The organism is Morganella sp. GD04133, assembly GCF_029835375.1.
Taxonomy (GTDB): domain Bacteria; phylum Pseudomonadota; class Gammaproteobacteria; order Enterobacterales; family Enterobacteriaceae; genus Morganella; species Morganella morganii_B.
The window spans coordinates 1-45,284 of record NZ_JAODZS010000036.1 but is presented as its reverse complement, the minus strand read 5'-3'; the positions used below and the strand labels follow the sequence as shown (position 1 = coordinate 45,284).

Genomic DNA, 45,284 nt, shown 5'->3' with positions numbered 1-45,284 from the left:
CAACACTGTCTACGAAACCTTTGTAAGCAGCGCTATCATGTGTACCCGGAATTGCTATCTCAGAAAGTAGTACATCATCCCTGATTGTGCTCATCCACTTTGATTTGTCAGTGAATCCATCAGTAGCTTTTCTATAATATGCAGAATCCCAATGCGCATAACTAGTTGAGCAAAAAGACAATACCAGAAAATAGAAAAATATCTTAAACATTTTCTTGAGCCCTTAATGTGAGAATGGATATTTTGATAATACAAATTGCACAACCTGTAATGAGGGTTATGTCGTGCTTATTATAGTGTTTATGTAAAAATATTTAACCATAAAAAAGGATTGTGCAGTTTAAAAATAATATAAAACAATGCGGTATATTTAATTATTATGTTTATATTAATTATGAATAATCACCAAAGCTATTTATTTACATGTTAACTTATACGTATCCTATTATGCTTAGGCATTAGATTGTAGTGGTCAACTAAAACTGACCACGGTTTTAGCGTTTTTTCGGTATCTGACGTCCGGCAAGCCATCGCCCCATCCGGAAGCCCCTGTGTTGTTCTGAGATGAGCATATCACCTCTGTTCAGGTGGCCAAATTTATTAAACCACTACACTTGTTGCAAAAATTGAGTGGAGACTATTTTTGTCTGAAACACCCAATACGTTTTGAGTAAAAAACACGCTAATTTATTATTTTCAACAAGCCCCGGTACCTTGATGTATATCTATTGTCAATACAACAGTACCTTACATTTAAGGGTATACCCTAACGTTACAAAATCGGAATTTATAGTATTCTCTGTTGTAAGTTGTTATTCATGGGGATACTTAATGCATTTTTGAGTGTATTTAATAGTATTAAAACAGCTTGTGATTAGATATTTAATCATAAAAAAATTACACAGGTCACGATTTATCATGACAAGGAGAAATAATGTTACCAGTCTTGAGTAATTATTCTTTACCCCAGGCTTTAAATCCGCCAATACATACTGCAGATACTGCCTCTCCGCACCTTAATAACATCACCCGGGAGATAAAAAGTGTTCGAAATACTAACGCTCATTGCGTAACAGTTTCTCATATGGACACGTTATATGACCCTATCTCTTATGGCCGTGGACGGAAACTGGAAAGTATAAAAACGTCCTTTAAAAACAATGTAAAATCTTTAAAAAAATACAATATAAGCATCAATACGGAAACGTATACTAAATTAGGTCCATCCGGACAGAAAGAAATAGAAAAAACTATAGATGAAAGATACCTTTCTTTTGAGAATGGCACCTGGGTTGGAAAAAAAGATGAACACGTTTTACGTTTTAACCTTCCCAAAAAAAAAGGTAATTTCAGAGTCGAGCTTGCGCATAGAAATAATTTGAATATGAACACTGATTCTATGTATGAGTTTCAAATGAGAGCAGGCTATGCAGCACATAATGTAATTTTTTTTCAGGTAAAAGAGTGTGGCGGTGATATGAAGACCCGTGGTCGGGGACGGCCTCCGGTATCTCTTCATTTAAAGAATGAAAAAGAAATATATATTGCAATTAACTCGGAAAATGGAAATGTATTAAGAAAAAAAATAGCAACGCTTAGCTGCCCTCAGGAATGGTATAAATTCAAAGTCAGGATTGTCTGGAACAGAAATCACCCGGGTATTCAGGTGGCCATCAATGGAAAAAACACGTTTGAGACAACTGTTTCATTTGGTGCGCATAATTCCAGAAACCATTATAGCAAGTTTGGTATTTATGTTCCTCAGCAAAAAGATAAGGAAGGAGTAAAAAATACGGCACTTTTATTTGACAATGTTAAAGAGACTCATCGTTTTTTCAACCCTAAGGTTCGGCATAATAAGGTAAATAAAACATAATTAATTTAAAAAATGTATTGACTTATGATATGGAAAATAATTTACATTTATTATGAACCGCGATTAAAACGATTTTTTGAGTTTGAGTGCTGTTAATGTTAGCCCGGCTCTCTTGATTGCGAGCCGGGCAGGATAAATGCGAGTCCATTATCACGGGCTTGTTGCAAATAATAAATTAGCGTGTTTTTTTCTCAAAACGTATTGGATGTTTCAGGCAAAAACAGTCTCCACATTAAATAATCGATTGATACAGGCAGATCGCTGACGTTGACATCGTTTAGCGGTGTTGAGCCATACCATCGAGGGCACCACGGGATAATAGCTGGTGCAACAATCCCCATTGAAACGTATTTGCAGGTATATTTTTTCTAAAGAGAAAATCAATCGCGTGAGTGTTCCTCACTTTCTCAATTTACGAGAAAGCGTCAGGTAATGAGTAAAAAGACGTAAAAATATTATAAATTAACATGGGTTAAATAATCGTAATCCACATTAAAAAAACAAGGTCGATATGGCGATATTTAAATGGTATTGTCATTGTAACAGTGATTGAATCAGAAAGCATTAAAATAACGATCCTTAGCCGGCGTGGTAATAAAAATAAAACTCACGTTTATTTTCATGTTTGCATCAATATTTAACTCCTGTGTCATTAATTATAACAGGGATGTAAAAGGCCTGTGCTTTGAGTATAGTGCGGGTGGCTCACACTGCTAATCATTATTTCAATGATGGTATTAAGTAAAGTCCGGAAGTGTGCAGTAAAAAGTATAGTATCTGTATTCAATACCGGTTAATTTTAGTTATCTGAATGCAGTTGGATACGTACTGTTATAATTGAGTCTATTAAAATCATATAGATAGTTATATAGAGAGGTATTATTATGAGCGTATGGGATAAATTCAATAAATTAAAAACATTGAAAATTATGTTTCATGATAGATCAGATGCTAAAAATGCTGAAATTTTCGGTAATGGTATAAATCAGGTTAAAATACTTATTCACATTAATATAGAAAGCACGGATACATATACAGATAAGGGTGAAACATATCACTATGACCTGGATATCACGGATAAAGAGCTTAATGAGGTTCTGAGTTTGGTTACCTACCAGAAGGGTGAGAAAATTTCACGGAATAACGGGAAGTCATCAGTACGTTACTGGAATTCATCAACAACAGAATCGGCCTTTTCTGCAGCATTCGGCTATGATATGTTTTTTACAAAAAATGAACATGTTGCTTCATTAAAATCGGGGCAGGATTTTATTTTTTATGTATCCGCAGCGGATTTTTCCGCTGATCAGGATATTGAAATCGCCGCTGAAGTTGATATTCCCGGAGTAGGTGTTTTTAATACAACATCTCAGGGTACTGATACGATCAATGGCTCCCAAGGAACGATGTCTGGTTCTGTATTTAAAATGCCAGCCTATGTTCATGTACATGCCAGGACAAAAATAGATTATTCGGAGAAAAAAAACCTATTTTTACGACAAAGTGGTTGGGCACCTGTAGGAAAGCAAACATTTACTGTTCATGACTATAAGTCTGACAGTAAATACTGGGTTAAAGAAGATGGTGCATCCTTATACCAGAGTATTGTTGAGGTCTATCCTGGTCAAAAGGATACGTTAAAATTCATTAGTGTGGATTTTTCCCGTGATAACCTGATTACATCAAAAGAACTCCTTGATGGAGAAACCAAATGGCATAAGCACAAGGAGCCCGGTATTATCTTAACAGATCACAGAGATAAGATAGTAAGCCTTTCGGCAATGGAAGGGTTTGGTAAGAACGTGAATCACCCGGATTATGATGTGTATTTTTGGGGTAAACCGGACAGCGAAGGAATGCAAGGGTTTTGCCACCTGGCTGATTCAGTATGGCAATATAAGGTTGAGGTTAATATTCCGTTTAAAAATATTTCCGGAGGTGGTGTATCTATTGTCGGTCATAAAATAAGCATACCCACAGGGAAAAATGTTTACTCTAATCACTGGAATGGAAAGTCTTCTCCTGCAGTATATTCTGTAGTTGATAATTACGGTAATAAAGGAACATTTAAAATTAATTTTTTTGTGGACCGGACACATTATGAAAATCTGGGTAAGGTTGATTTAGGATAAAAAAGTTTATTTATCTTTTATTTTACAGCATTTTTTATACTGTGTTTTTCTGAAAATATATTCTCCCTAATAATCAATTCCGGGTATAGCTGGCTATATCCGGTCACGCCGGTCTATATCAGGAGTATTTATTATGAATGATAATTTTACGTCACAGACATCCAACTTTATCAATGCCATGAACACGGGGGTCGATCCGCGTACCGGTCAGTTTATGGTTAGTCTGCCCGTCGCATCGCTGGTCGGCAATCATCAGCTGGGCCCTGAACTCCCCCTGTCTCTGAGCTATTCATCGCTGAACAGCATTAACAGTGGTTTCGGTACCGGTTTTGCCCTGAGCCTGACACAGTTTAATAACAGAACTCATTTACTGGAACTGAGTAACGGTGAAAAATACCGGGTCAGCCCCGGTACCGATAAGGTACGCAACCAGAAACTCAATAGTTTTTGTTTTATGTTTACCAATGGTCAGGGAGACGGGGAAGGGTATACCATTTTCTGGAAAGACGGTAAAACCGAACGACTGACAAAAACCGGAGATGATGAGACATTCGTCACCACGACCGTCATATCTCCGGCAGGGCGGCGGCTGCATCTGTCCTGGGATCGGAGCGTACAGGTGCCCCGCCTGTCTGAAATCAGGGATGAGTCCGTGACATTGTGTCGTGTAAATTACCGCAGAAACGCATCTGTAGTCACTCTGTGGCCGGGGACCGGAGATGAAAGCCATATTCAGTTTGAACTGCTGAACGAGATGTATCTGGACTGTATTTTCCGCACAATACCGGACGGTAACAAGCTGACGTGTTATTTCAGTTATGATCTTCTGCCGGGAATGAACAATCTGTTGCTTACAGGGGTGAAATACCCGACCGGTATGACAGATGACGTTGTTTACAACAGCCTGGAGGGGCTCAGGTATCCTGCTTCATCAAAGGTCACTGCCCGTTTGCCGGTGGTGTTCACGCATACCCGGAATCCGGGAGCCGGACAGCCGGAAACAATCCGGCATTTCTCGTACACCACGCAAAACTTCCTCGGTTTCAACGGCAATTTTGGTGACTGGTCTGCCGACAGTGATTATATCTATACCACATTAACGGATTATACCTACGGTTCAGAGGAAAGTATCTCAAGTGGTGGTGTCACCCTCACCACGAAGCGGGAATACAATAATTATCACCTGCAAATCTGGGAGGAAACCCGGAAAGGCAGCTGTATTGTCCGGGAGGATATCACCTATTATGTCAGGCCTGATGTCTTTATTGACGGGCAACCGGCCCAGTTTCAGATGCCCGCAAAGAAAACGGTTACCCTGACTGATACCGCTCTGCCTGCCGCAGAGCAGACCCGTACGGAAATGACAGAAACAACATTTGATGAACACGGCAATCCTGTCAGTATGAAAGCCCCTGACGGCACACTGACTACCTATGAATTTTATCCGGCAGAAGGCGGGGGCCACTGTCCGGCTGAACCGAACGGGTTTGTCCGGTTCCTGAAATCCGTGACGGTAACACCGCGGGACAGTGATTATGATGACACACCGGAAAAAACCACAGCATACACCTACCGCCTGTTAGGCAGCAGCCCGGGCTGTGTGGTGCAGGACACTGAATCCGTCTTCAGCGGTGATACGCTGTTATCTGTACGTACCACGGAATATGAGGAAGACGCCGAAAATACAGAATATGGCCGCGTCACATCATTCACCGATACCCGGTACAACCCGGATGCAGGGGGGGCAGTCGTTTACCGGCAGACAGGATTTTGATACTGATGTCAGCGACAGCGGCCTGATGACACAAACGGTTATTTTTACCGGTTATGACGGGTTACAGTCATCTGTCACACAGAGCCGGTCTGTGTATAACGGGCTTTTGCATTCTGAGGTTTCACCACAGGGGATAGAAACCCGTTACACCTATGATACAACGGGGCGGATACTGACGCTGACAGAGAATGCCGGTTCCGCCGGGTATGAAAACACTACGGTATGGACGTATGAAATCACAGCAGAGGGTCCGGTCACGACCCTGCGGGACAGTACCGGTAATCAGGAAAAACATTATTTCGACGGTGCCGGTCGTCAGGTACGCAGTCAGGTGTTGGATACCGACCATACACACGAATGGTTTGATGTTACCTCAGTACAGTATGATGCTTTCGGTCAGGAACAGAGCAGCACGCGACAGGACCGGATTACAGCCGGGGCGGATGCCGGCAGGCGCTTTAAGATCAGCGGTTCCATGGATTATGACAACTGGGGGAATCTGTCTGAAACGGCCTTTTCAGACAGTCTCCGCGAACTGACACAGTCAGATCCTGTCCGGCAGATTTTCCGCACACATTCACAGGGCGGGGAAGGAACGGCTTTGGTAAAAAGCGGCACTGTCAGCACCCGGCTGGATAACATCACCGGGTTGCCGGTGCAGGAAACGATGACGGATGTCTCCGGGGCTGAGCAGGGGCAGCACAGTTATGTCTATGACGGACTGAACCGTCTGCGGGAAGAGAAAGACACAGACGGTAATATCACCACCTATTGTTATGACCTGTTTGACCGGGAAATTTCCAGGACACTGGCTGACGGCACGGTGGTTACCCGTGAATATGCCCCTGGTTCAGATGACGGGCAGGTCAGCGCGGTTAAGGTATGCGGTCCGGGGACTGACGGAAAAACGCTGACCATGGGGCAGCGTGAATATGACAGTCTGGACCGGCTAACCCGTGAAACGAGCGGTGGCCGGATGACCTGGTACCGCTATGAAGGTGCCTCTCCGGTGCCGGCTGAAATCACGTTTCCGTCGGGGAAATCACTGAAATATGATTATATTCCGGAGCTGGGTAATGTTCCCCATCGTGTGAGCGGTGAGGGAATAAATCAGACGTATGACTACGATAACCTGACCGGCGCGCTGTTAAGTGCCCGCGAGGCAGATACCGGATACGGCTGTGTCTGGTCACCGTCAGGCAAACTGATTCAGGAGCGGTTTACCCGGCGGAACTGTGAGCGGCAGGCTGGCTATACCAGTACACTGGGCGGCGCTCCGCTCAGCTATACGGATATTACCGGGGCGCAGACATGTTATACCCGTGATGAATACGGACAGGTTACCGGAATACAGGACAGTGAACTTGACGTTGCGCTGGGCTACGATGCCCTGAAGCGCCTGTCCGTTCAGACTGTGACAGACAGAGCCGGCGACGCCCGGCTGACCACGGCGTTTGAATATGACGATTTCAGCCGTGAAATCAGCCGGACACTCACAGACAGTAAAGGCGTCACGCTGGCCACAGAAATGCACCGGCTGAAAAACGGATTGCTGAGCCGGCGTGTCACACGGCAGAGCAGCACGGTGCTGAAAGATGAATACTATGAATATGACCGCCGTCACCGTCTGGTCAGTTACCGGGTGAGCGGCAGCACCCCGCCGCCGGATGCTTACGGTAACATGCTGTCAGGTCAGCAGTATCAGTATGATGCGATAAATAATCTGATCACGGTTATCACCACGCTGGCGGACGGCAGTAAAGATACCGCCGTGTATCACTACCGGAATGCCGCGGACCCCGCTCAGCTGTCAGAAGTGACACATACTCATGCGGCCTATCCGCCGCGGATTAAACCGGAATATGATGCCAACGGCAGGATGATACAGGATGAGGCAGGCAGAACCCTGGTTTACGATGTGGCGGGGCGGCTGACGGGGGTCAGCGGAAAAAATATTAAGGGCGGCCGTTATCAGTATGATGCCCTCAACCGGCTGGTGAGCCAGCATGTCAGCGACGGGGATGTGCGGGGGCTGTATTACCGCGGGAACACCCTGGTCAACGAGGTTCTGGCGGCAGGACGGCAGGAGACGCGGCTGATTAAACGGGGCGGTCACTGTCTCGGTATGAGTCAGGGGGGGGATCTGACGCTGACGGGGACGGACCACAACAGCAGCCTGATATGGTCAGAGAATAAAAATGACGGGGCAACACTGCATAACTGGTCACCGTATGGCAGCGGAAATCCGGTTGATTTACTGCCGGGGTTTAACGGTGGGCGGTGTGACCCGGTGAGCGGCAGTTACCATCTGGGGAACGGCTACCGGGCCTATAATCCGGTGCTGATGCGCTTTAACTGTCCGGACAGCCTGAGTCCGTTTGGTGAGGGGGGGATTAACCCGTATGCGTATTGTGCCGGAGACCCGGTTAATTTTACCGACCCGTCAGGCCATATGAAAACCGGTGCCGGTGTAGCAATCGGCCTGGGGATTGTCGGTATTTTTGCTGCCGCATTTACTGCCGGACTGTCCATGTACGTAGCGTCAGCGGTAGGCAGTCTGACAGCAAGCGCGGCGATTTTTTCGGCCACAGTGGCGGTCAGCTCGGTGTCAGTGCCGTTCCTGATGGCAGGGGTAGCCGTCATGTCTGATGTGGCGGCAATAGGCTACGGTGCCACACAAAAAAATTATCCGAAGGCATCGTTTGCTTTGGGAGTGACATCACTGGCTTTGGGTATAGCCACGATAACAGGATTCACAGGGAAAAGTATTGCGGCTAAAATTGCGGGAAGTATGAAAAAAACAATACTCAAATACAGCAATCATTCGGCTAATATTGTTGAGTTTGATACATTTTTTCTCATTAAAAGTGGGGGTAACACCGAAAATAGGGTGATTATAACTGCACATGGCGCTCAGGCACCTTTTAGCCGTAAAACACCGGTACGGTCAGGCCAGGAAATAAGATTTTACGCAGATAAATATTTCGCATTGAGGGACCCCGGTATATCCAGAGTAACAAGTAATCAAGTTACTCACCGTGAGTCTTTTCGGAGTCCATCAAAAATAAGGAATTACTATTTGAGTTTTTATGAAGTGGAGAATTTGCCGGATTTGAGTAGTATAGCCAACACAGATCAAGTTGATATAATTATGATAAAAAAAACGACCAGTTTATATCATATATTAGACACCCTGAGACAAAACGGAGAAAATTATAAAATCGTCGATTGTCTATTTTGCAGATCGACTATTACGGATACTCTTTTGGATTCCGTGGGAATAAAAATGCCATCTCAGGACGCGTTACGGCCTCCACTGGTCAAATGACAAAGTCTCTGCTTTTCATCAGACATTGATTGTGATTGTTTCCGGGTGTGCTATGGCGGAAGGCTATCAACCCGTACGGTTGATAGCCTTCAGTCACCGGCCTTCCGCAGCATATTTTTGTCAGCCCGCAAACAAAAAATCAGTGAAGGCCGGGACCGTCAGATGAAATGTCGCCGTCCGGCGATTTTTTTATGTCAGTTTTCCTGATAAAGGAAAACAACGGTAGCGGTTAATTAGCCGGGTCACCTGATACCGTTATGAAATAATGCAGATTATTTTTATAAAACAATCATCCTCTTGATGAATCAGGGTTGGTTATTTGTTTTATAAATATGGGAAAAGGCGGAGGAATTCCTTTTATATTTCACTTAGTCTCAGGTGGTATTATCAGTTTGTAATGGTGCGTTATTTTTCATTATATTTACATATAAAATAATCTTATGTAATAATGCCGGGTAAATTATCAGGAATTAGCCTTATGCATTATGTAGTTATATCCCATTTATCATTATGCCTGCTTGTCGGATGTGCCGAGGCAGGAAGTAAAACGCGTTCCGAATTAACCATAGCCACCACCGATACACACGATAATCTTATGAATAATGTGGCCGCAAAGCCGTCTTACATGCTTTCCGGTCGCTCTAAATTTGAACAGGACGCAGAGGAAAGCCAAAATAAACTGAATGAAATTTTTAAAGCCGGACTAAAAGAAAGCAAAAATACCGGTATCAATAGTGATTTTTCTTATAAACCTGATGAGTTTGCTTCTGATACCTATGGTCAGTATACGTCCCCGGAGGTTGTCTGGAATAGTGAAAAGCAAACTTATGAAGTAAAACCATCAGCACGCATGACTTTCACAATAGCACCCTGATTTATTATCCGGCCGGCTGCGGCATAATCTTCGTGCAAAACGGATGTGGTATTAAACCGTAAACCAATATCAAATTTTCAGCGTTTGATCTTTGATTTACAGGCTGAAATCGCAGATGATGATTATATAGTCACTGACAGGAGGTAAATTGTTATGTTTCCGGAATACCGTGATTTGATTTCCCATCTTCGCCAGAATAATCATCAGTTTCGTACGCTGTTTGATAAACACAATCAACTCGATCATGAAATTGCCCGTCTGGAGAAATCCGACAGAAGCGGCTACAGTGAGGAAGTGGTGGAACTGAAAAAACAAAAATTACGTCTTAAAGAAGAGATTCACCAGCTTCTTAAAGATCCGCCTGAAGATGACTGAATTTCCTTACTATGCCATCGGTTAATCCGGTGGCTTTTTGTTTACAGCGACAAAAAAGAGAGGACAACATGATTTGTTACCGGCAGATGGTCAATACAGACTGCGGGCAGGTTGCTGCCTTATTACAGGAGAATGCACAGTCGCGGCAGGGGGGATTGCTGGGGGGATATCCGCTGAAAAAAGTCGAAAATATGTTTGCGCAGGCACTGACGGTGATTATTGCACAGGATAACGACGTGATTGCCGGGGTGGTATTCAGTTTTCCGGTACAGTCCGCACACATATCGCCGGTGACCGCAGTCATTTCACAGCAATTCGGTGAGTTACTGGAAAATAACTGGTTTTACGGCCCGGTCTGTATTGCGGCGGATTATCGCGGGCAGGGAATTTTACCGGCGCTGTATCAGCGGTTGTGTGCAGAAAACAGCGGAAAACCGGTTGCCTTTATTCATCAGGATAATGAACGTTCGATCCGGGCTCATCTGAAATCCGGTATGAAAGAGGCCGGTCATTTTATCTGTGATAATACCCCTTACTTACTGATGATTGGCCGCTGAATATCAGCGGACTTTATCTTTTCCGGTTTTTATTTCCTGTTTTTACGTATCAGTGACTATACTGAAACCGTCATTATGATTTGCCGTATTAACATGATTTTCAACTGAGGAGCTTGTTATGGGGTATTACGAGTTAAAAAAATCAACCAAAGATACATCGCAGCCGTATTATTTTGTTCTGAAAGCCGGAAACCATGAAATTATCGCCACCAGCGAAATGTATGCCTCAAAGCAGGGGGCATTGAATGGTATTGCGTCTGTACAGAAAAATGGTCCTTCTGACGTCATTAAAGATTTGACCTGATCAATACCGGTAAATTAAACGAAGGCTCCTGATGGTTGCTCTGCCAATATCAGTGAGCCTTTTATAGTTACAGGGAAATACCGGAAAATGACATAAAACCGAGAGACATCAGCCCTGCAGAGATAAAGGTAATACCCAGCCCGCGCAATCCCCGGGGAATATCAGAATACTTCATTTTTTCCCTTAGTCCGGCGAGAGCCGTAATGGCCAGCAGCCAGCCGATTCCGCAGCCTGCACCGTATGTAATGGATTCAGTAAAGGTATAATTCCGTTCAATCATAAAGATGGTGGCGCCGAAAATAGCACAGTGGATAGTCAGCAGAGGCAGGAAAACACCAAGTGAGTGATAGAGGGACGGGATGAATTTATCGAGGAACATTTCCAGAATCTGAACCAAAGCAGCCAAAACAGCAATAAAGGTAACAAATGACAGAAAAGTAAGATCAATACCCTCAATAATTGCACCATCAGACAGCAGGTAATGATAGATCAGGTTGTTGATCGGTGTGGCAACAGTCAGCAGAAAAACAACGGTCAGACCGAGTTAAAAAGAGGTATTAACCTCTTTGGATACGGCAAGGAAAGTACACATTCCGAGGAAAAAACTCAGGGCCATGTTCTCAATAAACGCTGCTTTTATGAAGATATTAAGATGATTTTCTATCATTGCCCCTCCTTTATTATATTTTGATTGATTATTTTAATAAAAACAGTACATTAAATAAAGTGCATTCCCTGTTAAATGAGGTGATGTCATGAAATTAGTCAAAAATAAATGCGCAGCAGCGCTTGTTAACCATTATTTCCCTGATTTATCTGCAGACTTGTCCGATTATGATATCGCGGAGAATAATCATTTTTTCAGTGTAAGAGTCTGGATTAAAAACGAAATTTATCCTGATTATATTATTTTTGAAAAGTGTACTGTGTCAGGAGAGCTGTATCTGATTAAATCGCTGTCAGACTGCTGTTAATCTCTGTTTTCTGCTTATCTGGAATTCAGACGTTTATCTTTCCTGAGAACCTCATCCTGGCTGAAATACAATACCGGTTGTCCCGCATACAAAAGCAGATTGCCCGTTTGCTGTTTATAGTATGAGTAACGATTATGTTCAGCGGGGCAGGTATTGTGTTTTTACTCTTATTGGCGTGTGGCTGTATTGTCGGTTCGACAACGGTACTGTTTGGTTTCGGCGGCGGATTCTTTATTGTTCCGCTGCTTTATGCATTGTTAACAACTACGGCGGACAGCCATACTGCGGCGGCGGCCATGCATATCGCAGTCGCGACATCTACCGGAGTGATGATATTCAGCGCATCAATGGCAACCTTTCGTCAGCATCGTGCCGGAATGATTAACTGGCCTCAGGTGCGCCCGCTGGCGGGATACATCGCAGCGGGGGCGGTTGCAGGCGCACTGCTGGCGATTGCTGTTCAGGGAATGTGGGTTAAGTGGTTGTTTATTGCTTATCTTGCTATCACTATTCTGGACAGCATTTTCCGTCCCGGGTTTATGACGCAGTCAGCGTCTTATCTTAGGCCAATGTCCGCGGGGGCTACTGCGGCAGCCGGGACAGTGATTGGTGTGGTGGCTGCGTTTCTGGGCGTGGGCGGCAGCGTGATGACCGTTCCGCTGATGCGCCGTCGCGGGGCGGAAATGGCACAGGCGGCAGCAATGGCCAATCCGCTGTCTTTGCCGATGGCACTGACCGGCACACTGACTTACATTTTGCTGGCCCGCCATGAAACGGCGGCATTCGGCAGCGGTTTTGCCGGTTATGTGGATATTCAGGCTTTTATATTGCTGATTGCCGGTTCCTGGCTGGGGCAGAAAATCAGTGCGCCGCTGATTGGCCGGATACCGGATAAACTCTATGCAAAATCTTATCTGGCACTGCTGGTATTTGTGCTGTTGGTGATGGTGATGGTGCAATAACCCGGGATCTCCGCCGAAAAATAATCATTTCCGGAGAAATAACTGATTTTGGGTGTCTGCGTGATTTTGTGATCTATCAGCTTTACTTATATCTCAGGATACCCTTAAATATCCGCGGGTTCTTTGTTTGTCAGATACTAAGTAAGGTTTACAGGAGATTCGATCATGTCACCAATGACGAAAAGTACGATGGTATACCCTATTGGTTTCTTTACCTGCATGGCGCTCATTATCTTTGTTATTGCGTTAGTGATTTGATGACGGGTAATTAAGAAGAAAGGAAAACCTCCCGCGTATGAACGGGAGGTTTTTTTACGGCCCCGGTATGGAGCCGGTTTAATCCGCGGATAGCACCGTTATAATGTTCAGATTGCGCTCTGTTTTTCCTCTTTAATTTTTTTCGCTTTTTTTCCTTTCTCGCTTTTTACTTTTGCGTCATGTTTTACGGTTTTTGCATGGCTGTCCGCTTTAGTGGCGGTAATACCGGAATGTGCCGCTGAAACTGCCGGTGCCGGTGCCGGAGTCGATGCCATTGCGCCGAAAGAGAATAAACCGGTCAGAGTTGCAACAATAAGGGCTGAATGTTTCATTATGATATCCTCAGGATTACGGGAGTATTTATACCTGCTCAGCGGGTATGGATGAAACATATTCCTGTTTTTTTTGCCGCACAACGGGATATACATAAACAGCGATAATATTTTCAAATCTCCAAAAAACTGACAAATCCTGATATTTTACTATAGTTAAGAATCAGTGATTTTTATTTTAAAATCATATTGTTGTGCTTGTTTGTTTTTGAATTTAAACGAATCATCAACAGAAAATAAATTCATGATGGACTCCGGTTAAGCTTTATTTGCAATTCTTCTGTCAGCCTGACCAGTTGCGTCTTGTCTTTTTCTGAAAGATATGCTGTGTAATTATCCGCAAAGCGGTTGATACGCTCCATGCCTTTGATGATCTTTGCTGCAGCTTTATCGATATCACTCTGATTTGTATTCATTGTTTTATCCTTTACAGTACCGGTGTTATGACTATTATCAGAAAAAATAGTAATTAATAGCTTAAATTGAATTAATCCGGTTCATCATAAAGAATTAAGGGAGTCTTCATTTTCTTTTTTCCGCAGAGGAATACTGTGAAAGGTTAAATAAAAAATCGGCACCGGGATCAGGTGCTATCGGGTTCAGTACTACGCCGGGGATTGAATGAGGTATGAGTTACCGTGCCGGAGACTCTCCGGCACGGTATTATTCAGATTACCAGCCGGGAACGGCTCCGCCGTTAAACAGCGTTTCCGCTGCTTTGGCGACTTCCGGTGACTGATAGGCTTTAATAAATTTTTGTACATTCTCCGCATCTTTATTATCTTCACGGGTCACAATAATATTGACGTACGGTGATTCTTTATCTTCGATAAATACACTGTCTTTTACCGGTGATAAACCGGTCTGCTGAATATAGGTGGTACTGATAATCGCTGCTGTGACTTTCGGATCTTTAATCACACGGGGTAACTGAGCGCCTTCCAGCTCCATGATATTCAGTTTCAGCGGATTTTCGGTAATATCCAGCGCGGTAGGTAATAAACCGGTGCCGGATTTTAATGTAATCAGCTTCTCTTTTTCCATTAATAATAATGCGCGACTCAGGTTTGTCGGGTCATTCGGCATGGCAATGGTATCACCGGTTTTTAATTCACTGATATTTTTGATTTTATCGGAATAACCGGCCATCGGAAATACAAAGGTATTTGCCACGGCGACCAGGTTATAACCTCTGGCATTATTATCCTGAGCCAGGAAAGGACGATGCTGGAAGACGTTGGCATCGAGATCGCCATTGGCGGTCGGATCATTCGGTAGCAATGAACCACTGAAACCGACCAGTTCGACATCCAGCCCGTATTTTTCTTTGGCCACTTTTTTCGCGACCTCCGCCACATCCTGCTCGGCGCCATTAATCACACCGACTTTAATTTTTGTCATGTCAGTTGCGCCCTTATCACAACCTGACAGTAAAAATCCCAGTGCTAAAACGGCACCGGAAAAAAACAGAGAGAATTGCTTTTTCATTATGTTCACCATTCTGTTTACTGAAAGTATGTATCAGTAAATAGCGGCAAAATGAAAGAAAGGTCAACGGGAAGGGTGATGCAAAAATTTCATCTTGACAGAAATAAAAAAAAGCCCGCAATCCGCGGGCATAATCACAACATTTCTTCAGGGTACTCTCTACTTGGATGAACTCACTATACCGGAGCGGATGTGTAGTAGTGTCCGGCTTTTTAAATTCTGGTTAATGTATTATCGGGATTTGTCAGCAAATCATGACAAAATGTGACAGAGGGCACATTCATACCCAAAAGTTATCCCGGTGAGAAAAAAAGAATATAGCAAACCGGAAAACAGCCGTTGTATTGAACAAATACGCAGTTACTGATCTGTTCAGACTACGATATTCCGATATACTCATTCCGGAAGCCTGTATAATGATAAGTAATGCATGTTGTTATTTATCAACGAAAAACGGAGCAACAATATGCCAAATAAAATCTTTTCACCAAAATATAATCCGGTAGAGCGGGTCGCTTTTGATATGGCACTGGCTCTTGCATCCAAAATTGAATCAGTTAACACACCGGCACAATTAATGGCCGAGATCGCGGCGCTGTATCCGGAATGCTACAAAGCGGCGGATAACCAGCGTAAGCGGGAATATCTCGGATCACACGTCAAACTGCATTCGGTCGGGTAATTCTGCGGCTGACGGAGAGTGCTTTTGTGACTCTGTCCATTGGTCGTCTGTTCAGAGATAAGACCGGCGGTTTTTCATTGCATTCTCCGTTAAGGGAAAATAACACGATCCTTTCTTTTCGTCTTTACGCAGACTAAATCCATAAAAAATGATTCCGGGAGCAGCGGGTGAGGTTGCTTTTTTTCTGAAATAATTAGCACATTTGTATGCGTATACCCGGTTGGTTATCCTGAACAACAGATGATCATGCTATAGAGGTTTGGTGCGGATACGTAACCGGGTTAAATAACCCGTGGTTTTGATGTTTATGATAAATAAGTTAAATGGCTTTATTTATTGATTTTTCGATAGCTTTACACTCAGGGCTGTTTCCATCAACCTGGTCTATTTTGCCCGGCTGGTTCCCTTCCGGAGTATCCATTTTTATTACGCATGCATCCTGATCGGTTTGGTGTTTGATTTTTGATGAGCATCCAGCAGCCAAAAGAAAAGGTACGATAATTAATAATGTTCCGGTCTTGTGCATGTCAATTAACCCTATATTGCAAAGTATCAAAGCCTGATGCTATCAGAGTAAGAGGATGAAATAAAAACTATTTCATAAATTCCAAAGGTCGCCATGTGCGACCTTTTTTCATATATGCCGCCACAAAATTCTGAACAAACAAACGCAACGGCTATTTTCCTCTGGCGTTGTTGGGAAGTTGCAGCAATACGAAAGATACATTCTTTCCCGCGCCGGTGGTTCCGATTCATGCTCAACTGACTGCGGATTGTCCGCTGCCGGTTATTCCTGACGAATGACCTGCGACGGAGCAATTCTGTTGCTGACTGATGCGATGAAGTTGATAGCTGGCAGTTATCACGATAAGCGGGTAATACGGGAGATTGAGGCGGAGAGATAAGGGGTCGTATGAATAGTAATGGCGACCCACTTCGATGAATCCATTAATTAACACCCATTAGACCCGGCATGCGACCCAGTGAATTATAGTATGTTTGTTTTTCATATTGTAATACCTGACGATGTTTGACAGTTTTTTTTCCCTGCCCGGGGCTGCACGTTCAAGTGACACATTCGAAGGGCAGTGAAAACTTTCTATTGGGCTCAGTATGTGTTCATTGTAGGCGGCGTTTTCAATGCCAGAGAAAACTCGTGGTCGCGGGGTAGATGTAGCGCGCGTGTTCCAGGCATGAACCACATTGCCGGCAATAGTTTTACCTCTTGATATAAGCAATTCACAACCAATTGGAGCCCAAAAAACGATAGTAATGCTGGGAGGAACGGTACAATGAATGGTGTCACCTTGGCTGTTGCGAGCTAATCGCCCATGTCCGTAAACAACCACATGGTTGCTGATTAACGGAGACACGAGAGAGGCGTTGAGGGAGGACCCGTAAAATCCGTCATCGTCACTATCGGATGGAAAATCAAAAAGACTACCGTAGTCAGACATATATAAAAATCCATTTTGTAATTCAAGTTAAAGTAACAGCTGAGACTATATCAGAGTGGTACTATTTTGATATTAGTGTTAATGATTGGTTAGAAGTTAATTTTATATGTGTTTACAAATGTGAAAATGATTGCTTTGCTAAATAGCGGGGCTTTTTTATAGGTGAAATATGACTATCCCTAAATCATGGCGTTGGGACAGTCGCCGGTATCACGAGGTAACACAAACAGGCTGTTACCACACGTTACACGTTGGTTTTGATAAGTGGTAACAGATTAACTCCTTATAAATCAGCTCTGTAACCAGTGTTACCACTGTTACCAGTGAAAATGGACAGACAGGTATTCAAATAGCTTTATTCTGGCCGGCATCAGTAAAAAGGATCACAGGCAATGAGAACGCTCAAAGTATATTGTCCGCAATGTTCATCACCATCAACCATACGCAGGATTGAAACAGAGGGGCGGGTTATCCCTGAACTGTATTGCAGCTGTGACGATCTGGAGTGCGGTCATACTTATGTTATGACAATCACGTTTTCGCACACTATTCATCAGAGCAAACTGGATGTACCGCTGCCTCACCGGGGGATTTGTATCAGGGTTATCGGCAGATAACATTCCCGGTGAATATCGGTACGTCGTGAGGCCGGAAAATCTCCCCGGTCTCTTTTATTTTTTCAGCTGATTTCAGTTTCGCACTTCCCGCAAACCCGCATGAATGCTGGATTTTGTAATTTTTCGCAAACATCCGCTCTGACGTAAAATCCCACGCAAAACAGAAAAGTCATTTAATTTCAATTGGTTGAATTTTTATTCCTGCGCGTGTTGCCGCATCGAAACTGAAATTTACTGAAAAACATTTCACACATTTCAGTTTGGAAAAATCACGGGAAACCCAGCAGCCCCGCGCTCCGGCGGTATGGTTTGAACAAAATGAAAACTGAAATAAATTCCAGATCTAAAAACCGCAGGCGGGTGCGGTGTAGTGCGTTTTACGTGATAACTTATTTTATTTAGTGATAAAAATCATAAAATCAATATAAGATGAAATATTATTCTTGAATGACGAGGGCGTATTGGTTAATCAAATTAATGTATGTATGATATGCAAAATGAGGCGTATCACATATGTGATCATCCAGATTATTGGGTGCAACTAATTTTGGGAGGCTTGACCTCTAGTTTTACTAGTCTGTTTACAGGCGTTACACGCTAACTACCTTTGGCGTCTCATTTTCCTAAGGACTAGCTATGAAAAATTCGTTATCAGATAAAGTTTGGTGGACAAAAAAAGCTAAAATTAAAGCTGAACGTAGGCTTTTAAATTTAGATTATTACTCACAGTTTCTTCTGTTATGGTACTCTTTATTTTTAGTTTGTTACTCCATATATGCACTTGTGAATCCAACTGAAAATAATAATGAGTCTGTTATTATGGTTGCTCTATCTGTTCTGGTACTAGTAATCACGCTATACAATAGCAATATGGATTACAAAGGCAGAGCTATGCTAATAAAAAAATGCTATGAAGAATTAAGTATTATAGAAATGGAGTTATTAGCAGGAGTAGGTGTTGTTGAGTTAAATAAAAAATATCAATCAATATTAAATACAACAGAGAATCATTTAGAACGGGATTTCATTAAAGCAATGGTAGATGAATATGATAATACTAGCGATAAAGATAAGTTAACTAGGACTCCAATACTCTGGCATAGAGTACAAGTATACTTTTATATAATCCGAAATATTCTCATGTTTATTTTGTTATTTATTTCCCCTATAGTTGTATTATTTTTTTTAAGGGGTATGAAATGAGTTCTTATGGCGTTTTTTCCAAAAATTTTGAGATTAATAATCTCAAAAGAATCTATAAGGATATAGTATCTTTATCTCCATCGATTGGCGTGGATAATATGTCTCACGAAGTTTTTTGGAAATATCAAGCAAATGAAATTGAAATAATTAAAAGGAAATGTTTGTCTGGTGATTATAAATTTAACAAATATAAATTAAAGCTTATTAGTAAAGGAAGAGGAAAGTTTCCAAGAGAAATATCCATACCTACTATTAGGGATAAAATTGCATTACGTTCTATATGTGATTCTTTACAAGAAATATATCAAAATGTGATTAGTTTTGATTTGCCACAAGATATGGTTATAAACGTTAAAAAATCCATAGAAAATAGAAAGTATGATTATTTCATAAAGTTTGATGTTGCTAATTTTTATCCATCAATACAACATGATAAATTAATAAGTAGGCTTGGATCTAAAATTAGAGATAGAAGAATATTAGCACTAATTGAAAGCGCTATAAGCTCACCGACTGTATCTAAACCTAGACATGATGATAAACCATCACTGCAAGGAGTCCCTCAGGGACTTTCTATTTCTAATATTTTAGCTGCTATCTACTTGTTAAATATAGATGTTTATTTTAGATCCAACAAGGATATTGAATATTATCGATATGTAGATGATATAATGATACTTTGTAACTCAACGGACGCTATAAGCATAGCAGATGACTTAATATCTTGATTTAAAAAAATAAAATTAACTATTTATGACCCTAGGATAAATCCAGAAAAATCAAGTGCGGGTTATTTAAATAGTGATGAGTTTGGGTATTTGGGTTATCATTTTTATAATGGAAAAGTAACAGCACGCAAAGGATCTGTAGATAAATTAAGAGACTCATTACTTTCAATATTTACCGGATATAAACATTCAAAACTAAAGAATATTAACTTTTTAGAGTGGAGAGTTAATTTAAGAATCACTGGCTGCATATTTCAAAATAAATCTAAGGGGTGGATGTATTTTTTCTCTGAAATAAATGATGAGAAATTGCTACATGAGTTAGATTATTTCATCGAAGGCCTGTGTAAAAGATTTTGTGTTACTATAAAACTCAAGTCATTTGTTCGATCTTTTTATCAAATTAAATATTATCGCCGTGAAACTCGCTATATCCCTAACTTTGATGAGTACAACATAGATGATAAATCGTATGTCCTAACTTATTATTTTAATAAAAATATTGATGGAATGCAAGATGAGGAAATAGAGTATCATTTTAATAAACGAATTTCTCGACAAGTGAAGGATATTGAAACAGATGTTAAGGATGCAACTTATTAATATATTCACAATAAAAATACATCATTTTTACCCTGCCATTTAAGTATAAAGCATGGTTATAAATTCCACGGATGGAGTTTTTATCAACATGTGCAAGCTGTAATTCAATCCATGCACTGTCAAAGCCGTTTTCATGCAGAATAGTGCTCATCATGTGTCTGAACCCGTGCCCAGTTAGCCGTCCTTTATAACCAATCTTTTCGATCACCTTATTGATACTTGCTTCACTGATAGGCTTTCTTGCGTCATTTCTGCCGGGGAAAAGTAACGGATAATTGCCGGTGATTATTTTCAGTTCATTCAGGATTGCTATAACCTGTGGTGCCAAAGGCACCAAATGAGGACGACGTTTTTTCATGCGCTCTTTCGGGATCTCCCACAGGGCATTTTCAAAATCAAATTCATCCCATTGAGCAAAGCGCAGCTCTACAGTTCTGACACCGGTCAGCATAAGCAATTGCGTTGCGTATTTTGTTACTTTACTGCCCTGATAGTTATTTAGTGCTTTAACAAAATCGGGTATTTCATTTTCACGCAGGAATGGGAAATGCTTAACTTCCGGCTTATTCATAGCGCCAGATAAATCCGGAGCTGGATTGTATTTTGCTCTGCCAGTGATCACCGCGTAACGGTATACTTCCCCGCATCGTCTGCGGATCTTGCTGGCTTGCTCTAATGCACCACGCTTTTCAATTTTCTGCAGAACGGCCAATAACTCTAACGGCGCTATCTGGTCGATAGGGCGGTTACCAATATACGGAAATACGTCATTTTCAAAACACCGTAAAATTTCCTCTGCATAACCCTCTGACCAAGTTGCACGCTTTGATGTGTGCCATTCCATAGCAACAGCCTGAAACGTATTCTCAGTGGCGAACTTGAGCGTTATTTTGTCGGCTTTACGGGCATCACTTGGGTTGATATTTTCTGCCAGTTGCTTTTTAGCCTCATCCCGTTTTTTACGGGCATCGGACAGCGTTACGGTGTCGTACACACCCAAAGAGATCATTTTAGGTTTACCCGCGAACCGGTAGCGGAAACGCCAGCACTTTGAGCCGTTAGGTTCAATTAGCAGGGATAGTCCGTTGCCATCATTCAGGGTATACGCTTTATCTTTAGGCTTTGCTTTGCGGATTTGGATGTCTGTAAGCAGCATAATGTGTATAGTTTTTCCATTGAACCTAGACCTATACACAATAGTATACGCATTAGTGCCTGGATTCCAGTAAACTGAATGGGATGTCACTAGACGTGAACTTGGATTAATCTTTTGTTTTTAATGAATTATTAGACTTGGTGGGATGGTTTGAGATGTATAGCTGGTGTCCCCTGCAGGAATCGAACCTGCAATTAGCCCTTAGGAGGGGCTTGTTATATCCATTTAACTAAGAGGACATGATATCTGATTGTATGACCGGTTTTGCGGCGGGTCATATGTTAACGCTCAACCCCGTATTCTATCAAGTCTTTATTTCCGCTTTGTTTTTTCTCCGTTTCCGGTTACCGGTGCATTTTTTATGGGGTGCGCCGGTCCCGGATGTACTGATTGAGTGCATCCGGGACCAGGGTGTTTGATTGTATTTATGGTAATGTCTTCGTAACCTTTTGTTTCAGCCACGAAATAAAAATATCGGCTTTCGGGTTTCGCCTGTCACCAAGCATCGCAAAGTAATATCGCTGCCTGCATGTCAGTGAAATATCGCCGAAGGGCATTACCAGCATCCTGCTCTGAATACGTTTTTCCACCAGTTGTTTACGTCCCATCGCGACACCGGCATGGTTCATTGCCGCCACAATCGCCAAATCTGAACGATCAAAACACAGATTGCGCCGGTGAGGGAACAAATCAGGCTGATAGTGCTCACTCCAGGCTTTCCATTCATCGTAATCCGAGTTACTGCTCCATGCCTGGCGGTCATGCAATAACATGCAGTTCCTGAGCTGATGAAGATTGTTATACAGATCATAACGCTTTGCATATTCCGGGCTGCAAACCGGCACGATCGATTCTGACATCAAATCTTCGCAATAGAGATTAGGTCTTGATATATCATCGTAATAAATTGCGATATCAATACCATAGCCGCGAAAATTGACATCATCATTACCTGTCAGCAGATTCAGCTGAATAGCAGGGTACTGCTCTGTGAAATCCGCGATCCCGGGAATCAGCCAGCATTGCGCCAGTGACGGGCGGGAATAGACGGTTAACTCACCGGAGATTTCCTGATTTTTGATATCAATGATTTCCTGATTAATGTCATCCAGGTTTTTCCGTAATGCCCAGTAGATGCGTTCACCGTCTGATGTGAGTTCAACCCGCCGGTGAAAACGCTCAAATAACCGGAAGCCCAGCTCATTTTCGAGGGTGTTGATCCGGTGACTTACCGCGCCGGGCGTCAGTGCCAGTTCCTGTGCTGCCAGAGCAAATGAACTGTGCCGTGCCGCCGCTTCGAAAGTATGCAGGCGTGACAGCTGATGACTTGATACCCGTTTGTTGCGCCGCAGGGATCCTGACGATTCATACCGGCTTATCTCCGATGACATAGCCCCTCTCTTTTATTACTCAGGATGTTTTTTGTATAAAGAATACCGCGTTTAAGGTGAATTTATATGATGCAATTCACGAAAAAAGTACTGATTTTGACGAATGTCACGCATTTGAGTTAATGCAGCTAATTCAAAGCCCTGGTTTCATCGTTTGTCACCCCTGAATATTTATTATCCAATAAATGCACAACAACAATATAACCAGGGGTAGGATATGGACTCTGTCATGTGGATGATCGGCACGCTGATTTTCAGTATCTTGCTGATCATTATTTCAATTATTAAATTTAAGTTTCACCCGTTTTTAGCATTATTGCTCACCAGCTTTTTTGTCGGCATTGCCATGAATATGGAACCGCAGGATATGGTCAGCGCCATCGAAAACGGGATTGGCGGGACACTCGGATTTTTGGCAGCTATTATCGGACTGGGAACGATACTCGGAAAGATGATGGAAATATCCGGCGCTGCTGAGCGAATCGGGATTACGCTGGAAAAGTGCCGCTGGTTAAGTCCCGATGTCACTATGATATTGATCGGCCTTATCTGCGGTATCACGCTGTTTGTTGAGGTCGGGGTTGTGTTACTGATCCCGCTGGCATTTTCGATTGCCAAAAAAACAAATACCTCATTATTAAAACTGGCGATCCCGTTATGTACGGCGCTGATGGCCGTACACTGCATTATTCCGCCGCATCCCGCTGCGTTGTTTGTCACCAATGAACTCGGCGCTGACATCGGAACGGTTATTGTGGCAGGGTTAGCGGTGGGACTGGTTGCTTCACTGATTGGCGGACCGCTGTTTCTGAAATTTTTGGGGGATCGTTTACCGTTCAAAGTTGTACCGGCTGCATTTGCTGATCTGAAAGTGCGTGAAGAGAAAGAGTTACCCTCATTAGGCGCGGCGTTATTTACGGTTCTGCTGCCGATTGTGCTCATGCTGGTTAAAACAACCGCCGATTTAAACATGAGCAAAGATAACCCGTTATTCACCTTTTTACAGTTTATCGGTAATCCGATAACCGCCATGTTTATCGCCGCGTTTGCTGCTTATTACGTCTTGGGTATCCGCCGTAATATGGGAATGAGTACGCTGCTCAGTAAAACGGAAGAGAGCTTTAGCTCGATTGCGAATATCTTATTGATTATCGGGGCGGGAGGTGCATTTAACGGCATCCTGAAAGGCAGCGGGCTGAGTGATTCTCTGGCGCTGGTGCTGTCCGGTATCGATATACATCCGATTTTACTGGCCTGGCTGGTGGCTATCATTCTTCATGCTGCAGTCGGATCAGCAACGGTCGCCATGATGGGGGCGACCGCAATAGTCGCTCCGCTGATGCCGCTGTATCCGCACATCAGCCCTGAAATTATGACGCTGGCGATCGGCTCCGGGGCAATCGGCTGCACCATTGTGACTGATTCCTTATTCTGGCTGGTTAAACAATATTGTAATGCCACGCTGGCGGAAACATTCCGTTATTACAGTGTCGCCACGCTGATTGCGTCCGTTGTCGCGCTGACCGGCACTTTTGCACTTTCCTATGTGATTTAAAAGAGAGTAATGATGACTCAGATTAATATTGAAAAGTTAATTGCTGACTATCCATTGATTCAGGAACTGATTGATTTAACACCGGTGGCCTGGTTTAACCCCGGCGTAACCACCACGGAAGCGGGATTACCGTATGTGGGATTGACGCTTGAGGATGTGAAGGATGCGCAAGCCCGCTTAAGCCGCTTTGCGCCGTATCTGATGAAAGCATTTCCTGAAACGCAGGCCACGCAGGGGATCATTGAATCTGAGACGGCAGCGATTCCTGATATGCAGGCGGCTCTTGCTGCGCGCTATCAGACGCCGCTGGCAGGGAAAATGTATCTCAAGAAAGACAGTCATCTGCCGATCTCCGGTTCAATAAAAGCGCGCGGCGGGATCTATGAAGTGCTGACTCATGCGGAAAAATTAGCGCTGGACGCCGGGTTGCTGTCAACCGGTGATGATTATGCGGTGCTATTCTCCGATGAGTTCAGGCAGTTTTTCAGTCAGTATCGTATTGCCGTCGGATCAACCGGTAACTTAGGGATGTCCATCGGCATTATGAGCGCGAAGCTGGGTTTCAGTGTCAGTGTGCATATGTCTGCGGATGCCAGACAATGGAAAAAAGACAAATTACGTTCTCATGGTGTCAATGTTGTTGAATATGAACAGGATTACAGTATTGCGGTGGAGCAGGGGCGCAAAGAGGCAGAAAAAGATCCGTCCTGCTTCTTTATTGATGATGAAAACTCCTCCACACTCTTTTTAGGCTATGCGGTGGCAGGTCTGCGGCTGAAAAAGCAATTTGCTGAAAAAGGAATTACCGTTGATGAGCAGCATCCGCTGTTTGTGTATTTGCCCTGCGGTGTCGGCGGGGGCCCCGGTGGTGTTGCCTTCGGATTAAAACTGGCATTTGGTGATGCGGTGCATTGTTTCTTTGCGGAACCGACGCATTCACCCTGCATGTTGCTCGGGGTGCATACCGGTCTTCATGATGCCGTCTCTGTTCAGGAAATCGGTATTGATAATATTACTGCGGCAGATGGTCTCGCGGTCGGCCGGGCATCCGGATTTGTCGGCCGGGCCATGGAACGGCTGATCGATGGTTATTACACCATCGACGATGCGGAAATGTATAACCTGTTAGGATTGCTTGATCAGACGGAAGCTATCAGGCTGGAGCCTTCCGCGTTAGCGGGCATGCCCGGTTGTGTGCATGTGACCCGGAATGAAGCCTATTTACAGGCTAACGCGCTGACACCGGAAGTGATGGCGAATGCCTCACATCTGGTCTGGGCAACCGGCGGCGGCATGGTTCCTGAAGATGAGATGCAGAAATATTTATCACAGGCCAAAGGTAACTGACAGGGTAGTGAGCTGCTGAACAGACCGGGACCGGCAGGATGATTGCCGGACCCGGTATCAGGTGATTATTTACGGCTCATTTCCTGTGACTTTTCTGTCGCACTGCGGACACCGGCTATCACCGCCTGACGTAAACCCATTTCTTCCAGTTTGGTGACCGCTTCAATTGTGGTCCCCCCCGGCGAGCAGACCATATCTTTCAGTTCACCCGGATGTTTGCCGGTTTCGAGAACCATTTTTGCCGCCCCCATAACCGCCTGTGCCGCAAACTCATAGGCTTGTTTGCGCGGCATACCGCTTGCTACCGCGGCGTCCGCCATTGCTTCAATAAACATAAAAACATAAGCCGGTGAGGAACCGCTGACACCAATCACAGCATCAATCAGCGATTCCGGCACTAATTCGGCGCGTCCGAAACTGCGGCATAATGACATCACCAGCTCCGTTTCATCATCTGTCAGATAAGCATTCACGGTAACGGATGTCATCCCGGCATTGACCAGTGCAGGGGTATTCGGCATCAGACGGACCACTTTAGCGGATGGCGGCAGGGCGGCTTCCAGAGCTTCCAGTGTGACACCGGCGGCCACCGAAACAATCAGGGTATCTGCTTTCAGACAAGGGGAAATATCACGCAGTACACCGGGAACGGCATAAGGCTTTACACCTATAAAAATAATATCGGATTGTTCCGCCACCCGCTGAGCCTGTGCTTCGCCGTGAACACCGAATTCCTGAGCCACGCGGTCTGTACTGGCCGGGCTGTGGTTATGCACAAAAACAGTATCGGGAGAAATAATTTTTCCTGAAATCAGGCCGTTAAGGATGGCTTTCCCCATATTCCCGCAACCAATAAATCCGATTTTTTTATTCATGATGGCTCCTGTATTACTGATAAAGACTGACCGTAAAAGCAGGATACCACTCTGTGCCATCAGGGTAACCCGGTAATTTCGGCATGATTTACATACACAAATATACAAAATCCGGGTAATATTGACTTATTATAGATACGTGAAACGGTAAATGGTACTCACGTTTTGGCATGGAGAAACATATGAAGTATCAGGTAAGTGGCCTGACACTTGCTGCGGTGCTGCTGATTGGCGGGTGCGCAAGTTCGGATCAGACACCGGGAACGCGCAGTGATCCGCTCGAAGGATTTAACCGCTCAATGTTCAATTTTAACTATAACGTGCTGGATCCTTACGTGCTCAGACCGGTGGCAGTGGCCTGGCGTGATTATGTGCCGACACCGGCGCGTAACGGCACGATTAATTTCCTCGGTAACCTCGAAGAACCGGCCAGTATGGTCAATAACTTTCTGCGCGGCGATTTCTACCAGGGATTTAAACATTTTAACCGCTTCTTCCTCAACACGGTCTTTGGTCTGGGCGGTCTGATTGATGTTGCGTCAATGGCAAACCCGGAACTGGCAAAAACAGAACCGGCCCGTTTTGGTAATACCTTAGGAAACTACGGGGTCGGGTACGGGCCTTATGTGGTTATCCCGGGCTATGGCGGCTGGACACCGCGTGTGGACGGCGGTGACTGGCTGGATACCACATATCCTATGCTGAGTTATCTGACTATCTGGATGGGCGTCGGTAAATGGGCTATTGAAGGTATCGATAACCGTGCACAGGCACTGGATGCGGAAGGGGTGCTGCATAACTCCAGTGATCCGTATCTGATGATGCGTGAAGCCTACTTCCAGCGCAATGACTTCTTGGCCTCCGGCGGAGCACTGAAAGTGCAGGAAAACCCGAATGCGGCAGCGATTGCGGATGACCTGGATTCTATCGACAGCGAATAATGTGCTGGTGGCAGACAAATAAAAAAGTTCTGGTCACTGACCAGAACTTTTTTTATGCATTCAGCCCGGAAAATCAGAAGCTGTAGTTAAAGTTAACGCCGTATAACCAGGCTTTACCGGAGGAGTTGAATTCGTAGTTTGGCATTTGCAGGTTCGGGTTACCCAATTTGCCACCGATAGCTGCAAGCTGATCTTTACTCATCAGTGGCTCAGAGATATTAACTTTACGCCCGTGCATATAGGCAACACCAACATCAACAGACGCATCTTTGTTGAAGGCGTAGGTTGAGCCCAGGCTGAACCAGATACGATCCTGGTCCGGAATAGAGATAGAGCGGCTGTTTGCCGGGACCGGGCTGTCATCAAAGGCAATACCACCACGGAAGGTCCAGTTATCATCATGATAATAAGTGGTACCTAATGCTACGCGGTAGGCATTTTTGAAACCTTCATGCTTTTCAAACAGAACGCCGCCGTTACCTTTATCTGTCGCTTTCAGCTCCTGGAATGAATCCCAGCCGGTGTAAGCAAAGGTATAATGAACCGCCCATTTTGGTGCAACGCGGTGATAAGCGGAGAATTCCCAGATATCCGGTAAATTCAGATCCAGTTTACCTTTGGTGGAGCGGTCAATAAGACCCGGAATGTTTTGGGTGAAATCACCGTCTTTAAATTTCACAGTGACTTTAGAGCGATATGTCAGACTGAAACGGTTATCTTTATCCAGCTCATATAACATCCCCGCATTCCAGCCGTAACCCCAGCCGTCACCTTTCAGTTTGGCGAGGTTAGAGTTTGCCGGAATTTTTGCTAATGCAGGATTTTTGGTCAGCCCTGCAGCAACCTGGCCCAGCTCACCAGTATGACGCGAAATTTCCGCATCAGCGTAAACCGCATTCAATCCCAGACCAAAGCTGAAATTGTCATTCAGACGGTAAGCACCAGCCACGTTAAAGTTGGCAGTAACGAGATCGGTTTTGCCGCCGATAGCACCGGCGGAGTAGTTATCTTTAAACTCTGTCGCCAGACCGAAGTTTGTGGTGGTTGATGCACCGACTGACCATTTTTCATTAATCGGCATAATAAAATGCAGATTCGGGACTACCGCGCTTGGTGCGATATCTTTGGCATCCGTGCTGTTACCGGTCAGCGGGGACTTGCCGCTGATATCCACTGACGGATTGATCATGATCGCACCGGCGGACATGGACGGGCGATCAAATAATGTCATTGCTGCCGGGTTGCGGCTGCCGACGCTGGCATCGTCTGCCACGGCACCTTCCCCTGAAAACGCACGTCCGAGTGCAGACGTGGAATACTCATTTAATTGAAAACCCGCCGCAAAAGCCTGAGTCGCTGTTAATGAAACTGCCACTGCTAATGCTGAACGAGTGAACAGGTTTTTCTGGTTCATGACCAAAACCCTCTTGTTTATTTTGTTTATGTACTACTTTGGTAGTTAGAAGTAGCGCTGGATTGTATGTTTGCTTGTTGATATGACAAATCAGACCAGTTGACAGAGTATAGAATCAGCACACTCAAATGTTATTTTTTTGTATGAAGATAAGCGGATTGAGATGTAAAAATGCGATTCAGATAACAAAAATTTAACAACAACGTGATTTTTGAGCGCAAAAAGTAGCTTTAGCCCGAGTAGATCAAACAATAGATTGAATTTTTATGGTTTACTTTGATAAATGGTATGATTCAGTACTAAGACTGCAGGCTATTTTTAACTAACGGGAGACTGAAATGGCTGACGAAAAAAAACTGTGCAGCGCAGAAGAAACCGCAGCATGCTGCTGTGTGGATGTAGGCACGATTATTGATAACGAAAGCTGCACCTCTTCTTTCGAGCGCGTATTTGCATCTAAAGCAGACGCTGAGCAGATGATGGCAGCACTGACTGCCAAAGCAAATGCAGCAGCATCTGAACCATGCAAAATCCACAGCGAATATAAAGAAACCGCTGACGGCGTTGAGCTGAAAGCGGATTTTACTTTCAGCTGCCAGGCTGAAACACTGATCTTTGAACTGGGTCTGCGTTAATTCATCAGAACAATACGCAAACTGAATTCAGGCCTCCGGTGAATACGGGGGCCTTTTTTTTATCGATTTTTTGTTATAAAAAGTTTATTTCCCTGAGCCACCTCGCAGTTTTCAGTTATCCGTATTGCGTGAATGCAACACGATGTTAACAATATCAGCAGGTCAGACCACCGGCAGTTCGTGATAACCTCTCATCATGTAAGGATGAACGAATGAAGCAGGCACAGGCAGAACGCATTGCAATTATTGACGGATTACGGACACCGTTTGCACGGCAATCCACGGTATACCGTGATATCCCTGCGGTTGAACTTGGCCGGGCGGTGGTGCAGGAACTTCTTTTTCGCCAGTCGTTTCCGGCAGAATTGGTTGACCTTGTCGTTTTCGGCCAGGTGATCCAGATGCCTGCTGCGCCCAATATTGCCCGTGAAATTGTGCTCAGTACCGGGTTGCCGGTAACCACTGATGCGTATTCAGTGACCCGCGCCTGTGCCACCAGTTTTCAGGCCATTGCTAATGCGGCACAGGCGATACAGTGCGGACAAAATCAGATAGCTGTTGCAGGTGGGGCAGATTCCGCCTCTGTGCTCCCGATTGGCGTGTCGCGCAAACTGGCGGGAGTATTGCTGGATCTCAGTAAAGCCCGGAAATTATCGCAGAAACTCCGGTTGCTGGCCTCACTGCGGCCGCGTGACCTCCTGCCTGTTGCCCCGGCGGTGGCGGAATACTCCACCGGCCTGCGCATGGGGGATACCGCCGAACAGATGGCAAAACGTTACCATATCAGCCGTCAGGCACAGGATGCATTTGCCCATCAGTCACATCAGGCCGCCACACAGGCGTGGACATCAGGTGTCCTGCGCGATGAGGTGATGACAGCCCGTTTCCCGCCGTTCAGCCGGGTTTGTGAAGAAGATAATACGTTACGGAAAAATTCACTGTCCGGCAGCTATGCACAACTGAAACCGGCATTTGATAAACGTCACGGCACGGTGACCGCGGCAAACAGCACACCACTGACAGACGGCGCAGCAGCCGTACTGATGATGACTGAAACCCGCGCCCGTGAACTCGGGCTGACACCGCTGGGTTTTCTGCGCAGTTATGCATTTACGGGCAATGCAGTGCAGGAAGATATGCTGCTGGGGCCGTCGTATGCCGCACCGCTGGCACTTGATCGCGCGGGCCTGACATTATCTGACCTGACACTGATTGATATGCATGAAGCGTTTGCAGCCCAGGTTCTGACTAACCTGCACTGTTTTGCCAGCGGGGACTTTGCCCGCGAAAAACTCAACCGGACATCGGCAATGGGTGAAGTGGACCCGGCGCGGTTTAATGTACTTGGCGGGTCAATTGCTTACGGGCATCCTTTTGCGGCTACCGGTGCCCGGATGGTGACGCAGACATTACGCGAGTTACAGCGGCGGGGCGGCGGTTTTGCAATGACCACGGCCTGTGCGGCGGGTGGACTCGGCGTGGCGATGATCTGGGAAACAGAATAAGACGGGAGACTGATGATGACACAACATGATGAAACACCTTCTGCCTTCCGCCTGACTGTGCGTCCGGATCACACCGGGGTCATCACGATTGATGTCCCCGGTGAAAAAGTGAATACCCTGAAGGCAGAGTTTGCCGCACAGTTTGAGGCCGTACTGCGTGATGCCCGGCAAATCCCGGGGTTACGGGCAATGGTGATTATCTCCGGTAAGCCGGATACGTTTATCGCCGGTGCGGACATTCATATGATAGCCGGATGTACAGAAGCCGCACAGGCGCAGGCACTGTCGGAATCCGGGCAGCGGTTATTTAATCTGATTGAAAACTATCCGCTGCCGGTGGTGGCGGCGATTCACGGTAGTTGTCTCGGCGGCGGGCTGGAACTGGCGATGGCTTGTCACAGCCGTGTTGTCACTGACAGCGATAAAACCCGGCTCGGGCTGCCCGAAGTTCAGCTGGGGCTGTTACCCGGTTCCGGTGGTACACAACGTCTTACTGCTTTGGTCGGGCTGGCGGCTGCACTGGATATGATGCTGACCGGGCGGCAGTTACGGGCAAAGCAGGCAGTCAAAATGCGGCTGGCCGATGATATTGTTCCACCGGACATTTTACTGGAAACCGCAGTAGCCCGTGCCTTGTCGGCAAATCCGGCACAGCGGGCTCCGGTACCTTTCCGGCATAAGGCGGAAAAAATGAAGGGGCTGCGGGATATCATCTTCCGTATGACCCGCAAACAGGTTCGCCGCCGCAGTGGCGGACATTACCCTGCGGCCGGACAGATTATTGATGTGGTGCAGTGTGGTTTTGAAAAAGGCCGGGAGGCCGGGTTCAAAGCAGAAGCCACGGCATTCGGTAAACTGGCGGTCACTCCGGTATCCGCTGCACTCCGTCATCTCTTTTTTGCCTCAACCGCACTGAAAAAAGAGTCTGCCGATGGGGGAAAGCCAGCAGAACTGCATCATGTGGCGGTGCTGGGCGGCGGGCTGATGGGCGCGGGAATTGCCACGATTACCCGTCAGCGGGCGGGGTTACCGGTCAGAATCAAAGATGTTTCGCAGGAAGGGACAAATAAAGCACTGGCTTTTTTCTGGCAGCACCTGAGCAAACAGGTGAAACGCAGGCGGCTTTCTCCGCGTGAGCGGACACAGTTGATAAGTGGTATGACCGGCACCACGGATTACCGGGGATTCCATCATATTGATTTTGTGGCGGAAGCTGTTTTTGAATCTTTGGCACTGAAGCAACAGATGATTGCTGAGATCGAGACAGTGACATCACCGGATACTATTTTTGCCTCAAATACTTCATCACTGCCAATCCGTGATATTGCCGCGAAGGCATCACGGCCTGAAAAAGTGATTGGCTTACATTATTTCAGCCCGGCAGAAAAAATGCCGCTGGCGGAAATTATTCCCCATGAAGGCACAGATGCCGTGACACTGGCAACCACGCTGCAACTGGCGCGCAGACAGGGAAAAACAGCGATTGTGGTCGGTGATAAAGCGGGGTTTTATGTTAACCGGATTCTGGCGCCTTATATTACGGAAGCGCTGCGTTGTCTGACTGAAGGTGAACCGCCGGAAAAAATTGATAACGCGCTGACTGATTTCGGTTTTCCTGTCGGCCCGGTAGCACTGCTGGACGAAGTGGGCATTGATGTCGGCACGAAAATTATGCCGGTACTGGAGGCCGCATTTGGTGAGCGGTTTGCACTGCCACCGCAGCTGGATGCGCTTTTTCGTGACAACCGGCTGGGCAGAAAAAACAAACGCGGATTTTATGATTACACGCCATTGCCGTGGTGGAAACGCGGTGGCCGCAAAGCGCCGCGTAAGGCGGATGAAGCGATTTACCCGCTGCTGGGTATAACCGTACAGGAGCGTCTGACACCACAGGAGATCACGGAACGCTGCCTGATGATGATGCTTAATGAGGCTGTAAGAGTGCTGGATGAACAGGTCATCCGTTCACCGGCAGACGGGGATATCGGTGCGGTATTTGGTATCGGATTTCCGCCATTCCTCGGCGGACCGTTTTACTATATGGACAGTATGTCAGCGGTCGTTATGACTGAAAAACTGACGGCACTGGCTGCCCGTTACGGTGATCGCTTCACACCGTGTGAGGCATTACAGCAACGGGCTGCGGATAACCGCCGTTTTTACTGAGAAAGTGCGGTGAAGTCACCGGGAACACGGGGCGGTTGTTTCATTTCCCTGAACAGGTTCTGAACAAAATTCAGGTTTATCTCTGTGCTGAATCATTTTAATTATGATTAATTTGAGGCAGAATGCCTTTCACCTCCCCCGACGGGGACACAGAAATAACGATAATTTTAAACAGATCATTCTTTGATGTGATACGGCCCGGGGATTCAGACATGACCGTATCCGTCCTGTTCAGACGGTGACGTATGCAAGTTCTTATTATGCGACATGGCGATGCTGCTTTGCAGGCCGCCAGTGATTCAGTCCGGCCCCTGACCGCAAAAGGGATAACAGATTCCCGTTGCATGGCAAAATGGCTCGCCGGGCAGCACGTTCAGATTGATACCGTTCTGGTCAGCCCGTATCTGCGGGCAGAGCAGACACTGACCGAAATCCGTGATGCGCTGAGTTTACCGGCTCAGGAAGAGGTGATGCCGGGACTGACGCCTTCCGGGAATGCGGAGAGCGTGGCAGATTATATCCGTTTTCTGGCGGAAGAGGGGCACAAAGGGGTGCTGGTGGTATCGCATCTTCCGCTGGTCGGTTATCTGGTGGCGGCATTGTGTCCGCAGGAAACCGCACCGATGTTTGCAACATCGTCTGTTGCCTGTATTGAACTGGATGATGACGGACGCGGCGCACTGCTCTGGCACCGCGGTCCCGGGCAGATTGACTGATTACTCGCGCCGGGCGGTTTCAGCAATCTCAATCAGAAGCAGTAATGCGGCAGTGCCGCCCCATTCCTTAGGGGCCTGGTGAAAGGCGATCACATCCGGGTGTTGTGCCAGCCATAACGGTGTCTGTTGTTTCAGTACATGCTTGCCGTGTCCGTGCATAATACAGACACAATAGGTATTTTCGCGGCGGGCTGCGGCTATCAGTGCACCAATTTCCTGCTTGGCCTGAAGCTGAGTCAGTCCGTGGAGATCTAAAAACAGCTCCGGTACATAATCCCCGCGACGCAGTTTTTTCAGCTCATACGGGCTGGCATTTTCCCGCAGATAGCGCGCCGGGCCGTCCATATCCAGGTTCGGGCGATATTCATCAGAGAAATAGAAACTGGCATCAACCTGATCCTGTAACAGCCGTTCAGGCGCAATTTTTGTCACACCAGCCCGTGATTTCGGATGCACCACAATATCCTGTCTGATTTTACGTGTCCCGCTGATGGCCTCTTTAAACAGGTTCAGGTCATCATCAGTCAGGGGTGTCTTCTTTTTCATAACATCTCATCACTTACTATTTTCCATAGTGTAACCGATTTTTTTAAGGATGTTGACGCTATACTGCCGGTCACCGCTGACGGGAGCCACCGGAAAATTGCCGCGCATTTCACAAGATATGCTGATTTAGCAGCGACTTCATGGCAAACTACGCTATCAGATATCTTATTTTGTTTTACCCCGCCGGAGGCACTTTGGATAAAATTTACGTTGATGAAGCCGTCAGTGAGCTTCACACGCTGCAGGATATGCTGCGCTGGGCAATGAGCCGTTTTAATGCGGCCAACATTTACTATGGCCACGGTACAGATAATGCCTGGGATGAAGCCCTCCAGCTGGTACTGCCGACACTGTTTCTGCCTCTGGATTTACCCGCTGAACTGTATCAGTCCCGGCTGACCTCCTCGGAGCGTCACCGTATTGTGGAGCGCGTACTGCGCCGGATCACCGAACGGGTGCCGGTGCCGTACCTGACTAACCGTTCCTGGTTCTGCGGCCATGAATTTTATGTTGATGAGCGCGTGCTGATCCCGCGTTCACCGATTGGTGAGCTGATTAACAATCACTTTGCAGGATTGCTGGATGCAGAACCGGAAACGATTCTCGATCTCTGCACCGGCAGCGGTTGTATCGCAATTGCCTGCGCGTATGAGTTCCCGGATGCGGAAGTGGACGCGGCAGACATCTCCGCCGATGTGCTGGAAGTCACAGAAATGAACATTGAGAATCATGGCTTATCTCACCGTGTGGTGCCGATGCGTTCAGATTTGTTCAACGATCTGCCTGCGGTGAAATATGATCTGATTGTTACCAATCCGCCGTATGTGGATGCGGAAGATATGAGTGATTTACCGGATGAATTCCGCGTAGAACCAGAGCTGGCGCTGGCTGCGGGCAGTGACGGCCTGAAACTGGTACGCAGGATCCTCGCCAATGCGCCGGATTATATGTCAGAAGATGCGGTGCTGATTTGTGAAGTCGGTAACAGTCAGGTACATCTGATGGCCGAATTCCCGGAAGTGCCGTTTATCTGGCTGTCGTTTGAAAACGGGGGAGACGGTGTCTTTATGTTAACTCGTGATCAATTAGCAGAACATCATGATGCTTTTAAACTTTTCAAATAACCGTTCCTCCTGTAGGAATAGAAACATAAAAACAGGTTAAAACCATTCACTTGCACACAATCAGAGACAGGAAAACACGATGGCCGGAAACAGTATCGGCGAACTTTTTCGCGTAACCACCTTTGGTGAATCACACGGCCCGGCGCTGGGTTGTATTGTTGACGGCGTACCGCCGGGACTGGCGCTGACCGAGGCCGATATGCAGGCAGACCTCGACCGCCGCCGTCCGGGCACATCCCGCTATACCACGCAGCGTCGTGAGCCGGATCAGGTCAGAATTCTGTCAGGGGTATTTGAAGGAAAAACCACCGGAACCAGTATCGGGCTGCTGATTGAAAATACCGATCAGCGCTCACAGGATTACGGTGCCATCAAAGATCTCTTCCGGCCGGGGCATGCGGATTACACCTATGAGCAGAAGTACGGCTTTCGTGATTACCGCGGCGGCGGCCGCTCATCTGCCCGTGAAACGGCGATGCGCGTGGCGGCCGGGGCGATTGCCAAAAAGTATCTGCATGAGAAATTCGGTGTGATAGTCCGGGCCTGTCTGACTCAGATGGGGGATATCAAATGTGATATCCGCGACTGGGCACTGGCAGAACAAAATCCGTTTTTCTGTCCTGATGAACGTCAGCTGGATGCGCTGGATGAATTACTGCGCGGCCTGAAAAAAGAGGGGGATTCCATCGGTGCGAAAGTCACGGTAGTGGCGGAAAACGTCCCGGCGGGTCTGGGTGAACCGGTCTTTGATCGTCTGGATGCGGATCTGGCGCATGCGCTGATGAGCATCAACGCGGTGAAAGGTGTCGAAATCGGAGACGGATTCGGTGTGGTTAACCTCAAAGGCAGCGAAAACCGGGATGAAATTTATCAGACCGGTTTTACCAGCAATCACGCGGGCGGCATTCTCGGCGGCATCAGCAGCGGCCAGCCAATCATCGCACATATTGCCCTGAAACCGACATCATCGATTACCGTTCCCGGTAATACGCTGAACCGGCAGGGTGAAGAGGTGGCAATGATCACCAAAGGGCGTCATGACCCCTGTGTCGGGATACGTGCTGTGCCGATTGCCGAAGCAATGACCGCGATTGTGCTGCTCGATCACCTTCTGCGTCACCGCGGACAATGTGCGGATGTCACGCCGCCGTTACCGGCCTGGTCATGATTTAAACAGACATCCCGGGTATTGTGCCCGGGATTTTATTGGCAGGTAAAAAATGGAATGGTTTCAGTTCGGTGTTGAAATCTATGTATTGCTGTTCTTTGTTGCGCTGATTGCCGGGTTTATTGATGCGATTGCCGGCGGCGGCGGATTACTGACAATCCCGGCGCTGCTGGCTGTCGGCGTACCGCCGGTGCAGGCACTGGCGACCAACAAATTACAGGCGGTCGGCGGCTCGTTCTCTGCCAGTTTCTATTTTGTCCGGCGCAAAGCGGTGGATCTTGTGGGGCAACGGGTGCCGATAATGATGACGCTGATTGGCGCTGTTATCGGCTCCGGGCTGGTGCAGTTTGTGAATCCGGAATTCCTTCGTCAGTTACTGCCGCTGCTGGTGATTGCCATCGGCCTCTATTTCCTGCTGACCCCCTCTATTGGTGCTGCTGACCAGAAACAGCGCCTGATGCCGTTTGCCTTCGGTTGTACCGCCGGTATCGGCATTGGTTTTTATGACGGTGTTTTCGGGCCGGGCGCGGGCTCTTTCTACGCCCTGGCGTATGTGACCCTGGCCGGTTTTAACCTGGCGAAAGCCACGGCTCACGCCAAAGTGCTGAACTTTGCCTCCAACGTCGGTTCACTCTCATTCTTTATTTTCAGCGGCCATGTTATCTGGCTGATGGGCTTTGCCATGCTGGGCGGACAACTTATCGGCGCCCGCCTCGGTGCCCGTATGGTGCTGAGCCGCGGACAAAAACTGATCCGGCCGATGCTGGTAACTGTCTCTTTCCTGATGAGCATCAAACTGATTTATGACAATCACGGCGATACTATCAGTACGTGGCTGTCTCAGCTTTTTTAATTTTTATTAGTGGTTTATATAATCAATGAGTACACATCAATATCAGCAGTTAATTGAGATTTTTGATAACGAATTTTTTGCTGATTTCAATACCCGCCTGATTAAAGGTGACGATGAGCCGATTTATCTGCCTGCAGATGATGAAGCACCTTATAACCGTATCGTGTTTGCTCACGGCTTTTATGCCAGTGCTATCCATGAAATATCGCACTGGTGCATTGCCGGGAAAGCGCGCAGAAAGCAGGTCGATTTTGGTTACTGGTACTGCCCGGATGGTCGTGATGCGCAAACGCAGTCAGAATTTGAGGTTGTGGAAATAAAACCGCAGGCGCTGGACTGGTTATTTTGTCAGGCTGCCGGTTATCCGTTTAACGTCAGTTGTGACAACCTTGACGGTGATTTCGAACCTGATCGCGTCAAATTCCGGCGAATTGTCCATGGGCAGGTGATGGAATATCTGGCGCAGAACTCAATACCCCTGCGTGCAGCAAGGTTTATTAATGCCCTGCAATCGTTCTACAATACGCCGCCGCTGACTGCGGACCAATTTCCATGGCCGGAAGATCCGTTTGCCTGACAAACGATTCCGGTGACTGAACTTTAAGGAACAAACATGCTTGCGGATTATGAAACGCGTATCCTCGCCCAGATTGATGACATGGTTGAACATGCCACAGACGATGAACTGTTTGCGGGCGGTTATCTGCAGGGGCACCTGACCCTCGCGGTGGCAGAACTGGAACAGTCGGGTGATCACTCCGTTGAGGCGCTTCACAACCGGGTGGAGGAGAGTATCCGTCAGGCAATCAGTGCCGGGGAGCTGACACCGCCGGATCAGGTGCTGGTGCTGGAAACCTGGAAACGCCTGCTGCAAACCGCGCAGGAGCAGGAATGACAGCCAAACCACAATACCGCATCCGCCGGGCCCGTCCGGCGGACGCCGCATTGTTACCGGCTGTTGAATCCTCTGCCGGTGCGTTATTTGCGACAGTACCGGGCTATGAATGGATAGCGCGCAGTGAAGGCCATTCCGAAACGGCATTCCGCAATTATATCGCCAACGGTAATGCGTGGGTGGCAGCGGACAGTCAGGATCAGCCGGCAGGATTTGTGCTGGTATCCAATCTTGGTACCGGGCTGCATATTGATGAGCTTTCTGTCTCTGCGGCGCATCAGCGTCAGGGGCTGGGGCGTCAGCTGATTGAGCGGGTACAGAATGTGGCGATTGCACGCGGTTGTGCGGCAGTTACGCTGACCACATTCCGGGATGTGGCCTGGAACCGGCCTTATTATGAGCATCTTGGTTTTGAGGTATGCGATGTTTCCCGCGCACCGGCATTGGAAGCGATTATGCTGAAAGAGGCAGAATACGGGCTGCAATTCTGTGATCGCTGTTCCATGGTTTACCGTATTTTTTGAAAAAGTGAAATATCGCAATTGATGAGAAAAGGCCGCACGAATATGCGGTCTTTTTTATTTATGCCGGACTAATCATCCAGCCATTAATACATTAACAGATAATAATAAAATAACTTGTGATTGTGACATTAACGGCGAAAATAGTGCCGTTTTTTTATGTCTCAGCGCCGGGTTTTATGATCAGGTTATAGATTTTTCTGTTTAACAGAATGATTTTTAATCATCTTCCATATAGATAATTGGGTACCCGTTTCTGAGATTATCGTCTCTTTTGTTGCGTAAAAGTCAATAACTACGTAGATATGTTGAGTAAATAGCATAAACTATTAACTTGCTATTAACATTTATTGTGTCAGAATGTGTCTGTCCCCACAAAATACAGGTATTGATTATGTTTGAATTACAACCGAAAAACGCAGCACAACAGGCTGTGACTATTTACACGAAGATAGCGGTTGCTGCGGTGGTCTTGCTGGCACTGTTATTTTCTTTCTGGTTTAAACTTGACGGAATGAGCGTCATTGAAAGAGCAGTCCCTTCCATCGGTATGATTTTATTTACCGGATTAATAATTTTTAATGCCAAACGGGAATTAGATTTGCTGTACCGTTCAGAGGATAAATGCGCGAAAAGCGTGATTGCCCTGAACGCCTGACAAAAACAGGACCGCGTCAAGCGGACTGATAACTATAAAGAAGAGATGATCACGGGTCATCAGCAACGATGCTGATGACCCTTTTTTATGTCACATTACTGATACAAATCAGCACCGGTTTCCTGAGCAATATAGCGGATAGCTGCCTGTGCTCTGACACTGTTGCCTGCTTTATCCAGCGGCGGGGAATAAACAGCCACGGCGTATTTACCCGGAACCACGGCCAGAATACCGCCGCCGACACCACTTTTCGCCGGAATACCGACCTGATACAACCAGGTACCGGAACCGTCATACAGCCCGGCAATCGCCATCTCTGCCAGTACTTTGCCGGTGTTTTCGGCACTCAGTAACTGTTTGCCGTTGTACGGGGATTTGCCGTGATTAGCCAGTACCGCCCCCATTTTTGCCAGATCAACCGTTGTGGCATCCACAGAACACTGACGGGTATAAAGGTCAACCGCCTCATCCGGATTGCCGTATAACATACCGTAAGATTGCATCAGCCGCGCCAGTGCCTGGTTGTGCTGATTGGTTTCGGATTCAGAGCGGTATACTTCATCATTCACCGTCAGTTTTGTATCGGCGTAAGCTTCCATGTTCTCCATAATCTGCTGCCAGCGGTCGTCCGGGTTTTTGGCCTTGATCAGACTGACTGCGCTGATAGCCCCGGCATTGACCAGCGGGTTCTGCGGGCGATCCGGTCGCAGTTCAATCGCCAGTCCGGAGTTAAACGGCAAGCCGGTGGCATTAGCGCCCAGTTTCTCCAGAACGACCTCTGAACCCTGCTGATCCATCACCATTGCGAGGGTAAAGACTTTTGACAGGGATTCCAGCGGGAACAGCTTATCTTTATCTCCGGCGCTGTAGATTTTGCCGTCTACCGTGGCAATCACAACGGCGTAATTATCGGGGCTGTATTTGGCGAGAGCCGGAATATAATCCGCCACGTCACCGGATTTTTCGCTTTTGAATTTTTGATACGCCTGCTCAGCAATCGTATCGTAGCGAACACTATTATCGGGAATATTATTGTTCTTTGCGTAGGCAGAGGTAAAACAAAACAGTGCAAAGGTCAGGGCGATAACTATTTTATTCTTCATAATCTTCTCCGGTTATTATTTCCGGATGAAGCGTATAGGCGCACTGACTTTTCTGTAAATTGATCATTGGGCAAGAGAAATTGCCGCTGACAGGTGAACTGAGCCGGTTTCTGTGAGAACGAACACAAAATGACCCGGGTTTGCGGCGGCGATCAATAAAGTCTGCTGATGAAATTCCGTTTCACCGGCGGAAAAAATATCAATAATGTGATGAAGACCGGCAGGTGACCGGTCAGAAGCGGGTCAGGATTTTTGCGGCAGCGGACGGCCTTTCAGTAATTTACGGACATGGAAACGGGCGGGATGGATGGCGGCGAGTGTGTCATCATCCAGCGGAAGCGCCTCACCGAAAATCTGAGCTGCCAGCACTTCAGCCGCCAGCGGAGCTGTGCATAATCCGCGTGAGCCGAGCGCGGCCAGCAAAAACAGCTGAGGCAGATACGGAACGCTGCATACGGTTTCCGGGGATGATTTTTGTTCATCCAGATGTGTATAACGCGCTGTTAATGCGGCAAAATCAGGAACATTTCCCGCCAGCGGCAGGTGATCACGTAATGTGCAGCGGATCCCCTGACGGGACTCCCCGGCGCTGATATCCACCATCTCCGGCCAGCTGACATCGGGCAGCGAGGTGAGCAGCCGCTGTTTGTTGGCAGTTTGTTCCTCTTCGCGGTATTCCGTGCCCAAATCATTGCGCTGGTGGCTGGCACCAATACAGTGCAGACCGTCAGCCGGATTCACCGGGGTCAGATAACCTTCATAACACAGCACTTTTCTCAGCCCGGCAATCGCCGGTACCGACGGCACATGGCTGACCTGGCCGCGCACCGGGGTAACCGGCAGCGGGGCGGTCTGCGGAAACTGTGTGATACAGTGGCCGTTTGCCAGCACCACCACATCCGCTTCTGCCGTACTGTTATCCGCAAAACGGAGCTGCCAGCCCTGTTCTGCGGGGAGCAGCGTTTTCACCCCACAGTTTACATGCAGATGAAGTCCTTCTTTCTGTGCCAGTGCTGCGGTATTGCGTACCAGTTCCTGCGGGCAGAGCCAGCCGCCCTGCGGATAGTGCAGGCCGTCAAAATTCACATCGGTTCCGGCAAGTTCAGAAAGCTGTTCCCGTGACAGGCGCTGCACCATGTCATCCGGCCAAGCGACAGATGAAATGTTATTGATTTTTTTACTGCTTTTTTCGTGATACATCAGCTGGATCACGCCGCACCAGTCATGATCGTATTTCACGCCCTGAGCTGACAGTGCATCGTATGTACGGCGGGCAAACGGGAATGCGGCGGTAAAAAAGCGCTCAAGCGGATCATCCCGTCCGGTCAGCAGCGGATAAAGCGCACCCTGGCGGTTACCGGAGGCATTGAGCGCCAATGCATTATCCGCACAATATAAGGACACATCCACACCACGGCGCAGCAGGGCGAGAGCAGAGAGAACCCCGGCGATCCCGCCGCCAATGACCGCTATTTTCTGCCGTGCGGTGGCCGGATGACGATCAAACCACGGTGTCACCGATAGTGCCGCATCACGGGGATTCACCCCGGACAGGCATTCCCGCTTATGCGCGAAGCCTTTACGGCGCTCAACGGTAAATCCGGCCTGCTGCAAGCCACGGCGGACAAACCCGGCGGCGGTAAAGGTGGCAAAGGTACCGCCCGGTTTTGAAAAACGAATCATCAGCTCAAACAGCGACTGCTGCCACATATCCGGATTTTTGGACGGGGCAAAACCGTCGAGAAACCAGGCATCAATCTTGTTGTCCAGCGCGTGAGTGAGGGAAGGGAGTAATTCATTGACATCACCCAGCCATAAATCGAGGGTAATTTCACCGCCGGACAGCTGAATACGGTGACAACCGGGTAACGGCTGCGGCCACTGAGCGCACAGCTGTAAGGAGAGATCCGCGAACGCCGGCCAGTGACGGTGAGCGGCCTGTAAATCAGCCACCGTCAGCGGAAATTTTTCAAAACTGATAAAGTGCAGGCGTTTAAGCGGATGCGCGGGACTGGCTGCCCGGAACGCCAGGAAGCTCTGCCACAACGTGAGAAAATTCAGTCCGGTACCAAACCCGGTTTCTGCGACAGTACAGACCGGCGTGGTCATTTGAGCAAATCTGTCCGGAAAACCGTTGCCGTTAAGAAACACATAGCGGGTTTCCGCCAGTCCGTCATCGTTAGAAAAATAGACGTCATCAAAATGTTGCGAAACAGGTGTACCCTGTTCATTCCAGGTTAAATGTGCAGTTTCAATTGCGGTTTTTTTCACGTTACGGCCTGAAGGTTCTGTTCGGTTTTCCCTGATTTTACTCTGCTTTGCGCTGTACTGCCATGCCGGATGTGACACAGCACAATATCGGTATGTAAAGATGCGAAAAAACGTCTGATCGGACTTGTTCAGCTTACAGGTGTAAGCTAAAGTAGCGCTAAAATCCCGTACTACTTAAAATGACAGAGGTATTGAATGAAGCGTGCAGTAATCACCGGTCTGGGGATTATCTCAAGTATCGGTAATAACCGGGAGGAAGTACTGGCTTCTTTGAGAGAAGGTCGTTCCGGGATCACATTCTCAGAAGAATTTAAAGAGATCGGCATGCGCAGCCAGGTTTGGGGTAACGTCAAACTGGACACTGCGGGTCTTATTGATCGTAAAACTGTCCGTTTCATGAGTGATGCATCTATCTATGCGTATCTTTCCATGGAACAGGCTATTGCAGACTCAGGCCTGACAGAAGAGCAGGTGTCTCACTACCGTACCGGTGTGGTTGCCGGTTCCGGCGGCGGTTCCCCGCGCACTCAGGCTATCGCGGCTGACGGCATGCGTGCCAAAGGTCTGCGTGGTGTCGGTCCTTACCTGGTGCCGCGTGCAATGGCATCCGGTGTGTCCGCAAACTTAGCGACACCGTTTAAAATCAAAGGCGTGAACTACTCAATCAGCTCTGCCTGCTCCACCTCTGCACACTGTATCGGCCACGCGGTGGAACTGATCCAGCTGGGTAAACAGGATGTGGTGTTTGCCGGCGGCGGTGAAGAACTGTGCTGGGAAATGAGCTGCGAATTTGACGCAATGGGCGCACTGTCCACCAAATACAACGAAACACCGGACAAAGCATCCCGTACTTATGATCAGGGCCGTGACGGCTTTGTGATCGCAGGCGGCGGCGGTATGGTCGTGGTGGAAGAGCTGGAACACGCGCTGGCGCGCGGTGCACATATCTACGCGGAAGTGGTCGGCTACGGCGCTACATCTGACGGCGCGGACATGGTTGCCCCGTCCGGTGAAGGTGCGGTCCGCTGCATGCAGATGGCGATGCATGGTCTGGATACACCGGTTGATTACATCAACACCCACGGTACATCCACACCGGTCGGTGATACCAAAGAGCTGGAAGCGATCCGTGAAGTGTTCGGTGACCACACCCCGGCACTGTCAGCGACCAAAGCCATGACCGGCCACTCACTGGGTGCGGCAGGTGTTCATGAGGCTATCTACAGCCTGCTGATGCTGGAGCACGGTTTTATCGCACCGAGCATCAACGTGGAAGATCTCGATGAGAAAGCGGAGGGTATGGCGATTATCACCGAACCGACCGAACGTGAGCTGACCACTGTGATGTCCAACAGCTTCGGCTTCGGCGGCACCAACGCCACACTGGTTATGCGCAAATATCAGAACTGATTTTGCCCTGTTGATCAGATAAATGCCCCGGTTTAATCACCGGGGCATTTTCTTTTGCGGCAAAGTCTGTCAGGGTATAACGGTACTGTTTATCCTTTTACTGCCACAGGGGTGATGAATGAAAAAGCTGACTATTGCAGAGATGACTGAGCCGCAGAAAATCCGTGTCCGCACCCGGCTGGCGCAGGAACAAAAGAAATTGGGGCGTCCGCTGACCAATGCGGAGCAGAATAAAGTCAAAGATCAGATTATCACCGAGATTTCCAAAGAAGTGGATGCCGCTGCCGCTAAAGTCAGAGCGCAGAAAAAAAAGGATAAAATCAAACCCGGCAGCGGAACAGAAACATATAGCTGGTCAGCGAAAACCCATACGCGGGGATTACGCTGAGCCTCTCCGAGAACTTACTTCCGTTTTTATTACGATAACCGCCACCAGGCGGTTTTTTTGTATCTCACTCAGGTAATTTTTGCAACAAGCCCACAATCCAAATGGTGAATTACTATCTTATA

General features: G+C 47.0%; 41 protein-coding genes, 1 tRNA gene and 2 pseudogenes. 30 read left to right on the top strand and 14 right to left on the bottom strand.

Going from position 1 to position 45,284, the window contains the following annotated elements; all coding sequences use genetic code 11:
- Positions 1–211, bottom strand: a pseudogene (locus N7387_RS16945) (hypothetical protein); the annotation flags it as partial.
- Between the two features lie 723 nt (positions 212–934).
- Between N7387_RS16945 and N7387_RS16940 the strand changes: the two are divergent.
- The 8 genes from N7387_RS16940 (at position 935) to N7387_RS16905 (ending at position 11,220) form a co-directional block, all read left to right on the top strand.
- Positions 935–1,876 carry a heparin lyase I family protein gene (locus N7387_RS16940; RefSeq protein WP_279800394.1) on the top strand — a complete coding sequence of 314 codons (942 nt, stop codon included), beginning with the start codon at positions 935–937 and terminating at the stop codon, positions 1,874–1,876.
- A gap of 884 nt (positions 1,877–2,760) precedes the next feature.
- Complete coding sequence (locus tag N7387_RS16935) at positions 2,761–4,008, top strand: hypothetical protein (RefSeq protein WP_279800393.1); 1,248 nt, start codon at positions 2,761–2,763, stop codon at positions 4,006–4,008.
- Positions 4,009–4,141: 133 nt separating this feature from the next.
- Positions 4,142–5,782, top strand: a complete 1,641-nt coding sequence (locus N7387_RS16930; protein WP_279800392.1) for a hypothetical protein — start codon at positions 4,142–4,144, stop codon at positions 5,780–5,782.
- On the top strand, positions 5,742–9,110 hold the full coding sequence (locus N7387_RS16925; RefSeq protein ID WP_279800391.1) for an RHS repeat-associated core domain-containing protein: 3,369 nt from the start codon (positions 5,742–5,744) through the stop codon (positions 9,108–9,110). The genes N7387_RS16930 and N7387_RS16925 overlap by 41 nt, the downstream gene beginning before the upstream one ends.
- Before the next feature lie 478 nt (positions 9,111–9,588).
- On the top strand, positions 9,589–9,984 hold the full coding sequence (locus N7387_RS16920) for a hypothetical protein (protein WP_279800390.1): 396 nt from the start codon (positions 9,589–9,591) through the stop codon (positions 9,982–9,984).
- A gap of 153 nt (positions 9,985–10,137) precedes the next feature.
- Entirely contained in the window at positions 10,138–10,359 is a 222-nt protein-coding gene (locus tag N7387_RS16915) for a DUF465 domain-containing protein (RefSeq protein ID WP_025155049.1), read from the top strand.
- 68 nt (positions 10,360–10,427) lie between these two features.
- Positions 10,428–10,916 carry a GNAT family N-acetyltransferase gene (locus N7387_RS16910; RefSeq protein WP_279800389.1) on the top strand — a complete coding sequence of 163 codons (489 nt, stop codon included), beginning with the start codon at positions 10,428–10,430 and terminating at the stop codon, positions 10,914–10,916.
- Positions 10,917–11,034: 118 nt separating this feature from the next.
- Complete coding sequence (locus tag N7387_RS16905; RefSeq protein ID WP_262860059.1) at positions 11,035–11,220, top strand: YegP family protein; 186 nt, start codon at positions 11,035–11,037, stop codon at positions 11,218–11,220.
- Between the two features lie 67 nt (positions 11,221–11,287).
- On the opposite strand, the pseudogene nqrE reads toward N7387_RS16905, so the two are convergent.
- Positions 11,288–11,884 (bottom strand): annotated as a pseudogene (gene nqrE / locus N7387_RS16900) (NADH:ubiquinone reductase (Na(+)-transporting) subunit E).
- A gap of 91 nt (positions 11,885–11,975) precedes the next feature.
- On the opposite strand from nqrE, the gene N7387_RS16895 reads away from it, so the two are divergent.
- Positions 11,976–12,194 carry a hypothetical protein gene (locus tag N7387_RS16895; RefSeq protein ID WP_279800388.1) on the top strand — a complete coding sequence of 73 codons (219 nt, stop codon included), beginning with the start codon at positions 11,976–11,978 and terminating at the stop codon, positions 12,192–12,194.
- Positions 12,195–12,349: 155 nt separating this feature from the next.
- Positions 12,350–13,156 (top strand): sulfite exporter TauE/SafE family protein, encoded by an 807-nt coding sequence (locus N7387_RS16890; protein WP_279800387.1) that lies wholly within the window; start codon positions 12,350–12,352, stop codon positions 13,154–13,156.
- A 365-nt stretch (positions 13,157–13,521) separates the two neighbouring features.
- On the opposite strand, the gene N7387_RS16885 is transcribed toward N7387_RS16890, so the two are convergent.
- The 3 genes from N7387_RS16885 to nlpA form a co-directional block, all read right to left on the bottom strand.
- On the bottom strand, positions 13,522–13,746 hold the full coding sequence (locus N7387_RS16885) for a hypothetical protein (protein ID WP_279800386.1): 225 nt from the start codon (positions 13,744–13,746) through the stop codon (positions 13,522–13,524).
- A 242-nt stretch (positions 13,747–13,988) separates the two neighbouring features.
- Positions 13,989–14,162, bottom strand: coding sequence for a hypothetical protein (locus N7387_RS16880; RefSeq protein ID WP_262881906.1), 174 nt, complete (start codon positions 14,160–14,162; stop codon positions 13,989–13,991).
- Between the two features lie 256 nt (positions 14,163–14,418).
- Positions 14,419–15,234 carry a lipoprotein NlpA gene (gene nlpA / locus N7387_RS16875; RefSeq protein ID WP_279800385.1) on the bottom strand — a complete coding sequence of 272 codons (816 nt, stop codon included), beginning with the start codon at positions 15,232–15,234 and terminating at the stop codon, positions 14,419–14,421.
- Between the two features lie 430 nt (positions 15,235–15,664).
- Here nlpA and N7387_RS16870 point away from each other — a divergent pair, with 430 nt between their 5' ends.
- Positions 15,665–15,916, top strand: a complete 252-nt coding sequence (locus N7387_RS16870) for a hypothetical protein (RefSeq protein WP_262881907.1) — start codon at positions 15,665–15,667, stop codon at positions 15,914–15,916.
- Positions 15,917–16,235: 319 nt separating this feature from the next.
- Here the strand turns inward: N7387_RS16870 and N7387_RS16865 are convergent, their stop codons facing one another.
- Complete coding sequence (locus N7387_RS16865; protein WP_262860054.1) at positions 16,236–16,442, bottom strand: thiamine biosynthesis protein ApbE; 207 nt, start codon at positions 16,440–16,442, stop codon at positions 16,236–16,238.
- A gap of 2,184 nt (positions 16,443–18,626) precedes the next feature.
- Between N7387_RS16865 and N7387_RS16860 the strand changes: the two genes are divergently transcribed.
- The 3 genes from N7387_RS16860 (at position 18,627) to N7387_RS16850 (ending at position 20,524) form a co-directional block, all read left to right on the top strand.
- Entirely contained in the window at positions 18,627–19,193 is a 567-nt protein-coding gene (locus tag N7387_RS16860) for an SLATT domain-containing protein (RefSeq protein WP_279800384.1), read from the top strand.
- Complete coding sequence (locus N7387_RS16855; RefSeq protein WP_279800383.1) at positions 19,190–19,921, top strand: reverse transcriptase domain-containing protein; 732 nt, start codon at positions 19,190–19,192, stop codon at positions 19,919–19,921. Before N7387_RS16860 ends, N7387_RS16855 begins: the two co-directional genes overlap by 4 nt.
- Before the next feature lie 90 nt (positions 19,922–20,011).
- Positions 20,012–20,524 carry a hypothetical protein gene (locus N7387_RS16850; protein ID WP_279800382.1) on the top strand — a complete coding sequence of 171 codons (513 nt, stop codon included), beginning with the start codon at positions 20,012–20,014 and terminating at the stop codon, positions 20,522–20,524.
- Here the strand turns inward: N7387_RS16850 and N7387_RS16845 are convergent.
- From N7387_RS16845 to dsdC, 3 genes are all read right to left on the bottom strand, one after another.
- The gene (locus N7387_RS16845) at positions 20,505–21,680 is read right to left on the bottom strand and encodes an integrase arm-type DNA-binding domain-containing protein (protein ID WP_279800381.1); all 1,176 of its coding nucleotides are present in this window, start codon (positions 21,678–21,680) and stop codon (positions 20,505–20,507) included. The two genes, N7387_RS16850 and N7387_RS16845, sit on opposite strands and share 20 nt — an antisense overlap.
- Positions 21,681–21,844: 164 nt before the next feature.
- Positions 21,845–21,919 (bottom strand) — tRNA-Arg (locus N7387_RS16840).
- 186 nt (positions 21,920–22,105) lie between these two features.
- Positions 22,106–23,071 carry a DNA-binding transcriptional regulator DsdC gene (gene dsdC, locus N7387_RS16835; protein ID WP_279800380.1) on the bottom strand — a complete coding sequence of 322 codons (966 nt, stop codon included), beginning with the start codon at positions 23,069–23,071 and terminating at the stop codon, positions 22,106–22,108.
- A 217-nt stretch (positions 23,072–23,288) separates the two neighbouring features.
- Here dsdC and dsdX point away from each other — a divergent pair, with 217 nt between their 5' ends.
- Together dsdX and dsdA are read left to right on the top strand one after the other, a co-directional pair.
- A complete protein-coding gene (dsdX, locus tag N7387_RS16830; RefSeq protein ID WP_279800379.1) occupies positions 23,289–24,626 on the top strand; it encodes a D-serine transporter DsdX in 1,338 nt (445 codons plus the stop codon).
- A gap of 12 nt (positions 24,627–24,638) precedes the next feature.
- A complete protein-coding gene (gene dsdA, locus N7387_RS16825) occupies positions 24,639–25,973 on the top strand; it encodes a D-serine ammonia-lyase (RefSeq protein ID WP_262864509.1) in 1,335 nt (444 codons plus the stop codon).
- Between the two features lie 65 nt (positions 25,974–26,038).
- On the opposite strand, the gene proC is transcribed toward dsdA, so the two are convergent.
- Positions 26,039–26,848 (bottom strand): pyrroline-5-carboxylate reductase, encoded by an 810-nt coding sequence (proC, locus tag N7387_RS16820; protein ID WP_279800378.1) that lies wholly within the window; start codon positions 26,846–26,848, stop codon positions 26,039–26,041.
- A gap of 182 nt (positions 26,849–27,030) precedes the next feature.
- On the opposite strand from proC, the gene mlaA reads away from it, so the two are divergent.
- On the top strand, positions 27,031–27,789 hold the full coding sequence (mlaA, locus tag N7387_RS16815; protein ID WP_274369828.1) for a phospholipid-binding lipoprotein MlaA: 759 nt from the start codon (positions 27,031–27,033) through the stop codon (positions 27,787–27,789).
- Positions 27,790–27,862: 73 nt separating this feature from the next.
- On the opposite strand, the gene fadL is transcribed toward mlaA, so the two are convergent.
- Positions 27,863–29,203: a long-chain fatty acid transporter FadL gene (gene fadL, locus N7387_RS16810; RefSeq protein ID WP_279800377.1), complete on the bottom strand. Its 1,341-nt coding sequence runs from the start codon at positions 29,201–29,203 to the stop codon at positions 27,863–27,865.
- Positions 29,204–29,541: 338 nt separating this feature from the next.
- On the opposite strand from fadL, the gene N7387_RS16805 reads away from it, so the two are divergent.
- The 4 genes from N7387_RS16805 to sixA all read left to right on the top strand — a co-directional run bounded on the left by N7387_RS16805 (position 29,542) and on the right by sixA (position 34,225).
- Positions 29,542–29,838, top strand: a complete 297-nt coding sequence (locus N7387_RS16805) for a DUF406 family protein (protein WP_025154911.1) — start codon at positions 29,542–29,544, stop codon at positions 29,836–29,838.
- A 212-nt stretch (positions 29,839–30,050) separates the two neighbouring features.
- Positions 30,051–31,343 (top strand): acetyl-CoA C-acyltransferase FadI, encoded by a 1,293-nt coding sequence (gene fadI / locus N7387_RS16800; protein ID WP_279800376.1) that lies wholly within the window; start codon positions 30,051–30,053, stop codon positions 31,341–31,343.
- Between the two features lie 12 nt (positions 31,344–31,355).
- On the top strand, positions 31,356–33,509 hold the full coding sequence (fadJ, locus tag N7387_RS16795) for a fatty acid oxidation complex subunit alpha FadJ (protein WP_279800375.1): 2,154 nt from the start codon (positions 31,356–31,358) through the stop codon (positions 33,507–33,509).
- Positions 33,510–33,754: 245 nt separating this feature from the next.
- Entirely contained in the window at positions 33,755–34,225 is a 471-nt protein-coding gene (gene sixA, locus N7387_RS16790; RefSeq protein ID WP_029991407.1) for a phosphohistidine phosphatase SixA, read from the top strand.
- Here sixA and smrB read toward each other — a convergent pair whose 3' ends face one another.
- Positions 34,226–34,771: an endonuclease SmrB gene (gene smrB / locus N7387_RS16785; RefSeq protein ID WP_025154914.1), complete on the bottom strand. Its 546-nt coding sequence runs from the start codon at positions 34,769–34,771 to the stop codon at positions 34,226–34,228.
- Between the two features lie 194 nt (positions 34,772–34,965).
- Between smrB and prmB the strand changes: the two genes are divergently transcribed.
- The 7 genes from prmB to N7387_RS16750 all read left to right on the top strand — a co-directional run bounded on the left by prmB (position 34,966) and on the right by N7387_RS16750 (position 39,990).
- Entirely contained in the window at positions 34,966–35,895 is a 930-nt protein-coding gene (gene prmB / locus N7387_RS16780) for a 50S ribosomal protein L3 N(5)-glutamine methyltransferase (RefSeq protein ID WP_025154915.1), read from the top strand.
- Between the two features lie 79 nt (positions 35,896–35,974).
- Positions 35,975–37,063, top strand: a complete 1,089-nt coding sequence (aroC, locus tag N7387_RS16775) for a chorismate synthase (RefSeq protein ID WP_108656791.1) — start codon at positions 35,975–35,977, stop codon at positions 37,061–37,063.
- A 52-nt stretch (positions 37,064–37,115) separates the two neighbouring features.
- The gene (locus N7387_RS16770) at positions 37,116–37,916 is read left to right on the top strand and encodes a sulfite exporter TauE/SafE family protein (RefSeq protein ID WP_025154917.1); all 801 of its coding nucleotides are present in this window, start codon (positions 37,116–37,118) and stop codon (positions 37,914–37,916) included.
- Between the two features lie 25 nt (positions 37,917–37,941).
- The gene (locus N7387_RS16765) at positions 37,942–38,493 is read left to right on the top strand and encodes an elongation factor P hydroxylase (RefSeq protein WP_279800374.1); all 552 of its coding nucleotides are present in this window, start codon (positions 37,942–37,944) and stop codon (positions 38,491–38,493) included.
- A gap of 36 nt (positions 38,494–38,529) precedes the next feature.
- Positions 38,530–38,811, top strand: coding sequence for a YfcL family protein (locus N7387_RS16760; protein ID WP_004235092.1), 282 nt, complete (start codon positions 38,530–38,532; stop codon positions 38,809–38,811).
- Positions 38,808–39,335, top strand: a complete 528-nt coding sequence (locus N7387_RS16755; protein ID WP_262881914.1) for a GNAT family N-acetyltransferase — start codon at positions 38,808–38,810, stop codon at positions 39,333–39,335. The genes N7387_RS16760 and N7387_RS16755 overlap by 4 nt, the downstream gene beginning before the upstream one ends.
- A 391-nt stretch (positions 39,336–39,726) precedes the next feature.
- Positions 39,727–39,990 carry a hypothetical protein gene (locus N7387_RS16750; RefSeq protein WP_262860041.1) on the top strand — a complete coding sequence of 88 codons (264 nt, stop codon included), beginning with the start codon at positions 39,727–39,729 and terminating at the stop codon, positions 39,988–39,990.
- Between the two features lie 95 nt (positions 39,991–40,085).
- Here N7387_RS16750 and glsA read toward each other — a convergent pair whose 3' ends face one another.
- Both glsA and mnmC read right to left on the bottom strand, forming a co-directional pair.
- Positions 40,086–41,093: a glutaminase A gene (gene glsA, locus N7387_RS16745; RefSeq protein ID WP_279800373.1), complete on the bottom strand. Its 1,008-nt coding sequence runs from the start codon at positions 41,091–41,093 to the stop codon at positions 40,086–40,088.
- A gap of 243 nt (positions 41,094–41,336) precedes the next feature.
- The gene (mnmC, locus tag N7387_RS16740; RefSeq protein WP_279800372.1) at positions 41,337–43,364 is read right to left on the bottom strand and encodes a bifunctional tRNA (5-methylaminomethyl-2-thiouridine)(34)-methyltransferase MnmD/FAD-dependent 5-carboxymethylaminomethyl-2-thiouridine(34) oxidoreductase MnmC; all 2,028 of its coding nucleotides are present in this window, start codon (positions 43,362–43,364) and stop codon (positions 41,337–41,339) included.
- A 195-nt stretch (positions 43,365–43,559) separates the two neighbouring features.
- Here mnmC and fabB point away from each other — a divergent pair, with 195 nt between their 5' ends.
- The gene (gene fabB, locus N7387_RS16735; protein WP_262868011.1) at positions 43,560–44,774 is read left to right on the top strand and encodes a beta-ketoacyl-ACP synthase I; all 1,215 of its coding nucleotides are present in this window, start codon (positions 43,560–43,562) and stop codon (positions 44,772–44,774) included.
- Between the two features lie 118 nt (positions 44,775–44,892).
- Complete coding sequence (locus N7387_RS16730; protein ID WP_045138115.1) at positions 44,893–45,162, top strand: DUF3811 domain-containing protein; 270 nt, start codon at positions 44,893–44,895, stop codon at positions 45,160–45,162.
- Positions 45,163–45,284 lie beyond the last annotated feature (122 nt).

Coding starts and splice junctions, on each gene's coding strand:
- N7387_RS16940 (WP_279800394.1), top strand. CDS start 935: ATGTTACCAGTCTTGAGTAATTATTCTTTACCCCAGGCTTTAAATCCG.
- N7387_RS16935 (WP_279800393.1), top strand. CDS start 2,761: ATGAGCGTATGGGATAAATTCAATAAATTAAAAACATTGAAAATTATG.
- N7387_RS16930 (WP_279800392.1), top strand. CDS start 4,142: ATGAATGATAATTTTACGTCACAGACATCCAACTTTATCAATGCCATG.
- N7387_RS16925 (WP_279800391.1), top strand. CDS start 5,742: ATGCAGGGGGGGCAGTCGTTTACCGGCAGACAGGATTTTGATACTGAT.
- N7387_RS16920 (WP_279800390.1), top strand. CDS start 9,589: ATGCATTATGTAGTTATATCCCATTTATCATTATGCCTGCTTGTCGGA.
- N7387_RS16915 (WP_025155049.1), top strand. CDS start 10,138: ATGTTTCCGGAATACCGTGATTTGATTTCCCATCTTCGCCAGAATAAT.
- N7387_RS16910 (WP_279800389.1), top strand. CDS start 10,428: ATGATTTGTTACCGGCAGATGGTCAATACAGACTGCGGGCAGGTTGCT.
- N7387_RS16905 (WP_262860059.1), top strand. CDS start 11,035: ATGGGGTATTACGAGTTAAAAAAATCAACCAAAGATACATCGCAGCCG.
- N7387_RS16895 (WP_279800388.1), top strand. CDS start 11,976: ATGAAATTAGTCAAAAATAAATGCGCAGCAGCGCTTGTTAACCATTAT.
- N7387_RS16885 (WP_279800386.1), bottom strand. CDS start 13,746: ATGAAACATTCAGCCCTTATTGTTGCAACTCTGACCGGTTTATTCTCT.
- N7387_RS16880 (WP_262881906.1), bottom strand. CDS start 14,162: ATGAATACAAATCAGAGTGATATCGATAAAGCTGCAGCAAAGATCATC.
- nlpA (WP_279800385.1), bottom strand. CDS start 15,234: ATGAAAAAGCAATTCTCTCTGTTTTTTTCCGGTGCCGTTTTAGCACTG.
- N7387_RS16870 (WP_262881907.1), top strand. CDS start 15,665: ATGTTGTTATTTATCAACGAAAAACGGAGCAACAATATGCCAAATAAA.
- N7387_RS16865 (WP_262860054.1), bottom strand. CDS start 16,442: ATGCACAAGACCGGAACATTATTAATTATCGTACCTTTTCTTTTGGCT.
- N7387_RS16860 (WP_279800384.1), top strand. CDS start 18,627: ATGAAAAATTCGTTATCAGATAAAGTTTGGTGGACAAAAAAAGCTAAA.
- N7387_RS16855 (WP_279800383.1), top strand. CDS start 19,190: ATGAGTTCTTATGGCGTTTTTTCCAAAAATTTTGAGATTAATAATCTC.
- N7387_RS16845 (WP_279800381.1), bottom strand. CDS start 21,680: ATGCTGCTTACAGACATCCAAATCCGCAAAGCAAAGCCTAAAGATAAA.
- dsdC (WP_279800380.1), bottom strand. CDS start 23,071: ATGTCATCGGAGATAAGCCGGTATGAATCGTCAGGATCCCTGCGGCGC.
- dsdX (WP_279800379.1), top strand. CDS start 23,289: ATGGACTCTGTCATGTGGATGATCGGCACGCTGATTTTCAGTATCTTG.
- dsdA (WP_262864509.1), top strand. CDS start 24,639: ATGACTCAGATTAATATTGAAAAGTTAATTGCTGACTATCCATTGATT.
- proC (WP_279800378.1), bottom strand. CDS start 26,848: ATGAATAAAAAAATCGGATTTATTGGTTGCGGGAATATGGGGAAAGCC.
- mlaA (WP_274369828.1), top strand. CDS start 27,031: ATGAAGTATCAGGTAAGTGGCCTGACACTTGCTGCGGTGCTGCTGATT.
- fadL (WP_279800377.1), bottom strand. CDS start 29,203: ATGAACCAGAAAAACCTGTTCACTCGTTCAGCATTAGCAGTGGCAGTT.
- N7387_RS16805 (WP_025154911.1), top strand. CDS start 29,542: ATGGCTGACGAAAAAAAACTGTGCAGCGCAGAAGAAACCGCAGCATGC.
- fadI (WP_279800376.1), top strand. CDS start 30,051: ATGAAGCAGGCACAGGCAGAACGCATTGCAATTATTGACGGATTACGG.
- fadJ (WP_279800375.1), top strand. CDS start 31,356: ATGATGACACAACATGATGAAACACCTTCTGCCTTCCGCCTGACTGTG.
- sixA (WP_029991407.1), top strand. CDS start 33,755: ATGCAAGTTCTTATTATGCGACATGGCGATGCTGCTTTGCAGGCCGCC.
- smrB (WP_025154914.1), bottom strand. CDS start 34,771: ATGAAAAAGAAGACACCCCTGACTGATGATGACCTGAACCTGTTTAAA.
- aroC (WP_108656791.1), top strand. CDS start 35,975: ATGGCCGGAAACAGTATCGGCGAACTTTTTCGCGTAACCACCTTTGGT.
- N7387_RS16770 (WP_025154917.1), top strand. CDS start 37,116: ATGGAATGGTTTCAGTTCGGTGTTGAAATCTATGTATTGCTGTTCTTT.
- N7387_RS16765 (WP_279800374.1), top strand. CDS start 37,942: ATGAGTACACATCAATATCAGCAGTTAATTGAGATTTTTGATAACGAA.
- N7387_RS16760 (WP_004235092.1), top strand. CDS start 38,530: ATGCTTGCGGATTATGAAACGCGTATCCTCGCCCAGATTGATGACATG.
- N7387_RS16755 (WP_262881914.1), top strand. CDS start 38,808: ATGACAGCCAAACCACAATACCGCATCCGCCGGGCCCGTCCGGCGGAC.
- N7387_RS16750 (WP_262860041.1), top strand. CDS start 39,727: ATGTTTGAATTACAACCGAAAAACGCAGCACAACAGGCTGTGACTATT.
- glsA (WP_279800373.1), bottom strand. CDS start 41,093: ATGAAGAATAAAATAGTTATCGCCCTGACCTTTGCACTGTTTTGTTTT.
- fabB (WP_262868011.1), top strand. CDS start 43,560: ATGAAGCGTGCAGTAATCACCGGTCTGGGGATTATCTCAAGTATCGGT.
- N7387_RS16730 (WP_045138115.1), top strand. CDS start 44,893: ATGAAAAAGCTGACTATTGCAGAGATGACTGAGCCGCAGAAAATCCGT.